A 57671-nucleotide genomic window follows, 5' to 3' on the forward strand; every position below is an offset into this window, starting at 1 on the left:
GGGTCCTGGGTCCTGGGTCCTGGGTCCTGGGTCCTGGGTCCTGGGTCCTGGGTCCTGGGTCCTGGGTCCTGGGGGTTATATCCAGAACCTGCTCTTTCCAGGACCTGCGGTTCCGCTAAACCGCCTCTATCTTCTCTTTATTCTGTTTGATCTCTTCGATCTGCTCGGCGCGGTAGATGCTGTTGATCACGTGCAGCAGCGCCTGACCTGAGGCTTCAACGATATCGGTAGAGACGCCGGTGCCGTGGTATTTACGGCCTTTGTAGTTGGCGATGATATCGGCCTGGCCCAGGCCGTCTTCCCCTTCGCCTTTGGCGGTCAGGTCGAACTTATCCAGCACGATATCGTAGCCGGTGACGCGGTAGATACACTGGTAAAGGGCGTCAACCGGGCCGTTGCCCACCGCTGCTTCACTGGTCTCTTTATCACCGCACTGCAGTTTGATGCTGGTGGTCGCCATTACGCTGCCGGACTGCACGCTCAGGTAGTTCAGCTTGAAGTAGTCGTCTTCTTCTTTCAGGTTGGAGAAGAACATCAGCGCTTCCAGGTCGTAGTCAAATACCTGGCCTTTGCGGTCCGCCAGTTTCAGGAAGTCGGCGTACAGGGCGTCCAGGTTGTACTCGTCTTCGTTGTAACCCATGGAGTCCATGTGGCTTTTCACCGCGGCGCGGCCTGAACGTGAAGTCAGGTTCAGCGCCTGGTTTTTCAGGCCGATGGACTCAGGGGTCATAATTTCGTAGGTGTTTTTGTTCTTCAGCATGCCGTCCTGGTGGATACCGGAAGAGTGGCTGAAGGCATTAGCGCCAACGATAGCCTTGTTGCTCTGAACCGGCATATTGCACAGCTGGCTGACCATCTTGCTGGTGCGGTGGATCTCATCGTGCTTGATCCCTGTGTTTACACCCAGGAATTCCGCGCGGGTCTTGATAATCATGGCGATCTCTTCCAGCGAACAGTTACCGGCGCGCTCGCCGATACCGTTGATGGTGCCTTCGATCTGGCGGGCACCGGCCTGAACCGCGGCGATAGAGTTGGCCACCGACATACCCAGGTCATCGTGACAGTGAACCGAGATCACCGCCTTATCGATATTCGGAACACGGTTAAACAGGGTCTGGATAATACCGCCAAACTCACTCGGTACCGTGTAGCCGACCGTATCCGGAATGTTTACCGTGGTTGCACCAGCGTCGATAGCCGCTTCTACCATACGGCACAGGTTGTCGATTGGGGTGCGGCCGGCGTCTTCACAGGAGAACTCCACATCATCTGTATAGCGACGGGCGCGTTTCACTGCTTCCACACCCATCTGTACTACGTCGTCGTAGCTGCGGCGCAGTTTGTCCTGAACGTGAACGGTAGAAGTGGAGATAAAGGTGTGAATACGGAAGGCTTCGGCGACTTTCAGTGACTCGGCGGCAACATCGATATCTTTGGCGACCGCGCGGGACAGGGCACAGACCCGGCTGTTTTTGATGTTTTTGGCAATGGTCTGTACTGATTCGAAGTCGCCTGGTGAAGAGACCGGAAAGCCTGCTTCAATCACGTCCACACCCAGACGCTCAAGGGCGTAAGCGATCTGCAGTTTTTCTTTTACGGTTAAACTGGCTGACAACGCCTGCTCGCCATCGCGCAGGGTGGTGTCGAAGATAATGACCTGATCGCTCATGATTGTGTCCTTTCCTGGTTTGTTTATCGGTTGCTTCCCGCTGATACCGATTTTTTATGTTTTGTCAGTTACAAAAAAACCCGCATCAGGTGCGGGCTCTTTTGTTTGTGTGGTGTTTTTCGTCCACAGCCTACCCGCGCGATGTAATCACGATAAGGAGGAGGCTAAGAAGAGAAGAAAAACGCGGCATCATGTTACCTGTCCACAAAATTAAGTTAACAAATTAGTACCCTACTCAATGGGGTACGTCAAGGCCTGGATGATGATTTTTTCCCCACGGTACTGAATACGTTAAATTAATCAAACGATGAAATACTGATGAATTATTCCGCTATTGCTGCGTAATTCACCTGTCTATAATTAATCGATTGAATAATTCAGCAGGGGAAAATCAGATGGCCAGAAGACCAGGAAGACCAGGCCAGGGTATTGATGCCAGAGAGAATTTAATCATTCAGGCCAGGGAGCTGTTCAGCACTATGCCGTATGAAAAAGTCTCTACCCGGATGCTGGCCGAAGGGGCCGGGGTTAATATGGCGATGATCCGCTATTACTTCGGAAACAAAGCCGGATTGTTTGAAACCATGATTCGCGAAACCCTGCAGCCGATGCGGGAAATTGTGCTCAAACTCGAGCAGAAAGGCGATAAAGAGGGTTTTCTTAACATAATGAAAACCTATTACAGCATGATGGGTAAAAACCCTGCATTTCCCCGACTGCTTGCCAGGGTCATGATGATGGAAGAGAGCTCGCTGCAGCGTCAGACTGTGGCAAAAGTGTTTGGTGATATTACTAAGCCGGCTCAAAAAGTGCTCTTTGAGCAGATGCAGAGTGAAGGTGTTCTGCGTGATGACCTGGACCCGCTGTTGTGCCGGATGAGCTATATCAGCCTGATGGTATTTCCTTTTATCGCCCCCCCGGCGGTAATGAAAATGCAGGGTATAAATATCGATGAACTTTTTCTTCAGCGTCTGCTGGAGCACAACCTGGCCCTTATTGAACGCGGTCTGTTAAACCCGGTGACCACAGGAGAGTCCCATGAGCATCAAGCGTAAATTACTGTTCTTCCCGGCCCTGATTGCCGGGGTGGTCATCCTGGTGCTGGCCGTCAATTTAAGGCCAAAGCCGCCGACCAAACCGGCAGAAAGCCGTGCCAGGCTGGTGCAGGTGATGGAGATGGAGCTGGCTGAAATTGCGCCTGTTGCAGAGGGTTTTGGCAAAGTGGCGCCCAAGCTGGAATGGAAAGCCATTGCTGAGGTCAGCGGCAAAGTGATTTACCGTAATCCCCTGCTGGAAAAAGGTCGTTTGTTGCCCGCCGGTACAGAGATCCTGCGTATCGACCCGCTTGATTATGAACTCAAGCTGGCTCAGGCTGAGGCGGATCTCAGCTCCAGTAAAACTCAGCTGGCCAAGCTGGAGCAGGAGCAAAAAAACCTTAAAGGTACTCTTTCAATCGAGCGCAACCGGCTGGCTATTGCCAAAAAAGAGCTGGAGCGCAAGCAGAACCTGCGTAAAAAAGGCCTGACTTCTCAGTCTGATGTGGATCAGCAGACCCAGTCTTACCTCTCTCAGCAGAAGATGGTTGCAGACATGCAGAACCAGTTGTCACTGTTTCCGGATGAACGAAAAGTGGCCCAGGCTCAGATCAAAGTGAATCACTCACGGGTGAAAGAAGCCCGCCGCTCCCTTGAAAAAACCAGCGTGGTACTGACGGAAGATATGCGGATCGCCGAAGTCGACATTGAGCAGGATCAGGTGGTGAACGTGCAGCAGACCATGGTGATTGGCCACGGTGTGGAGACCATGGAAGTCGAAGCTCAGATCGCCATTCACGATATGCGCGTGCTGGCTTCCGGGCTGGCTGAACATTTCAGCGCAGGATTCTCGGCCACCGACCCGGACCTGTCCGGTTTTAACGCCAGCATTGAGCTCAGCAGCGGGCGCAGCAGTGTCAGCTGGCCGGCACGGGTGGCGCGGATCAGTGAAACTGTGGATCCGAATCAGGCCACAGTCGGCGTGATCCTCGAAGTGGATCAGGATTATCAGAACCTCAATCCGGGTAAGACACCGCCGCTGGTGAATGGCATGTTCGTCCGCGCCAGGATCGAAGGGCAGGGAACACAGCACTGGGTGATCCCGGAGCGGGCACTGCACGGTGATATCGTCTATCTGGTGGATGCGGATCAGCGGCTGAAAAAGCTGCCGGTTAAGGTTCTGTTTCGCCGTAATAACCAGGTGGCGATAGAGGGCGGCCTTACTGCGGGCGACAAGCTGATCCTTAACGACCTGCTGCCAGCTATCGAAGGGATGCTGGTGCGTGAAGAGGATAAGGAGAGCGCGCTATGATCCGTTTTTTCTCCCGTCACCCGACGGCGGCGAACCTGCTGATGCTGACGCTGCTGATCCTCGGGATCACCGCGTTGCCACAGCTCAAACGCGAGACGTTTCCCGAGTTTTCGCCTCCCTATATTATGGCGGCGGTGGTCTACCCCGGCGCCTCGCCTCAGGAAGTGGAAGAGAGTATCTGTGTCCGTATGGAGGACTCGGTAGACGGCCTGGCCAACATTGAAGAGACCCGCTGTGAGGCGGTTGAAGGCTCTGCCAGGCTGGTGCTCAAGCTCAGTGAGAAGGCCGATATAGGCCGTATGCTGGTGGATGTTCAGACCCAGATTAACGCCATCAACGACTTTCCTGATGAGATTGAGAGCCCGGTGGTTCAGGAGCTGGACTGGAATGAACCGGTTGTCGATGTGGCGATCACTGCCGACACCAGCTGGCCGGAACTCAAAGCTTATGCCGAGCAGCTGAAACGGACCATGAAGCTCGATTACGGCGTGTCGCTGGTTGATGTCAGTGGTTTTTCAGACCATCAGTACCGGGTGGAACTCGACGATCAGGCGGTTCGCCAGCTCGGCCTGAGTGTGGCGGATATTGCAAACCAGATCGGCAGACAGAACATCAAGCTGCCGGGCGGTAATATTGAGACGCCGGAAAAAAACTTTCTTATCCGTTTTGACGAGCGGCGTATCACCCCCCGTGAGCTGGAAAGCATAGTGGTGGGATCTGCGCCAAACGGCAGCGTGATCCGTCTGGGCGATATTGCCACCATTACTGACCGCTTTGAGCTGGATGAGCAGAAAGTTCTGTTTGATGAGCAGCCTTCGGCGATGCTTAAAGTAAGTAAAAACAAAGCCGATGACGCACTGCGGATCAAAGAGCAGGTCGCCAGGTTTGTAGAAGATCAGCAGGCAATCGCACCCGACGGGGTCACCTTTGAGATGACCAACGATCTCTCCTCAGTGCTGTGGGACCGTCTGACCATGATGGTGAAAAATGGCTGGCAGGGTATCGTACTGGTGTTTGCCACTATGTGGCTGTTTTTCAGCTTCCGCTACTCGTTCTGGGTGGCAGCTGGCCTGCCGGTGGCTTTTCTCGGCGGTATGTTCCTGATGGCGCAGATCGGGCTTTCGATCAATATCATGTCGCTGGTTGGTCTGCTTATGGCGATCGGTATCATGATGGATGACGCGATAGTGATCGCCGAGTCCATTGCCGCGCACCTCGATCGTGGTGAGAGCGTGGATGACGCCGTGTATAAAGGGGTGAGCAAAGTACTGCCCGGGGTGATTTCATCATTTCTGACCACAGTCTGCATCTTTGGCAGCCTGCTGTTTCTTGAAGGTGAGATGGGTGCGGTACTAAAAGCGGTGCCACAGGTACTGATTCTGGTGCTTTCGATAAGCCTGGTGGAAGCTTTCCTTATCCTGCCTAATCACCTGTCTCATTCGCTGCATAAACAGGGCAAAGAGCGTCAGCCGCTTAAGTTCAAGCGGGTGTTGCTGGAGCGCTTTGAGCAGTTCCGTAACGGGCGCCTGATGGGCTGGGTGGAGAAGGTAGTGAGCTGGCGTTATGCCTTTCTGGGCGGCGTACTGGCACTGCTGCTGGCTTCCGTTGGCCTGGTCGCGGGCGGGGTGGTCAAGTTTGTGCCATTTCCGGATCTCGACGGGGATATAGCCGAGGCCCGGGTGATACTGCCACCGGGCTCGACCCTGAGCCAGACTGAGCAGGTGGTGGAAACCCTGGTCGCGTCAGCGGAAAAACTCAACGCGGAGTTCAGTGCCAGCGCTGAAGACGGAAGGCCTCTGGTGGAGCACATCACCAGCCAGTTCAACTTTAACGCAGACGCGGACGAGAGCGGGCCGCACCTGGCGACCGTGCGGCTGGATCTGCTGGGAGCTGAGCTGCGTAATACGGTAATGGATGATTTCATCGATGCCTGGCGTGAAGATGTGGGCGAGCTGGCAATGCCGGTCTCACTGGTGTTTAAGCAGCCGGTGATGGGCCCGGGGGGCCGGGCGATAGAGATCCGTGCCCAGCACGATGACCTCAGTGAGCTGAAAGCCGCATCGGTGGATATTCAGCACTATCTTAATGAGTTCGACGGCGTGACCGGGGTGCTCGATGATATGCGGATGGGTAAAGAAGAGGTGCTGGTAAAACTGCGCCCTGGCGCTGAAACCTTTGGCATCAATGGCCAGATGATCGCCAGTCAGCTTCGTGCCGCTTTCTTTGGTCAGACCGCCGATGAGATTCAGGTTGGGGTTGAGAACATAAAGATAGAGGTACGACTCAATAAGCTTCAGGCTGGTGATCTGCAAAAACTGGCGAATTTCCCGGTGATCACGGCAGAGGGCAAACAGATCCCGCTTGGTGCGGTGGCAACGCTTGATTTTCAGCGCAACTATGTCCGCATTCAGCGTATTAACGGTCTGCGTACCATCAGTGTCTATGCCGACGTGGACAACAGCAAAGCCAGCTCCACCGAAATCATCACCCAGTTTCAGCGTGAAGAAGTAGCGGTGCTGAAAGCCAAATACCCGGGGCTCAGATTTGATTTTGAAGGCCAGGCAGAGGACAGTGCCAAAACAGCAGGCTCTATTGCCAGCGGATTTGCACTGGGGCTGTTTGGGGTGTTTGTCATTCTCAGTTACCAGTTCCGCAGTTATCTGGAACCATTTGTGGTGATGCTGGCAATCCCGCTGGCGCTGATAGGTGTGATCTGGGGACACTTCCTGCTTGGGCATTCGCTCAGTATGCCGAGTATTATGGGTTTTGTGTCACTGGCGGGGATCGTGGTCAATGACTCGATATTGCTGGTGCAGTATATCCGTCACCATGTGGATGAAGGAGACAGCGTGCATGACTCCGTGGTCAAAGCCAGCCGGGAGCGTTTCCGGGCGGTGTTCCTTACCTCGCTGACCACTGCAGCGGGTTTGCTGCCGCTGCTGACCGAAACCAGCCTTCAGGCTCAGGTGATTCAGCCGCTGGTGATCTCTATCGTTTTCGGAATCTTCGCTTCGACCCTGCTGGTGCTGTTCATGATCCCGTCTGCCTATGCCATCCTGGCCGATTTTGGCCTGGTGCATAAGCACGAAGAGCTGCACTAACGGTTGTAAGGTTTATATGTTCAGAGAGCGTCTGCATTGCAGGCGCTTTTTTTGTCCCTTTTTTACCGTCTGTCTCTTTGAAGGGGGGCTACGGTTGGTTGTTAAGCTACGTTGGTGACCCGGCGGACAGCTGGGTGATGTGACAACGAAGAATTCCGGGAATGCTGTGGTGCGGATTAGTGGTGTCCCGTATACGGTTGAGTAAATCAGCTGCAGAACTGGTCTGTTATTCAAATGTTGCAATGGCATTGGTGAAGTGGATCATGACAGGAGAATGGGATACGCAGGAACAACTCTGTCAGTTGCCAAAAGCAAACGTTTACGCTCTGTCTGACATTACCCTGACAAACCAGAGCAAATACTCAACCAGTTATAACGTCACTGAATTAGTAAAAAACAAACCATTTCATTTGTTGTTTGTATGTTTTTTGTCTCTGGTAATCTCAAAGGATATTAATTGTGGGTTTTAGTTTTTTTTATATAACCATTAAGTCTTTGTATTTTAAGGGGTGTTAATGTTGCTGAGTAAAAAATCGTAATTTAATATTAAACCTCTTGTTGTTACATAACTATTGCCGGATATTAGAGTGCAAGACGAAAGCATAGCCCGGCTAAATGCGTAAAATGGCTTCCTGCTTTCCTGTTAACTGAAACTTCCCGCCGCACTTCGGCAAACGTGACAACATTAGAGGCAAAGAAAAAATGTCGAACAGAAATGTAACAAATCAGGCTGTAGCTGGTTATCGAATGGAATCGACATTACGTGGAGTGGACCTGAATCTTCTGACTGTTTTTGATGCAGTAATGCAGGAACAGAATATTACCCGTGCGGCGCACAATCTGGGCATGTCTCAGCCTGCAGTCAGTAATGCTGTAGCGCGTCTGAAGAATATGTTTAATGACGAGCTGTTTATGCGTCATGGCCGCGGTATTCAGCCAACCCAGCGTGCCCGTCAACTGTTTGGTCCTGTGCGTCAGGCTCTGCAGCTGATCCGCAACGAACTGCCTTGCTCTATCTTCAGCCCTGAGACGTCTTCACGTCTGTTCCGTCTGGTTGTATGCAGCCCGTGTGACATGCGCTTTGCAGCGAACATCATGAACTCTGTTGCCCGTCAGGCACCAGGTATCAAGCTGACTGTAGACTCTGATGTTGACGCCCTGCTGAGCGAAAAAATGCGCTACCAGGAAGTGGACTTTGTAATCAACTACGCCCGTTTTGAAGAGCAGGGTTACTCAAGCACTGAAATCTTCAGTGATGAGCTGGTGGTTGTGGCTTCTACTTCTCACCCTCGCCTGGGTGACAGCATTTCTCTGGAAGAGCTGCGCACTGAGCGCCACGCAACTCTGTCACGCGTTAACGGCATGCGCAGCTTCTCTGAGCAGGCGTACCGTGACCTTGAGTGTCAGTCTGCTTACCAGGGTTCAAGCCTGAGCAACATCCTGTACGTGGTAAGCCAGTCTGAGCTGATCACTATCGCTCCACGCTGGCTGGTTGAGAGCATGTCTGAGACTCAGAACGTGAAGATCCTGGAACTGCCGGTAGAAAACCGCTTTATCTCGGGCTACCTGAGCTGGCATGAATCATCAGAGAAAGACAAAGCGCACATCTGGATGCGTGATCAGCTGATGATGATTTGTGGTGAGACTATCGCGGCAGCGCGTTAATTCGGATACAGATTTAAATCTTTTAAAAACACCAGCTTGCGGGCTGGTGTTTTTTATTGGGGTGCCGGTAAAAATCAACAGAATCCGTTACAGTACTGCCTGGCTGGCGCAGCCCTTACTGCTGTTACGGTTTTTTACAGTTGATAGATCTATTTTTTGCCATTTGACGGTTGCCTTTTAGCCGCCTGAATGTACACTTGTGCGCTCAAATCAGCTTACAAATGTAAGCCAAAGGTAAAGCAGATGGCCATGTCAGAATTTCACATCGTAAAATGTATTCGTGATCAGATTGCCAAAGGCGGTGCCCGTACCGCACTGCGCCACAAAGTGGCGGGTGCGTGGCAGAGCATCAGCTGGAAGCAGTTTGGTGAGCAGACCGACGCTCTTTCCCTTGCCCTGTTGGCTCAGGGACTGGGGGTGCAGGACAAAGTCGGTATCTTTTCCAACAATATGCCGCGCTGGACCATTGCCGATCTGGCAAGCCTTCAGCTGAGAGCGGTTACGGTTCCAATCTATCCGACCAATACCGCAGCGCAGGCAGCTTACATTATCGATAACGCCGATGTAAAAGTACTGTTTGTTGGTGAGCAGCCGCAGTTTGATGCAGCGATCAGCGTATTTGACCAGTGTCCGCAGCTGGAGCTGATTGTTGCCATGAGCGGGGATATCGACCTGCAGGGCCATACAGCTTCACTGCACTGGGACGAGTTTATCGCCATGGGCGGTGAGGCATTTGAATCTGAGCTGAATGAGCGCCAGGGCGATACCTGCCTTGATGATCTGCTGACCCTGATTTACACCTCCGGCACCACAGGCCAGCCGAAAGGGGTGATGCTGGATTACGCCAACATCGCTGCGCAGCTGGAAGGCCATGACCGCCGCCTGAAGCTGAACAAAGACGATGTCTCCCTCTGTTTCCTGCCGCTGTCTCACGTTTTTGAGCGCGCCTGGACTTTCTACGTGCTGTACAAAGGCGCAACTAACTGTTACCTGCAGGACACCATGCAGGTGCGTGATGCGCTGAGCGAAGTACGTCCGACCGTGATGTGTGCTGTACCGCGCTTCTATGAGAAGATCTTTTCTGCAATCCATGAAAAAGTATCCAAAGCACCGGCGGTGCGTAAGATGCTGTTTACCTGGGCGGTGAACATGGGCGCCAAAATGGTGGCCTGTGAACAGGAGCAGCGCCGCCCGTCGTGGCTGCTGCGCCGCAGTCATAAACTGGCTGACAAGCTGGTGCTGGGCAAACTGCGTGCCCTGCTTGGCGGGCAGATCAACTTTATGCCATGTGGTGGTGCCAAACTGGATGAAACCATTGGCCGCTTCTTCCACGCCATCGGTATTAACGTCAAGCTGGGTTACGGCATGACCGAAACCACCGCGACTATCTCCTGCTGGGATGACGGCCGTTTTGACCCGGACTCTATTGGTACTTCGATGCCGGGCGCTCAGGTAAAAATCGGTGACAATAACGAAATTCTGGTGAAAGGCCCTATGGTAATGCGCGGCTACTATAAGCTGCCGGAAGAGACCGCGAAGACCTTTGACGAGCATGGTTTCCTGAAAACCGGTGATGCCGGTCATATCGATGAGCAGGGCAGTTTGTTTATCACCGACCGTATTAAAGAGCTGATGAAAACCTCCGGCGGTAAGTACATCGCCCCGCAGGTGATTGAAGGTGCTATCGGTAAGGACCACTTTATCGAACAGATCGCGGTGATCGCCGATACCCGCAAGTTTGTGTCGGCCCTGATCGTACCGTGCTATGACAGCCTTGAAGAGTACGCCAAAGAGCTGAACATCAAGTATCACGACCGTATGGAGCTTATCCGTCACAGTGAAGTGGTTGAGATGTTTGAAAAGCGCCTTACAGAGCTGCAAAATGAGCTGGCCAAGTTCGAGCAGGTGAAGAAATTTACCCTGTTGCCAAAAGCTTTCTCTATGGATATGGGCGAACTGACCCCGACCCAGAAGCTGCGCCGTAAAGTGATCAATGATCGTTATCAGGACGAAATCGAAGAGATGTATGCCGAACCCGGCAAAAAGTAACCTTTCCGGATAACTCAAAAGGCCCGTCATTGCTGTGACGGGCCTTTTTTATTGCAAAATTTTTAACCAAATTAACAAACCCTTACAGAGAGTCATTCTGATTAGAGCTGGCCGTTTACTATCTGCTGCTCACATATTCCACCAGGGCCGGATTATGCCATTTATGCGCGCTGGCTCGCATTAGACACAGGGCCGGGCAGGGGATACAGTGCTCAGGTGACCTTGCGCAGGATTATGATCCGGCGCGAGCACATAGCAGGAAAACCGGAGTTATTTCGCTTTAGGCTACAAATAAGCCCTAACTATGTGAAACCAGCCCGCCAGCTGACCATGCTGAGCGGAGAGGCTGGCAAGGAGAAAATATGGAAATGTTGTCTGGCGCAGAGATGGTCGTCCAGTCTCTGATCAATGAAGGTGTTGAACAGATCTTTGGTTATCCGGGAGGCTCGGTCCTGGATATCTACGATGCCCTCCACGAGAAAACCGATAAAATCAAGCATGTCCTGGTCCGTCATGAACAGGCGGCAACCCACATGGCAGACGGTTATGCCCGTGCCACCGGTCATCCCGGTGTGGTACTGGTCTGTTCCGGCCCGGGTGCGACCAACACGGTCACCGGCATTGCCACCGCGTATATGGACTCGATTCCAATGGTTGTTATATCCGGTAACGTGGCGACGAACCTTATCGGTAATGATGCATTCCAGGAGTGTGACATCGTTGGCGTATCCCGCCCGATCGTAAAACACAGCTTTTTGGTAAAGAAAGCGGAAGATATTCCTGAAACCATCAAAAAAGCCTTCTATATCGCTTCAAGCGGCCGCCCTGGTCCTGTGGTGATTGACCTGCCCAAGGATGTAATGAATCCTCAGGTGAAACTGCCTTACCGTTATCCGGAAAGCATCAAGATGCGCTCGTATAACCCGACCACCAGTGGTCACAAGGGGCAGATTAAAAAAGCACTCAAAGCATTACTGGAAGCCAAACGCCCTGTGCTGTATATCGGTGGCGGAGCGGTGATTTCAGAAGCTCACGACTACGTGCTTAAACTTGCAGAATCTCTGAACCTGCCGGTAGTCAGTACCCTGATGGGACTGGGAGCATTTCCCGGTACCCACAAGAATTTCCTCGGTATGCTGGGCATGCATGGTGTTTATGAAGCCAATATGGCGATGCACAATGCCGATCTGATTTTTGGTGTCGGGGTCCGTTTTGATGACCGGACCACCAACAACCTGGAGAAGTACTGTCCGGGTGCCAAAATCATGCATATCGACATTGACCCGTCTTCGATTTCCAAGAATGTGAAAGTGGATTTGCCTATCGTGGGCTCGGCAGAAAAAGTGCTGGAAACCATGTATAAGCTGCTTAACGGTGAAGAGGGCTGTAATGACCAGCAGGCGATGGCGCTGTGGTGGCAGCAGATCCAGGGCTGGCGCGAGCGTAAGTGTCTGGCGTATGAGACCTCACCAGAACGAATCAAACCTCAGCAGGTAATTGAAACCCTGCACAACCTGACCGGCGGTAACGCGTACGTGGCTTCTGATGTGGGTCAGCACCAGATGTTTGCCGCCCTGTATTACCCGTTTAATCAGCCGCGTCGCTGGATCAACTCTGGTGGCCTCGGCACCATGGGCTTTGGCCTGCCCGCCGGTATGGGTGTGAAATTTGCCATGCCGGATGAAGAGGTCGTGGTGGTGACTGGTGACGGCAGTATTCAGATGAACATTCAGGAGCTCTCCACGGCACTGCAGTACGATATTCCGGTGAAGATCATCAACCTCAACAACCGCTTCCTCGGTATGGTGAAGCAGTGGCAGGACATCATCTATCAGGGGCGCCACTCTAACTCTTATATGAGTTCGGTGCCTGACTTTGCCGCCATCGCGGAGGCTTACGGCCACGTTGGGATGCGCATCAGTCATCCTGATGAGCTGGAAGAGGGGCTGAAAAAGGCGCTGGCGATGAAAGACCGGCTGGTATTTGTCGATATCAGTGTGGATGAGACCGAACATGTTTACCCGATGCAGATCAAAGGGGAAGGCATGGATAAGATGTGGCTGAGCAAAACGGAGAGGACCTGATCATGAGACATATCATTTCCCTGTTACTGGAAAACCAGCCGGGTTCTTTGTCACGCGTGGTGGGCCTGTTCTCTCAGCGTGGTTACAACATCGAATCCCTGACTGTATCACCGACCGATGATGAAACCCTGTCGCGGCTTAATATCACCACTGCCAGCGATGCGATGGAGCTGGAGCAGATCCAGAAGCAGCTGCACAAGCTGATTGACGTACTCAAAGTACAGGAAGTCACTGAACTGGAGCACATTGAGCGTGAACTGATGTTGGTGAAAGTAAAAGCCGATGGTTTTGCCCGAGCTGAGGTAAAGCGGACGGCGGATATTTTCCGTGGCCAGATTGTTGATGTGACCGCATCTCAGTATACGGTGCAGCTGACCGGTACCAGTGAGAAGCTCGATGCTTTCATCAGCGCGCTGTCCGAGGTGACCGACGTGATAGAGGTTGCCCGCAGCGGCGTAGTCGGCATCGCCCGCGGAAAGCACGCTTTGAAAGCCTGATACGATCCACCTCACTAAGCCGCCTGAATTAAAGGCGGCTTTTTTTATTGTTTGCTTAAATAATTATATACTCCTCTTTTTCTTATCCCCGGAGCCGGTTGTGCAGCTGAAAAAGTGGTTGATTTACTTAGCGGTGACCATTGCCGGTTCAGTCTTGCTGGTGGGGGCACTGACCTGGCAGCAGTACCACGCCATTCTCGATGAGCACCGTCAGCAGGTGATCAAAGACAGCTTTATTCAGCTCGAATACAGCGCCCGGGAATATAAAGAGCTTGAGGCTCAGTTCACCACTACGATGGAGCTGCTTGCAGGCAGCCATCAGGTTCAGGACTACCTGCGCGCCCCGGATCAGGCGCTGAAAGCCTATATTGAAGATGCCTGGCTCTCGATCGCGGTTGCCTAGGACTGGTTTCGCCATATCGCGCTGATCACCCCGGATGGCCGGGAGCAGGTAGTGATCAGGGTTTCAGATGATTCTGCCTCTTTAATGCCGGTGAAAACCGGACAGACCGACCCGGATCTGCTCCAGTTTGCCCGGCGGGTGAAGCCTGGTAATGTTGGGGTATGGGGCGTGGAGATCGCTGATAATGATACCGCCCGCTCCCTGAATCCGGTGATCACTCTGCTGGTACCGGTTCACAGTGAAAGGCAGCGTATCGGGTATGTCATTGCCAGGGTGGATCTGTGGACAGTCAGTGATGTGCTGGAGTATTCGCCAAACCGGGAATACGTGCCGGAAGTGCTCGACGTCTCCGGGTTCTATTTGGTCAGTGAAGACAAGAGTAAGCTGTTTGGTTTCCTGCTTCCTTCGCGTTCCGTTCACAGTTTTTCAAGGCTCTATCCGCAGATTTGGGGCAAAGTTCTCAGGGAGCCGGCTGGGTTTGATTACGCTTACGACAACCTGTTTATTTATACTCAGGTCAATTTTTTCCACGGTGATAAATTGTTCCTGATACTTCAGTTCAGTGAAGAGCAGTTGCTGGAACAGGTCAGTGGTAAGCTGCACGTGTTGTTCAGCCGGGCTATGTTTGGTCTTGCCAGCCTGTTCCTGTTTGCCTTTCCGGCCGCTTACATGGTTCAGGTGTACCATAAGCGCAGCCTGGAGAGTAAGCTCGCCAGAGCAGCGATTGATGGTATGTCTGCGGTACTGATCGCTGACAGCCGGATGCGGGTTATCATGGTGAACCGCGAATTCGAAAAGCTGGTCGGGCACGATTTCAACAGCATTAAAGGGGCGAATGCGCTCTGTCTTTTGTCGCCAAAACATGGTCAGGAGCAGCTTCACACCATAGCAACCTGGCTGAGAAAAGAGGGCATCTGGGAGGGGGAGCTGAAAATGGTACGCTCTGATGGTGGCTTTTCTGTCTCTATCACCCGGATCCAGCGTATCAGCAGCAGTAAACTCGCCAGCCGTTATTTTATCTGCTCCTTTGTCGATATCAGTGAGCGCAAAGCACTCGAAGATCAGTTGCGACATCTCAGCGAGCGCGACAGCCTGACCGGCTGCTGGAACCGGCGTAAGTTTGAACAGGAGCAGGCAAAGCAGTCGAGACTGTGTGAGCGTTACAGCGGAAAATATCAGGCATGTCTGGCGCTGGTGGATATTGATCACTTCAAGCGTATCAACGATCAGTACGGTCATGATCAGGGGGATATTGTCATTCAATCGGTAGCCCGGATCATCGGTGAGCAGCTGAGAGAGTGCGATTTTCTGGCCCGGATTGGCGGTGAGGAGTTCGCCCTGCTGTTGCCAAACACAGATCTCGAGGGGGCCGTGGTGTTACTCAACCGTTTACTGGCTGTGGTAGCAGAGGAGAGCGAATACCAGGTGACTGTCAGCATCGGGGTGACAGATATCCGGGGTGACAGTGCCCGGGCCTATAAACTGGCGGATATCGCCCTGTATGACTCCAAATCCGGCGGGCGTAACCGGGTTTCTGCATGTGACGGGGACAGCGACCTGGCCTGAACCTCGATTCCACAAGGTGCCGTCCTGCATTTTATACACTAAGACTAAAGTCTGGTACTGGTCATTAATTGAGCTAAACTGATAGTTGTGTAAACTATCAGTCTGGCTGTGTCAGCCGGCTTTGTAAGATGTCTGTTTTAGTGGTGAGATAAGTGATGGTTAACCATTTTCTGGTGCGGCTGACCATAGGAATGCTGGTGATACTTGGCTTTAAGCTGAGTGCGCTCTATTTTCTGCCGATGGTACTGCTGCTCAACACCCATCATAAAGAGTTCTTTGGGTGGTAAAAAACCGGGATAGCATATCCCGGTTTTTTTATACGACTAAGGTCTGATATGGCTGCGCCTATGCGTAGCTGACCGGCTCTGAAAGCGTTGGCTCAGATTCCAGTACGTGTGCGATCTTGGTGCGGGTGACATCCAGATAGTTGGCCAGCAGCGAGTCTGCCTGATCTGAATCTTTGGCCAGTGCGGCTTTCATCAGCTTTTCATGCAGCTCCACATCCAGGAAGTTGCCAACAGTGAACATGCTGGAGTTCAGAGCCAGGTGACGGTAACGGGCCAGCTGGTGGTTCAGGTCATCAAAGAATGACTGCATGCTGTGTGCGGCTGAGCCTGAAAACAGGGCGCTGTGGAATTGCTGGTAACGCTCTTCCCACTCAGAGTGCGGGTAGTCACCGGCAGAATGCTCAATACGGGACAGTTTATGGAATGCGGACAGAACATCTAGTTCCCAGGTTTCATCACCAGACTCAATCGCCTGGCTAAGCAGGTGGCATGAGACAACTTTCAGGCTGTTAAACAGGTCCCAGAGTTCATGATTTGACATTGAAGCTACCCAGCAGCCTTTTTGTGGTTCAAGGCGTACATACTTGGTCCAGGCCAGCTGAACCAGGGCTTCACGGATAGGAGATGCCCCGACCTGATATTTATCTTTCAGCTCAGCAACAACCAGTTTCTGGCCTGGAGCGAGCTCGCCATCTAAAATATCCTGACGGATCATTTTGCTAACTTTGTCGGCTAGAGTAGGGCTAGACACAATTTCCTCGTTATTTTTCTTCTACACAGATTCCATTCTCACTGCTTATGTTTGTAGCTAAACTATTGTAATGATAAATGTTTAACCATACGCAGTTCAGTAACAAGGATATTACGTCATCAAATCAGGACCAGCAAGCGGTTTAATAAAAAAAGAGGGCATAAGCCCTCTTTTAAGATATGACACTAAATTTTAGTGATTACAGAACGTGTACTGACGCTGTGTTAGTTGTGCCTGAAGCAACCAGTGCACCAGAAACCATTACCACGATGTCGCCTTTCTTACCCAGACCTGAAGACAGAGCCAGGTCTTTACCGTTGTGGTAGAACTCATCGGTGCTTGCGATAGAGTCAACCAGTACAGGGCGAACGCCTTTGGTCAGAACCAGCTGAGCTGCAGTCTTAGCGTTGGTAGTCAGCGCCAGGATGTTTGCAGTCGGGAAGTACTTACGAACAGAACGTGCAGATTTACCACCTTCAGTAGCAACAACGATCAGTGGAGCAGCCAGTTTCTCAGCTGTGTCTACTGCGCCTTTACATACTGCTTCAGTGATACGCAGACGTGGGCTGTCCAGACGTGAACCCAGTTCAGCTTTCAGTGCAGAGTCAGTGCGGTTAGCGATCTGAGCCATGATGGTTACTGCTTCAACAGGGTATTTACCTTTTGCAGTTTCACCAGACAGCATTACTGCATCGGTACCATCCATGATGGCGTTAGCAACGTCACCAGCTTCAGCGCGGGTAGGACGTGGGTTTTGGATCATAGAGTCCAGCATCTGAGTTGCTGTGATAACCATCTTACGTGCACGGTTACATTTCTCGATCATCATCTTCTGAGCGAAGATTACTTCTTCAGCCGGGATTTCAACACCCAGGTCACCACGTGCAACCATGATGCCGTCAGACAGCTCAAGGATCTCGTCGAAGTTGTCAACGCCTTCCTGGTTCTCGATCTTAGAGATGATGTGGATGTTCTCGCCGCCGTTCGCAGTCAGGATTTCACGGATCTCTTTAACGTCAGAAGCTTTACGGATGAAAGAAGCAGCAACAAAGTCAACGCCCTGCTCACAACCGAATTTCAGGTCGTTCTTGTCTTTTTCAGACAGAGCCGGCAGCTGTACAGAAACGCCTGGCAGGTTAACACCTTTGTTTTCGCCCAGTGCGCCGTTGTTCAGTACTTTACACTTAACTTCAGTTTCAGTAGTAGACAGAACTTCCATCTCGATCAGACCGTCGTCAACCAGGATAGTGTTGCCTTCAGCCAGGTCTTTTGCGAAACCAGCGTAAGTTACTGCTACAGTGTCTTTGTTACCAACAACTGAAGTGTCAGTTGTGAAAGTGAATTCCTGACCCGCAACCAGATCAACGTCGTTGCCGCCTTCCAGTTTGATAGTACGGATTTCAGGACCTTTAGTATCCAGAAGAATCGCCAGTTGTTTGCCCGTAGCTTCCATCACCTGACGGAAGTTAGCGATACGAGTGCCGTGCTCTGCGTAGTCGCCGTGAGAGAAGTTCAGGCGCATTACGTTCATGCCTGCGTTTACCAGCTCGGTCAGCTTCTCTACAGATTCGGTTTTAGGGCCAATCGTACAAACGATTTTGGTCTTTTTCATGGAAGATACTCTCCGGTAAGTATAGTTACAATTCAATTTGTTCTTCGCGTAACCCGGGTACATAAGAAAGAAAATGACAACAAAATGAAAACTCTGTTATTTGTTAACTATTTCATCACTTATGGCCGGCAAAGCCCGCGAAATCTTAAGTTTAGTGTAGTCAGACTTCTGTCAAACGCTATCGAAGTCAGCAAAAATTTTCCGTCTGGTAACATTCAATCTGAAAGTCATTGCAAAAAAATAACGAAAAATTATGTAATTTTTTTTCTTTAGGGTGCGAATTCTACCACCGAATCTTTCTAATATCACGGTTCTGAATTGTCTTAGGACAAGGTTTTGTCTCAATTTATTAATTTTTTGCTGTGAAAAAAATAGACAAAAAAGTTTCACTTCGACTAGAATGCTTTCGAAACGAAATTTAACGGCCGCCAAATTCATGTCGAAACGAAACACTCAGCTAAGAAGACACACTATCGCCAAACAGGTGGAAGAACTCGGTGAAGTCAGTGTTGAAGCTCTGTCCGCTCAGTTTGAAACCTCAGAAGTGACCATAAGGAAAGATCTTGCCGCTTTAGAGCAGGGAGGCCTTTTACTGCGGCGCTACGGGGGCGCTGTCGCATTGCCGAAAGAGGTGGTGCACGAGGATACCCAGACAAAAGTTTCGATTCGCAAGAAGCTGGTGGCGGAAGCGGCAGCGCGTCTGATACGTGATCATAACCGAATTGTTATCGACAGTGGCAGTACCACAGGTGCTCTGATTGAGCAGCTTAATAATAAGCGCGGACTGGTAGTGATGACGAATTCATTAAACGTGGCCAGCGCGCTTAACGCGCTTGAAAACGAACCTACCCTGCTGATGACCGGGGGAACCTGGGATATGCATTCTGAGTCCTTTCAGGGCCAGGTCGCGGAGTCGGTACTGCGTGCGTATGACTTTGACCAGCTCTTTATTGGCGCCGATGGCATCGACCTTGCAAGAGGCACTACAAGCTTCAATGAACTGCTGGGCCTGTCCAAGGTTATGGCCGAAGTTTCCCGTGAAGTGATTGTGATGGTCGAGTCAGACAAGGTGGGGCGTAAGATCCCCAATCTGGAACTGGGCTGGGACCAGATAGATGTCGTCGTCACTGACAGCGGGCTGCAGCCTGAACAGAAACAGCAAATGGAATCTCACGGCATAAAAGTGATTTGTGCCTGATCAAAAATTGTCTCCCTTTAAGGCCTTTGCTTGCTGCCGGAACAGGGACAACTGAAAAACTGGAGTAGAAATATGTGTGGAATCGTCGGTGCAGTAGCACAACGTGATGTGGCAGAAATCCTGGTAGAAGGCCTGCGCCGTCTGGAATACCGTGGCTATGACTCTGCCGGGGTGGCGGTAGTGGACAGCAGCTCTGAGCTGACCCGTATTCGCCGTCTGGGTAAAGTGCAGGAGCTGGCGGACGCCGTCAGCGAAGCGAAAGTAGCCGGTGGTACCGGTATCGCGCATACCCGCTGGGCAACCCACGGCGAGCCTTCAGAAGTGAACGCTCACCCGCACATGTCAGGTGACATCACCGTGGTGCACAATGGCATCATCGAAAACCACGAAGAGCTGCGCGTTATCCTGCGTGAGCGCGGTTATCATTTTGAGTCTCAGACTGACACAGAAGTGATCGCCCACCTGGTGGAGTGGGAACTGCGCAGCGCAGAAACCCTGCTCGAAGCGGTGCAAAAAACCGTGAAACAGCTGGAAGGCGCTTACGGCACTGTAGTGATGGACAAGCGTGACCCAGGCCGCGTAGTAGTTGCCCGTTCAGGCAGCCCGCTGGTGATTGGTTATGGTATGGGTGAGCACTTTATCGCATCTGATCAGCTGGCGCTGCTGCCGGTAACCCGCCGCTTCTCTTTCCTGGAAGAGGGCGACGTTGCAGAAGTGACCCGTTTTGAAGTCAATATCTTCGACAGCGAAGGCAACGCGGCAGAGCGTGAAATCAAGGAATCGGAAGTTTCTCACGATGCCGGTGACAAAGGTGAATACCGCCACTACATGCTGAAAGAAATTTACGAACAACCGATTGCCATCCAGCGTACCCTGGAAGGACGTCTGTCTGGTGGCCAGGTTCTGGCTTCTGCATTCGGTGAAAATGCCGAAGAGCTGCTGAGCAAAGTGAAACACGTACAGATCATCGCCTGTGGTACCAGTTACCATGCTGGTCTGGTGGCGCGCTACTGGATTGAGCAGTGGGCGGGGATCTCCTGTAACGTCGAGATCGCTTCTGAGTTCCGTTACCGTAAATCACACGTATTTGAAAACTCGCTGCTGGTGACCATTTCTCAGTCGGGTGAAACCGCCGATACCCTGGCCGCACTGCGTCTGGCTAAAGAGATGGGCTATATGGCCAGCCTGACCATCTGTAACGTACCGGGCTCATCGCTGGTTCGCGAATCAGATATGGCGTACATGATGAAAGCCGGTGCCGAGATCGGTGTGGCGTCAACCAAAGCCTTTACCGTTCAGCTGGCGGGTCTGCTGATGCTGGCTGGTGCGATTGGCCGCCACAACGGCATGAGCGACAGCGAGCAGTCGAAGCTGGTGTCTGCGCTGCAGTCTCTGCCGGCGAAAATCGAGCAGACTCTGTCTATGGCTGAGCCTATTGAAGCCCTGGCGGAAGACTTTGCTGACAAGCACCACTCCCTGTTCCTTGGCCGTGGCGAGCAGTCTGCGATCGCGATGGAAGGGGCGCTAAAACTGAAAGAGATCTCTTACATCCACGCAGAAGCGTACGCAGCCGGTGAGCTGAAACACGGTCCGCTGGCACTGATCGATGCGGATATGCCGGTCATCGTGGTAGCGCCAAACAACGAACTGCTTGAGAAGCTGAAGTCTAACGTGGAAGAAGTGCGCGCCCGTGGTGGCCTGATGTACGTGTTCGCCGATGCCAACGCCTCATTCGAAAGCGATGACACCATGAAAGTGCTGAGCGTGCCGCACTGTGACGAGTTTATTGCACCTATCGTCTACACCCTGCCACTGCAGCTGCTTTCTTACTATGTTGCCCTTATTAAAGGTACCGACGTAGACCAGCCTCGTAACCTGGCGAAATCGGTAACGGTAGAGTAAGCGCCACTGAACGGCTGTGGGAGTAAGATAAGCTCTCACAGTCGTTGCTGTAGTTTTATCCTGCGTCCGTGGTTGTTGCCCGCTCAATTGCTGCGGAACAGACCGTCAGATTGTCTGTCCCTGTCGTACTTTCCAAAGTTTTTCATCTGCAGCCCTGGCTGGTGTAAAGGTCAGGAAATACTATCTTGTCACTCGCATTTTTTCCCGCAATGAACCGGTGCTGATACCGGCTGTTCACTTTCTGCTCGCATTTTGTTTTTTTGCCGGTTGCTACACTGGCAGTGCCAATTTATATCTCTCCATACGTAATTAGTTTCATTTGCCGCCTTGTTCAGGAAGGCATTCAGTTACTTTACATATGTTCAGTGATGCCGGTGTTAACCGTTTATGGACCGTTATCCGCGCGATGACCTGAATGAAGTCAGATGATTAATAAAAAAAGGCTCACTATGACATTCGACAAGATTGTTCAGATCGTTGCTCAGATAAAAAATGATCCGTCCATTGAAGATACAGCGAGTGGCTCAAGCCACCTTATTAATGACCTGGGGCTGGACTCGCTCGACATAATCGACTTTCTTCTGGAGCTTGAGGTTGCTTTTGATTTGCAGCTCGACTTTGAAAAGATTGACTTTTCCATCATGGAGAGTGTGAGTGCGCTGGTCACTTTTATTGATTCTGAAAAAAACAGACAAGCGGTCGCATGCTAAACGCCATCACCTGGGCATGCTTTAATGCTGAAGCGCTCTGGAATGACCGGCGATATTGCTCGCTGCCGTCATTTTACAATGACAATCAGCCGCTTCACGATCACCTGCTCGATGAAGTGTTGTTACCCAGGCACGCTTCTGAATCAGTGCTCACCCTGGTAAAGCCTGACAGGTATCTGACGGCTTACCACCGGCAGCTTGGTATTGCTCCGCAAAGGCACTTTGTTTGCGAAGACCTTCCACGGTGGCAGGGGCTGGGAGCGCCTAACTGGCGTGAAGGGGGCGACGTACTTGCCGAAGTCGCGGGCCTTTTCAGCGCAAGCCGTCAGCGTCCATTTGCCAACATCCCCGGCGCGTATCAAAACCATTTCACCAGTTTACACCTGCCCGGTTATGAGAGTGTCGTTAAGGTCAATGACAAGCGATATGCCGTTGAGCGTTGTCACGCGCTCAATATCGACCACGCCGGGACGGTATTGCACTCTCACTCCTGTATCGGACAACTCAGTCAGCATCCGTTGCCGCTGATCCTCAAAGAGCCGTTCGGCGTTTCCGGGAAAGGAAGCCTGGTGGTTAAAAACGCTGCTGTTCTGTCGAGGGTGATCCGGCATCTGACCAGACAGGTCACCGCAGGACGACAAATGGCTTTGGTTGTGGAGCCATTTCTTGAGAAAGAAACGGATTTTTCAAGTCAGTGGGAAATAACCGAAGACGGAAGTATTGAGTTTCTCCACTGTTGCGAAGTCGTCAATGACAGGCTGAAGTTTTCGGGAATAAGAAAGACGTCTGACGGGCTGGAAAAGCGTATTCGCGAATATGACTACATTCAAAAACTGATGCCTCTGCTGCGTGCTGTTTATAACGACGGATACTGGGGGCCGGTTTGCATTGACTCTATGTTATTGAAAGATGGTGCCATTGTTCCGGTGGTCGAAGTTAATGCGCGAGAATCGATGGGAAATATCGCACAAACCTGGTTTAAGGCGCTTCCGGCGCTGGATGAACCGGCGTTCCGGCAAGCATCCATCCGGTATACCTCGCCGGTAGACTTTAAACAGTTACTCAGCGATCTGGAGCAGAGCGGGGCGCTCTGCCTGCCCGGTGCGAAACAGGGGATCGTTCCTTTAAACAGCCGGTGCCTGCAGCTTTCAGGCGGTGAGCAACCCGCCATCGGCAGGTTATATTCCATTCAGTCAGGCTCAGGTGTACCGGCTTATCTTCAAAGCGCGTTAGAAAAACAGGGTGCCACCATTTTATGAAGCCTTGTCCGATTGTTATTTTAACCGCCAGCAGCGGGCTAGGCAGCTTTGTACCAGCGGTCACGCTCTCAAAATGGCTACAGCAACAGGGCTGTCAGATCCACTTTCATGCTATTGAACAGTTATACACTGATGATGCGCTTAAACGATTTCTCAGAACCCGTTCGCTGTGTCAAAAAGACCTGCGCACCGCAGGTTTGACCCAGCAGTGGCTGACTCACAGCCCCCGGTCTGTGTTACAGGCGATCGAACCTCAGAAACTGGCCAGTGTGGTTCAGGGCTGGCGTGAGTCTGGCGCGCATCAGTTTATCCTGTTCAGTGGTTTCTGGACTTCAGTACTTGAGCGTTGTCTGGATGATTTTAATGGCATATCGCCAGTTCAGATTGATGCCGTCCATATGGATACCGGGCTTTCTCTCTCGTGGCAAACCGATACCCGCCTGCCTGTGACTCATCACTGGCCACTGTCGCCGGGCTGCCTCCGGCACCTGATTCCACCGGCTCCGGTTGTTGGCTGGGAGCAGCGCCTGAAGCGTGTCGCGGTTCATGGTGGCGGCTGGAACATTGGTCATCCTGAACAATATTTACCTGCGCTAAGGAACAGGTTTACCCTGTTGACCCCATCAGTATCCGGTGCGATGCCATCCGATCATTTACTGGAAACCGACAGACGCTGGAAACCCTGGGTTGAAGGCTGTTTAAACGGTGGGCAGTTTCCTGTTCAGCGATTAAAACAAGCTGCAAAAACGGATATACCCCACCGCCCGGACACGGCTTTTTTTCAGCAGCAACTGTCGCACTCGCTGGCCCTGGTGACCAAACCTGGCGGTGCCAGTTTGCTCGACAGTCTGGCAACAGCTACCCCGCTGGTATTGCTCCCTCATTTTGGTGACTACGAAAAACAAAATGGTCAAAGCTGGATTGACCAGGGTTTCGCTATCAGTTTTAAACAGTGGCAGGAGCAGGGCTATTCCACCGCTGCCATAGAGTGGTGTCACCACCGGCTTGTTGAGGCGGGAGCAGGTAACAGTATTTTTGGAGAAAGGTATGAAAACGAAAACCTCACTGAAGCTTGATGAGGAGGGGTTCTCGCGCCTTAAGCACAGAGCGGGGCAGATTGCGTCCACCAGACGCGGGCTGAGTGGCAGTCCTGACTGGGCCGCCGACACTCCTCAGCAAGTGGGAATAAAAATGAACAACCACTGCAACTTACGCTGCAGGCATTGTTTTGAATGGAATGATGATGGCTATCATCATCAGCTGGGTAAATCTGAACGCGGTAATGAAGTCCCGCTGGAGATCGTCGAAAAGCTGCTGGCCTCTACCTCAGAATCTCAGGCTCCGTTCTATCTGTGGGGTGGGGAGCCGTTGATGTATAAAAACATGACAGGGCTGATGGGGTTGTTTGAGCAGCACCCCCGCTGGGTGACCATTTGTACCAACGGCCTGCTGATTGAAAAACAGCTGGCTCAGCTGAAGAGAATTGATGACCGGCTGGCTTTACTGGTGAGCCTGGATGGCCTTGAAGAGGATAATGATGCCATTCGCGGCAAAGGGGTATTTAAGCGGGTGGAGCGGGCGATCAGGCGGGTTCTGGAGCTGCGGAAGCAGAGCCGGTTTGCGGGAAAAATCTCGCTTTGCCTGACCATCAGTGACCATACGATTGGTAAGCTGCATCAGTTTGTCACTTACTTTTCTGAGCTTGGTGTCGACAGCGTTTATCTGGTTTTCCCCTGGTATATCCCGACATCTGTTGCCCTTGAAATGGACCAGTGGGTCAGCACCAACCTGCCCTGGAAACAGAGCCGGCTGGACGCCTCCAATGAGTGCAGCTGGCATGGTTACACTTACCATCTGTCACCTGAGCGTATTCCCGCCCTGCTTGAAGACATTGAGCGTATCACTGCTGAAACCTGGAGTTGCCGGGTACGCTTTCACCCGAACCTGGAACCTGGTGAGGTTGAGGGTTTTGTCAGGGGCAGTACCACCCCGGCAGAAAATAAAACTTTTTGTACTGCGATCCGGAACCGGCTGGATGTTCTTCCCAATGGCGATGTGTCGAGCTGTAAGTTTTTCCCTGAACTTGATGTCGGCAATCTGCAACTGCTTCCGCTTGAAGATGTCTGGCGCGGGCGTGCCTATCAGGCATTTCGTAAACAACTTCACTGTGGGCTGATGCCGGTTTGTTCCAAATGCACTCTGCTCTACAGCACCGGATAGGGAGATATTATGTCAGAAATCACCAATACCAACATTGCCGGTAAGCCACCGCTCAACACCAATATTCTGCAAAACAAACTGCCGGTGTGGGTAACTCTGCAGCTGACGGATGCCTGCAACCTGCGATGCAAAATGTGTTACGAGTGGGGAGAAAACGGGACCTATCACGGCCGCAGGTTAACCCGTCTGGACAAAGAGGTCGTATTCAAAGTCATTGATGAGTGCCTGCCCGTTAAGCCTTATTTTGCCCTGTTTGGGGGCGAGCCCATGATGTATCCGTGGTTTGAAGAGGTGGTAGACCGGATTCGCAGGGGAGGCGCAAGGGTTGATGTGCCCACCAACGGCACATTCTTGAAGCGTAAAGCCGAGTCTCTGGTTGAGACTCCGCCCAACCGCCTGTGGGTATCGCTCGACGGCCCTGAAGAGATCAATGATGCCCAGCGCGGCGAAAACGTGTATCAGAAAGTGCAGGAAGGCGTGGCTGCCCTGTTTGACCTGAGGGAAACAAAGGGACTAAAGGAGCCGAAAATTGGTTACACGTTTATTGTGACGCCGCATACACACCTGTATATCCAGGGCTTTTTTGAGCACTGCCTCAACCTGGATATGGTCGACCATATCAGTATCGAGTTTCAGACTTTCGCGACGGCGAGTGAGCACGAGAGGCATCTCAGTCTGTTTAAGCGCCTGTTTGGTGTGCAGGAAACTCCCTGCGCAGCCGGGATGCTGGATGATGTCCGTAAGTTTGAAACCATGGATTTTTCAGCCATTGAAAGCCAGATCCGCTGGGTAGAGCAGCAGTGTAAAAAGCGCGATATCTACTTTGTCTGTTACCCCAGGACCATCGCCAGTGACAACTACCGGGCTTATTTTTCCAAGCAGTATCAGGCTCTCGCGGATCAGCGGGATAAATGCTTCTTTCCATGGATCTATATGGAAGTGGCCTCCAATGGTGACGTTACTCCCTGCCACACCTTTTATGACGTGCCTTTGGGCAATGTTAACCAGCAGAGCGTGTCCGCGATATGGAATGGCAGCCTTATGAAAAACTTCCGCCAAAAACTCAGAAACGAAGGCGGTTTGTTCCCCATTTGCGGGTCGTGTGCCCGCTATTACGCCGATCCGAATAAGAGGTAATGATATGAGTTATATATCGGTTCAAAACCTGAGCAAAGGCTTCCCTTTTTACCGGAAGCAATCCGGACTTAAAGCCTCGGTAAAAAACCTGTGGGCGCGAGAACAGCAGTTTAAAGAGGTGGTGAAGTCGGTATCGTTTGAAGTTGAGCGGGGCGAAATTGTTGCTTTTATCGGTCCTAATGGTGCGGGCAAAACCACCACGATGAAAATGCTGTCTGGCATTCTTCACCCCACCTCAGGACATGCCACTGTGATGGGATTTACTCCCTGGGAGCGAAAGAAAGCGTTTAAGAAGCGTTTCTCTGTCGTGATGGGACAGAAGCAGCAACTATGGCCCGACCTGCCGGCACTGGACAGCTTTGAGCTTAACAAACGCATCTATGAGATTGATGATGCTCCTTACCGAAACACGCTTGGTGAGTTGAGTGAGATCCTCAACGTCCGGCACTTACTGGATATTCAGGTCAGGCGCCTTTCACTCGGTGAGCGGATGAAGATGGAGCTGATAGCGGCAATGCTGCATCAGCCCGATGTGATATTTCTTGATGAGCCAACGCTGGGACTGGATTTTTTGTCCCAGCGGGCCATCCTGGCGTTTTTAAAGACACTGTCAGAAGAAAAAAACACTACGATGCTGCTGACAAGTCATAACATGACGGACATTGCGACCCTGTGTGACCGGGCTTTGGTGATTCAAAATGGCGGGCTGGCTTTCAATGGTGAGCTGAGCCATCTCAGCAGTTTTGTTGGTGCAAAACGGCACCTGCACATTCATACCCACTCCACCTTATCACCCGGGGACTTTTCCATTTATGGTCAGGTGGTTGAGTCAGGTCCTAACGAGATCATTCTCGAAGTCACCAGGCAGGAATCTAATGTGGTGCTGACTAAGATTTTATCGAAAATGGATGTCGCGGATATCAATATCAAAGAACCTCCGCTCGAAGAGAGCCTGGAGCGACTCTATGCCGGTACCAGGGTGTCTGCATGAACAAGTACCTCTTTATTGCAAAAATGGGGCTGCAGATGTCCCTGACTTACCGGCTTAATTATCTGATAAGTCTGCTTTCTTCCGCCTTTCCTATTCTGCTGCAGGTGATGCTGTGGCATGCCATTTTCACCTACACAGGCGCAGAGGTGGTCTATGGCTACAGCTACCCGGAAATGATGGCATATACCCTTTTTGCCTCGCTCGTCGGTCAGGCGCTGAGGACCGGTTTTGAGTACGAAGTGGCGATCGATATTAAAGAGGGGGGCCTGAACCGGTTTCTTATCCAGCCCCTTTCTTATCTTGGATACCGGTTTACGAGCTATGCAGGACAAAATATCAGCTATTTTACGGTGACGCTGGTGCTGATTGGCATATGCGGAGTTGCCCTTTCACACGTGCTGGATGTTCACTTTGCCATCAGGAACTATTTGCTGTTAACCGTCGTTTTGTGTGCGGCATTTATGATCCAGTTCTTTCTGTTTTTCATGGTGGGGCTGGTCGCATTTTGGGCTCAGGAGGTTTGGGGAGTATTTGAATCCGTCCGGATTATCGGCCTGTTGCTGTCCGGAGGAATATTCCCGCTGACCGTATTTGGCGAAACGGGAATGGAGATACTGAGCTGTTTACCTTTTCAGTACATCATATTCTTTCCGATTGAAGTGGTTCTCGGACGGGTCTCTGACGCTGAGCTGATGAGCGGGCTGATGGTTCAGTTTTTCTGGATCGGGGCCCTGTGGGCTTTGTCGCGGCTGGTATGGAACCGTGGCTGTAAGAGCTTCATTGCGCTGGGAGGATAACGTATGTGGAATGAACTCATTAAACATATCAGAATATACGGTTTTTTATTAAAAATTAATGCCATGCGTCAGCTTGAGTACAGGGTGAATATCGCGCTGAACGTCATGGTTGAAATGGGCTATCTGTTCGTTAAGCTGATGTACGCCTACATTGTCCATGATACCGGCGTACACATCGCAGGGCTCTCCCCTGACAGTATCTATCTTTTTATCGGTACCTACATGCTGATGACGGTGTTTTTTGTCAGCATGCTGCAGTTCAATATTGTTGTCTTTGACCAGCAGATCAGGGATGGGGATTTTGACCTGATACTCACCAAACCGGTCTCTTCTCAGTTTATGGCCACACTCAGGTACGTCGAGACCTGGATCTCTGTCCCCAATATCATCGTCGGCGCAGGTCTGATTGCTTATGGCTGGCAGGCCTCCGGCGTGGCGTTAACAGCAGCGAATGTTTTCGGTTTTGCCGGCTTCGTTGCCATGGGGATCGTTACTATGTATGGCCTGTTTGTTCTGCCTCTGTTGCTGGCGTTTAAGTTCAAAAACATATCCGCGTTACAAAGCTTCTACTGGGCGATGTGGGACTTCAATAACTTACCCCACAAGATCCATTTACGGCCAGTACAGTTGATTGGCGCTGTCGTTTTCCCGCTGTTTTTAATTACCAACTGGTCGCCACTATTTGTGCTTGGCCAGCTTACTGCAGCAGAGGTGCTGTGGGGGATCACAGCACCGGTTATCCTGTTAGGGCTCACCCGTCTGTTATGGGGCAGGGCCCTGCGTCATTATGAAAGTGCAACCAGTTAGCGAGGTCCTGTGTTTGATTTAACCAATAAAACAATACTGATTACCGGCAGTTGCAGGGGAATTGGTCTGGCGATGGCGCAGGCGCTGCACGCACAGGGGGCCAGTGTTGCGATTACCTCCCGTCATCCGGAGCGCTATCCGTTAATTCACCAGCAGTTTGATTCCGGCCCAGACCGGATTCTGATCATCGAATGTGATGTGACCTGCGAGTCATCGGTTCGCCGCGCGATAGACAAGGTGGTGAGCTGGAAAGGTGAGCTCAACGGATTTATTGCCAATGCGGGGGAGAGGGGGAGCGGAGAGCCGGTTGTGGATATCCCGGCCGGTGACTGGGCGACAAACCTCAGTACCAATTTGTTTGGCACATTCCATTCGTTAAAGCTGGCAGCAATGCAAATGCAGCAGCAAAACAAAGGGGGCAGAATCGCGGTGACCGCCAGTGTTGCAGCGCAGAAAGGAACCGCCGGCTTTTCTGATTACGCGGCGGGCAAGGCTGCGATAGTTTCTCTGTGTAAAACCCTCGCGATTGAGCTCGCACCGGCTCAGATAACGGCAAACTGCATTTTGCCCGGGTGGGTCGAAACGGAGATGAACCAGGATGTAATCGCAGACAGGCGTCAGTATGAGTCAATCAGGAGACTGAGGATCCCTGTGGGCAAGTGGGCCAAAGCGAAAGATATTGCCCCTGTCGCTGTTTATCTTATGTCGGACGAGAGTGCTTATCACACCGGAGATGCGCTGACGATTGATGGCGGCTATTCCATTTTTTGAGGACAGATATGATGCAAGAGCAGAGTTTAATCGATGCGTTACCGGCGTCTGCATTTGAGTTTGATAAAGCGGCCCTGGAGTCGCCTCCTAACTGCTTTGTATTTGGGCTCTATACGCTGGCGACACTGCAACAACCGATCCCGCCTGTTGCCAGCCTGTTTGCAGAGCACAGTTTTTCCTACTGGGATGATCACCATCAGCACCAGACACTGATTGACCCGGTAACCGGGTTTGCAAAGTTTGCGTTTTTTAAACACCATGTCGACCCGTATCTGGTAGTGAAAACGACCGGCGTTCATGGTGTGATGGCGGATATGCTTGCTGAGCGTTGCGGGATCAGTATTGATGTGGTGCCGTTTACCCGCTTTGAGGCTTTCCTCGGTTATCTGACCGGACAGCTCGGGCAACACCAGCCGACCCTGGTTGATTTTGATATGGGTTACATCCCGTCCAGGCCAGGGTACAGGATTGTAAGGGGTTATGAGCATACTGTATTGCTGAGTCAGTTTGATCGTCAGATGAACTCTTTCATGGTGAACGATCAGGACTACCTCAACGATCCGGTACCGGTACAGGATTTCAGAGAGTGCTTTGAATCTATGATCAGGTTCAAAGGGTCGTTTAACTGCTATCAGGTGCGTGTTGACAGCAAACAGGCAATGCCACTTAACTTCAGCCAGATTAAGGCTGATGCCGGAAAAAATGCGCGTAACCTTACCACTGCGGAGCCGGGTACCGGTGTTCAGGCTGTTCATGCCTATATCCGGTCTATGGAGCAGCTCAAACGGCTCAACGAGCCGTTCAGTGTGTTTGGAAACTGGATTTTCGTAAATCAAAGGACGCTGCAAGTTCAGTGGTGCGATATTGCTGAAAAGGCACTGAACTGTCCGGGGCAAATCAGCACGCTGCATGCCCTGAGAGAGCATCTGCATCGTGTTCTCAGTAAATGGAATGAGTATGCGATGCTGGGGAAAATGGCAGAAAGAACCCGTCGTGTGTCGCCTGCTCAGGTAGCTCAGAAAGGTATTGATGCGGCGAAGCTGGAGCTGCTGTCCCCACAATACTGGGTTGATTTCAATAACACACTGGCTGGCTGAAGCTTTGAGTTACTCTTTATAAAAAAGCCAACTCAGCAGAGCTGGCTTTTGTTGTTTCCGGATTAACAGGTTCTATAACTGTCTGTAGTTGATATTCTGTTGTTGCAGATACATAAGGTGTGCTGCCACTCTGGGCAGGAACTGCTCCCAGTTTTTATTGTCAGGAGCTGTCCAGGCAACTTCGGCTGTCGCAAACAACCTTGGATACAGCAGAAATTCCAGTGTTGCCCTGTCTTTGATGAATTCTGTCCAAACCAGTGCCTGTGTGCCGGTAACTTGCTCACTGTTTTCAATAGCTGAGGGTTCAAGTTCGTAGGCCGTTTTCAGGTCAATGTCTCCCGCCCAGAGCACGCCTGTTTCGTTGACGTCCCGGTTCCAGGCCATGTCCAGGTATGTTGCCTGTGCAGGGCACATAATGATGGGGTAACCAGCCTGTGCCGCTTTTTGTCCTTCTGCACTGCTGGACCACGCACAAACCAGTGCCCGATTGCTTATCTTATTGCTGTGGCTGGCCTCTTCCCATACAGCGATATTGCGTCCTTTTTGGTTAAGGTAGCGTTCCAGATGGGAGATAAGATGCCCTTCGAGTGCTCTGACATCCTTAAACCCAAGCTGTTTCGCTTTGTTCCGGCATGCCGGCGATTTTTCCCATACGTGAAGTGGTACCTCATCGCCACCAAGATGGACTACTTTCGACGGGAACAGCTCACACACTTCGTCAAGAATAGTTTCAAGCACCTGATATGTCTCGGGTAATGCCGGATTTAACACATTATCCTGGTATTGTTGAATAGAGACATACTCAGACTGGTCCTCTTTTTCCTGGAGTAAGTGTGGCAGTGCCATGATTAATGCCCGGGCATGTCCAGGTATATCGATTTCGGGAATTACGGTGATTTCTCTTGCGGCTGCCCAGGCGATCACTTCTTTCACCTGCTCTTTAGTAAAACAGCCGCCATAGCGCTCCGGACCTGAGCCGAACTGGGACGGTTGTGCTTCACCCTCACCTCTCCAGGCTCCGGTTTGCGTCAGTTCGGGGTAGGCGTCGATCTCAAGGCGCCACGCCTCATCATCGGTTAAGTGCCAGTGAAAATGATTGAGCTTCAGCCACGCCATCTGGTCAATCACGGCTTTGACCGTCTCTGTGTCGTGAAAGGAACGGGCGCAGTCTAAAAACTGGCCACGATATTTGTACTGAGGAGCATCTGTAATTGTGCCGCACTCAACCGTGTTATCTCCGGTGACAAGCAGTTGTACCAAAGTGACCGCGCCATAGAAAAATCCGGATGATGTTGCTGCCCGTATCACGACAGATTGTTCGCTGATTACCAGCTGATACGCTTCCGGTGCGAAGTTGTCCGCACTGGCATCAATAAAAGAGATCACGGGCAGATTGTCTGCCGGCAGAAAAGCTGTATCACTTAACTTGTCAGTGAGCCAGTTGATTGCGTTGCGGTTTTTGGCATTTTCAGGGCTGAGAGTGACTTCCTGAGTCAGGAGAAACTTCCCCTGTGTTTTCTCAACCGATAAAGGCTGCGGGATCACGCCGGCCCGGGCGGCAGGCAGTGTCAGCGGCTTTAAGTCGAGCGATTCGGGCTGGCTCATATTGTGGCTGCCAACGGCTACATCAATAATCTTGTTTCCCAGGCGCAGGTAGGCGCCACTGGGACGTTCTGAAAGCGTATAGAGGCCGGAGGTGTAGCTTTCTATGGTTACAGTCCAGCAGTCCCCTTTGGCTATGAACGTATTATCCGGTGGTGACAGCTCGATATGCGACCCTGTCTGATCGTGCACACGACCATTAATCACTTTGTCTTTTTCAATAAAGCGCGGCATATCAAAGCACAGGACAAAATCACGGAGTTCTGTGTCGCTGTTGTTTTCAAGAATAATTTCCAGCTTCAGTGATTTGCTTTGATTATCTAAGATTTCAAAATGTAACCCTGGTTTACTCACGACATTTCCCTTATTACCAATGTGCAGACGTTGTTCCCGTTTCGGGGGCTGGTTCTATGTATCTCTGAGGATGCTCTGATCCAGTAGCATAACAATTGGCATTTGATGCGTGGGCATAGCTCATATGATTAATCTGTTTTTGCGACTCATTCCTGATTATCCGGCCCCCTCCGGTTAATGCTATACGCTGTCAGTATGGCGTGAAGCTTTAATGCTCTCCGGGAAAATGCTGCAGAAGTATTGTTTGTACAGTTACCCTGCTCTCGGGTCGGCAGCAAATGATTCCAGAAGATACTCAATCAACGCTTTCTTTCTTTTTGGCATCAGCTCGCGGTCGGCATAGACCAGGCTGACCGAGACTTCGGGTGTGGTATAGCCAGGCAGAAGCTGAACCAGTTTGCCGCTTTTAAAGTGTTCACGACAGATAAACTCAGGCAGAACTGCTACTCCCAGCCCGTCCAGACATGCTTTCAGGCAGGAAGTGATGGTGTTCACTTTCAGCTGGCTGGGCAGGTCTATCCAGATTGGTTCCCCTTCCGGAGTTTTAAGGTGCCAGTTGGGCAGTTTCACCGCCCGGTTGTTCACCTCGATCATCTGGTGAGGAGGCTTGAGATCCTGATGGGAGAGGACAGACCCGTAGTTCTCAATATATTCCCGGCTGGCGACCAGCACCCGTTTTGATTTGGTCAGATGGCGGGAGACCAGGCTGGAGTCGGCCAGTTCGCCCACCTGGGCGTACAGGTCTATCCCTTCTGCGATGATGTCCACCTCCCGGTTGGTGGTTTCCAGATGGATAGTGACGTTAGGGTGAGCTTTGAGAAAGCGGTTGATGTAGGGAGCGAGCACCTGATGGCTCAGCTCTACCGGCAGCACTACGGATAAGCGGCCGCGGATCAGGTCCTGATTGGCAGAGACTTCCAGCTCTGCCTGACTGATGATCTCCTGCGCCTGAAGGCAGGACTGATAGAAGCGTTCGCCTTCCGGCGTCAGCACCAGGCTGCGGGTAGAACGTGTGATCAGGCGCACGCCCAGATGCTGTTCCAGCTCACCCAGTTTCCGGCTTACTGTGGATTTGGTCATGTGCAGGGCGTGGGCGGCCTGAGTAAAGCTTCCACAATCAACAACCTGCGTAAATACGCTGATCGCGTTCAGATCCATAATCTGTGTTCCTGAGGTGATTGGTAAGATTTGTGCAACAGTACTTCTCTTTTTTTCTATCTTATCAATTAATGCTGACCGCTTACAATTTGTTACACCTTAACCGTAACAGACCGGGAGACCGCCCCCCATGGCAGAGATAAGCAGCGCCAGCACAGAATCCACACCAATCAAAAAACGCAGCCGTAAGGCGCCACTGATCGCCACGGCGATTATGTTGTCACTGGGTGTGCTTGGTGGTGGCTACTGGTTTGGCTACGGTCAGTATTTTGAGTCGACCGACAACGCCTACCTGCAGGGTGACATCACCAACCTCAGTCCGAAAGTGGCCGGTTATATCCAAAGCTCGTACGTGAGCGATAACCAGACCGTTAAAGCCGGACAACTGCTGGTGGAGCTGGATGACCGCGATTACGTGACGGCGGTGGATCAGGCCAGAGCTCACCTTGCGGTGGCCAGGGCCAGTGTCGATAACCTGTTGGCCCAGCAGACTCTGCAGCAGAGTCAGATCCTGCAGGCAGAGAGCAAGGTGGATTCGGCCAGAGCTGAGTATCAGCGTGCCCGGCAGCAGGTAGACCGTTCGCGTCGTCTGCTGGAGCAGAATTACGCGTCTCAGGATGAAGTCGACAGCAGACTGGCGCAGCTGAAAGTGGCGGCAGCCGGGCTGGAGCAGGCCAAAGCCAGCCTGACCGCGGCTAACGATCAGCTGCTGGTGATCGCCAGTGAGATCGGCCAGGCGCAGGCGTCGGTGGAAGAAGCGGGTTCTGCGCTGAAGCAGGCTGAGCTTAATCTGAGCTGCACCCGTATCTATGCGCCGGTTGACGGGATTGTCGGTAAACGCAGCGTCCGTGAGGGGCTGCTGGTACAGGCGGGCACGCCTCTGATGAGCCTGGTGCCGGTTTCGGATGTCTGGATTGAAGCGAACTTTAAAGAGACGCAGCTGAGCGGTATCCATAAAGGGCAGAAAGTCGAAGTGGAGCTGGATGCCTTTCCGGGTCAGCCGCTGGAAGGAGTTGTAGACAGCTTCTCTCCGGCCACGGGCGCCAAGTTTGCCCTGCTGCCACCGGAAAATGCCACCGGTAACTTTACCAAGGTCGTGCAGCGGGTACCGGTTAAAATCGTTATCCCGGATCAGCAGCAGCTTAAAGGGCGTCTGTTGCCGGGTCTGTCGGTTATCGCAACCATTGATACCCGGGGCTGAGCATGAGCAGCCAGGCGCTGGCTCCTGCCCAGCTACACAGCAGTGAAGTCCCAACCCGCCACTGGATCGCCCTGTTTGGCGGCCTGATCGGGGCCTTTATGGCGATCCTGGATATCCAGATCACCAACTCATCGCTGAAAGATATTCAGGGAGCGCTGTCTGCGACGCTGGACGAGAGTTCCTGGATCTCCACTTCCTATCTGGTCGCAGAGATGATCGCCATTCCACTCAGCGGCTGGCTTTCAAAAACACTGGGTAAGCGGCGTTATCTGACCTGGACGACGGCGGTCTTTACCCTGTCGTCACTGCTGTGCTCATTTTCCTGGAATATGAGCTCGATGATTGTATTTCGTGCGCTGCAGGGTTTCAGCGGCGGGGCACTGATCCCGCTGGCGTTCTCGCTGGTGGTTCAGTTGCTGCCGCTGCACAAACGGGCGCTGGGGATGGCACTGTTTGGTGTTACGGCGACATTTGCTCCTTCAATCGGGCCGACGTTTGGCGGCTGGCTGACCGAAAACCTCTCATGGCACTACATCTTCTATATCAATATTCCGCCGGCGCTGCTGGTGATCGCCATGATCCGCTATGGTCTGGATGACGAAAAGCTGGATCTGGGGATCCTCAAAAAGGCGGACTGGTTCGGTATTGTTACCATGGCGCTGGGGCTGGGTTGCCTGGAAGTGGTGCTGGAGGAGGGCAACCGCGAAGAGTGGTTCAGCTCCGGTTTTATCATCACCCTGAGCATTATCGCCGCTGTCAGCCTGGTCTATTTTGTGATCAATGAGCTGCAGCACAGGCGGCCGCTGGTTAACCTGCGGCTGCTGCGTGATGGTCAGTTTGCCATGTCCTGTCTGGCCTATCTGATCCTGGGGATGGCGCTGCTGGGTTCTATCTATGTACTGCCGCTTTACCTGGCCCAAATTCAGGGTTATAACGCGATGGAGATCGGCAAGGTACTGATGTGGATGGGTTTTCCTCAGCTGCTTATTTTTCCGTTGGTGCCCAGACTCACCCGGGTCATCAAACCGAAATACCTGGTGACGTTTGGGTTTTGCATGTTTGGCCTGAGCTGCTTTGTAAATACGCATATGACGGCAGATTTTGGCGGTCAGCAACTGGTGCTCTCTATGCTGCTCAGGGCGGTTGGCAGCCCGTTTATTATGGTGCCCCTGTCACTGGTGGCGATGAAAAATATCAGCAAAGCCGATACGCCTGATGCGTCAACGCTCACTAACGTTATGCGTAATCTGGGCGGGGCATTCAGTATTGCGGTGATCGCCACCATGCTGGACAACAAGACCCGCGAGCATCTGGTACATATTAAAGAGTCTCTGACCTCCGTCAGTCAGGCTGGCCTGGAGCAGCTTCATGCTCAGCAGGCGTTTTTTATTCAGTCCGGCAGCGACGCGGCGACGGCAAAAATGCAGGCTCTGGCCAGTCTGGCGGCGACCATGCAACGCGATGCGGCGATCATGGCTTACAATGATGTGTTTTTGATGATGACTGTGTTTCTGGCGGTGGCCGCTCTGCTGATATTAAGCATGAAGGATTAGGGCGTGTTCAGTTTAGCTGAACATGGGTTTAAAAAAGATTAGATATAATTAACCAATGCCGGCCGCTATAGTATGGCGCAATTTTGTTCTGATTCGTTTTTCTGGTAATGAAAAAAACGCACCACATACTGTTTTATGTCGCCCTTGCGGCCTGTCTTTCACCCTGGGTCTCTTCTCCGATAGCGCTGGTTATTGGCTTTCTTATCTCCACGTTTGGCCTTGTTCCCCGCCACCTTGCCCTGCACAAACTGACCAAAAAGCTGCTCGCCTGGTCTATCGTCGGGCTGGGTTTTGGTATTCATTTTGGGCAGGCGCTGGCGGTGACCGGGGAGGGTATCGGCCTGATTGTGACTACGATAGGGGCAACCCTGGTGCTGGGTACCCTGGTGGCGAAATGGATCGGGCTGGACAGGCATACCGGTTATCTCATCTCTGCCGGTACCTCAATCTGTGGTGGCAGCGCGATTGCTGCGGTTTCTCCGGCGATCAAAGCCAGTGACGAGCAGACTGGCCTGGCCCTGGCGACGGTGTTTTTACTCAACTCTATTGCGCTGTTTGTGTTTCCGGTGATAGGCCACTCACTCGGGCTGGATCAGCATACTTTCGGTACCTGGGCGGCGATTGCTATCCACGACACCTCTTCTGTGGTTGGTGCGGCTTCCGCTTACGGGGAAGAGGCGCTGAAAACCGCGACCACACTGAAGCTGGCCCGGGCGCTGTGGATCATCCCGGTCGCGCTTCTGAGTGCGTTTCTGTTTAAAAACGACAGTAAAAAAATCAGTCTGCCGTATTTCATCTTCTTTTACTGCGCGGCGATCCTGGTCAGTGATTATCTGCCGCAGTTTGAGATGGCGTATCAGGCGGTGTTCAGCCTGTCAAAACAGCTGTTGGTGGTGTGTCTGTTTCTGATCGGCTGCAGCATTTCGGTTGAAAAGCTCAAAATGGCGGGCAGCAAGCCACTGCTGTTTGGCGTTTTTCTGTGGGTATGTATCTCGGTTTCATCGCTGAGCTGGCTGCTGTTTACGGCTTAACATCAGTCCGAGACAGCTGAAAAAGGCCAGCAGTTGCAGGCCTGCTGAGAGCAGCCCCTGGGTAACCAGGGCTAATCCCAGGCTGACAAGGGTAATAAACAGTAGTGTGCGGCTCATATTGGCTCCCCCTCCGTGGCAGTGTATCGCTACTATAGGAGCTCCGGGTTCTGCCGTGAAAGTCGGATTTCTTCTATCTGATAACCATTACGCGCAGCATTCAGGAAAGGGAGTGGCAGAGAGCGTTTACAGCCACTGTCCGAAAGTGGACGTTTACAGGTGCTGAATGAACGGTGATGTTGAAATGATGAAATCTTGCACTGCGTTTATAAATTAATGGCATGCAGATCACAAAGCGTCCGATTGTATCAGGTTCGGTATGATTTTTGTGATAGGTTTAACAGTGCGGTTAAAAAACCGTTATCATAAAAACAACAGCACCAATCGCTTGCGCTTCTGGAAGGCGGGCACGAAGTCTAGTGTTCGCCACTCAAATTGCTAAGGCCAGCTCAATTGAGCTGGCCTTAATTATCTCTTATCTACTCTGCTCCTGATGACTCTTAAGCCAGGCTCTGACCTGCTGATAGTCCCCTTTAAACAGAATGCGCTCTGCTTTCTTCTCCAGCTGATACGTGTACATCGGGTCGTAGTAACGTTCCAACAGCGGGGTAAGCCAGTCAAGATGGCCGTTTACTGAGCCGGTGCTTTGCATCGACTTAACGGCGGCCTGTTGTACTTCAATCAGTTCCTGACAGCGAACCGGGCCAAGGCGCTTGCGGATTTTAAGCAATCCGTTTTGCAGGTACTCACCAAAGGCCTCCCAGCCACGCTCTTCGCCATAATGAGCAACGTAATCACGCTGCATGGTGATAACATACTCATTGAGCAGCCGCTCAAGGCGCACTTCAAACGGGTCGTCCACCACCGCAAGGCCAGCCTGTGGCATCGCTTTTCTCAGCGACAGTGGCAGTTTGGAAGAGCCGATAAACTGGCCTTCGTCTTCAAACACAAACTGTCTGTGTCCGGCTGCGAGCTTTTTCACCATAGAAACCGCCAGCCGGTTTTCAAAGTCAATCTGAGTACGCTGGCCGCTGACGTAGGCACCGAATGAGGAGCCCCTGTGATTGGCGGCTCCCTCCAGGTCAATACCATTTTCCAGTTCGTTGATAAGCAGGGTTTTGCCGCAGCCGGTGTTGCCCGCGACTATGGTCATCGGCATTTCTGCTACCTGGTCGATGGTGTCGATCAGAAAGCGGCGCAACGCTTTGTAACCGCCGGTCACAAACGGATAGTCAATACCGGCTTCTTTCAGCCAGGCCTGGGTGATCTGCGAGCGCATACCCCCGCGGAAGCAGTAGAGATAACCGTTCGGATTCGCTTCACAAAACGCTTTCCATTTTGCTACCCGGGCAGCTTTGATATCACCATGGACCAGCTGGTGGCCGAGTTCGACAGCAGCCTGCTGGCCCTGCTGTTTGTAGCAGGTGCCGACTGCCGTCCGCTCTTCGTCGGTCATCAGTGGCAGGTTCTGCGAGCAGGGAAACGCGCCCTGAGCAAATTCTACCGGAGCGCGGGTATCAAGCAATGGGGTATCGCTGGCAAACAGGCTGGCGTAGTCCTGGGTGTTGGTGCGTGCCATCAGCACACCTCAACCAGGATATCGCCGTCTGCGGCCATCAGTTCACCAATCGCTTCCAGCTCTATATTGTGCGCTCTGGCTGCGGATTTAATTGCCTCTTCACCATCCGGGGATACGGCTAACAGCAGGCCACCGGAGGTCTGCGGGTCACACAGAATGGCTTTTTGCATATCGGTCAGCGGGCTGAGTTTATGGCCGTAGCTGGCGTGGTTGCGGTGAGTACCGCCGGGTACGCAGCCCAGTTCAATGTAGTTGCAGACACCTGGCAGGGTTGGGACCTGGTCTGCCCATATCCGGGCTTTCAGGCCGCTGCCTTCACAGATCTCGCTCAGGTGACCCATCAGACCAAAACCGGTCACATCGGTCATGGCTTTCACGCACTCAAGCTCAGCAAAGTCTGCGCCGGGCTTGTTGAGCTGACACATCCAGTCCCGGGCCAGTCCATGGTGATTCTCTGCCAGTTTGGATTGCTTTTCGGCAGTAGTAAGCACGCCGATACCCAGAGGCTTGGTCAGGTAGAGTTTGCATCCTGCCTCTGCGCGGTTGTTCTGCTTGACCTGGTCGGTATTGACCAGCCCGGTTACGGCCAGTCCAAAAATTGGCTCTGGCGCATCAATAGAGTGCCCGCCTGCAAGGGAAATACCTGCTTCACGGCACACCGCGCGCCCGCCTTCAATGACCTGTTGAGCAACTTCAGCAGGAAGGGTGTTCACCGGCCAGCCAAGGATAGCGATCGCCATGATTGGCTTACCACCCATAGCGTAAATATCGCTGATGGCGTTGGTGGCAGCGATGCGGCCAAAGTCATACGGGTCATCGACGATAGGCATAAAGAAGTCGGTAGTGCTGACCACCGCGCTGCCGTTACCAAGATCGTACACAGCGGCATCGTCTTTGCTCTCGTTGCCGACCAGAAGGTTTGGATCTTTGAACGGGCTCAACTGAGACTGAAGAATAGTATCGAGTACCTGAGGTGAGATTTTACACCCGCAACCAGCGCCGTGGCTGTATTGGGTCAGGCGGATATTCTGTTGATTGGCGGGTTCCATAACACGCTCCTTTGCAATACGAACCCACGATTCTACTCCTGGCGGCAGCCAGCGTCATTCTCTTAGTTTGCTCAGGATCAATTGAAAGCGGGAAATAGCGTGCCGTATACACCAGTCAGGGTATCCGGCACATGCTTTTGGGATGGTTACTCGACGCGGCTCAGTTTCAGCTGGTGCTCACGCTGCGCTTCGAGCATGTCGGGGCGGTTGATAAGCTTCCACAGGAAGTAAGGTGGAATTATAAAGACCAGCAGGTAGAAAGATTCGTGAAACAGCGTATCGGCTACGGCTTCTTCATGGCCAAGTACAGCAAGGGCGCTCAGGAGTTCCAGAATAAGACTGAACAGTGCCAGTACGGTCGATGTGATAAATGCAAGCCCGAGCAGATCCCTGAGGACGTTTTTGGTTCCTGTCATAATTATTGTCTCCTCAATATGAGTGACAATAAATTACTCCTGCCATTGAAGCTTGTGATTGATCTTTATCATATTACTCACTCTTATGAATCAAATTGTTATGCTTCTTGTTGTTTTTATTGGAAGCACATCAGCGGACTGGTCTTAACGATGAGATTGTCTCTCCGTAGTTCCGGGACCAGGGGCGGTTTCGAATGATAGGTGTGTTCAAGCAAGTGGCTGGAAAGCCAGTTCTTTTATCTGAATCAGATTGGTGACTCAGACCAGGAATAGCTGCCCCGGTAGTGGGAAATATCAGGGATTATTTTATCGGGAGTGCAAAACGCGGTTGACGGTGCTAATTACAATTCAGTAGTTTTATGGGGTTGTGGTCTGGTATTTTTATTTGGTATCTATCGTTTTACCTGTTGTTGCAGGCCACTGATAACAGAATAACTATAAAGGAGTGGCAGTGATATGCGAGCGGCAAATTCGGATTTTTTACTGGCAGCATTAAGGAGCATTATAAAAAGTAATGGCCTGACTTATAAGGAAGTTTCCCAAAGGCTCGGGGTTCCCCTGTCTACGTTTAAACGCCATCTCTACAGTACGAGTATCACGCTCGATAATCTGTTGGAATACTGTCGGGAAGCGGGCACGACTCTGGATGAACTGCAGAAAGTGGCGATAAAGCTTCAGCATGATAATGACAGTTTCTTCAGCCACACCCAGGATGAGGTATTTTACCTTTTTCCTCAGTTATACGATTTTTATCGTGAACTGCGCCATGTTCGCCGACAGGACAGCTACGCTCATATGCGCAGGAAATATGGCCTGAACAAGTCTTCGACTTATGCTTATCTTCGTGCTCTGGAGATGCTTGGTCTGGTGAAACTGACGGAAGAAAATAAAATTCAGATGATCGGCCCTTTTTACTACCGTTTCTCGGATAACTCCAGACTGAGTCTGAAGTATAAAGAGCTCCTTAAAGAACAGGCCCTGAATAATCCGGATTGTGTCAGGGTGGGCTTTTCCCGAATGTACCTCAGGGAAGAGCAGATTGAAGACCTGGGTAAGCTGCTGACTAAAGAGGTACTTAAGTATCATAGTGAGAATATGCGGGAAGCCAGTGGTGATGAAGAACAAATGCGGAACCTGCTGCTGTTTGTAACCCAGCACCAGCCACTGATTTTCTCTGACGGTATCGGGCCCCTGCCCAATTCGTTCCTTCAGGATATTAAGAAAGCGATTGAAGAGTGTGAGAGCAAAGGGGCGTAGCCTGCCCCTTACTTTCATGGTTATTTCGTTTATTCAGCCACGCACGCCGTGCGGTGGCAGGCGACCTGGTGCTGGCCGCTGCTTTTGAGCAGGGGCGGATAACTCTTATGACAGGAAGCTTCTGCATACTGGCAACGGGATGCGAAATGGCATCCTTCGGGAGGATTAATCGGAGAGGGAACATCACCCAGCAATACTTTCCGTTTACCACGCTGGTGGGGATCCGGAACAGGGATTGCTGCGATAAGGGCCTGGGTGTACGGGTGCTGAGGGTTGGTGAACAGCTCCCGGGTTGTTGCCATCTCTACAATTCGTCCCAGATACATAACTGCTATCCTGTCTGAGATATGGCGCACAACAGACAGATCGTGAGCGATAAATATCAGCGCCAGGTTCATCTCCCGTTGTAGCTCCAGAAGCAGATTAATGATCTGAGATTGTACAGACACATCCAGGGCTGAGACTGCTTCGTCGCAGACGATCAGTTTTGGATTGAGCGCTATTGCCCGGGCAATGCCAATCCTCTGGCGCTGTCCGCCAGAAAACTCGTGCGGATAACGGTTTGCAGCCGAAGCTGGAAGACCGACTTTTTCCAGCAGGTCTTTCACCCTGGTATTCCGTTCTTGCTGAGTGCCGATACCGTGGATTTCAAAAGGTTCTGCGAGAATATTACCAACCGTGTGACGGCTGTTGAGACTCTCCATCGGATCCTGAAAAATTATTTGCATCTCTTTTCGCAGTGAGCTCATCTGTGAGGGCTTCAGTCTGGTGATATCTTGGCCGTCAAAAATGATCTTTCCGGCAGAGGGCTCATGAAGTTTTAGCAGGGTTCTCCCTACCGAGCTTTTTCCACACCCTGATTCACCTACCAGGCCGAGAGTTTCACCCGCTTTAACTTCAAATGAAACGCCGTCCACTGCATAGACGTATTGAGTGCCGCGAAGCAGAGACTTGCTCAGAACGTAGTATTGTTTTACATCTTGCAGTTTCAATATAGTGTCAGACATGGTTTACCTCATCTGTCTTCAGGCAACAGACTGAGTGCCGGGCAGAGACGGTCTGTGGTTCCGGGATTCTTTGGCCGCACTGCTCGTCCTGATAATGGCAACGATTTCTGAACCGGCAGCCAGAGGGCATCTCTTTCAGTGATGGCACTGAGCCCGGGATGGTATCCAGAGTGGTTTTTGGGGTGTTCTCCAGGCGCGGAATGGAAGCGAGCAGCCCCTGGGTATAAGGGTGCATCGGTGAGTCAAACAGGTTGTATACATCGGCGAGTTCGACAATCCTTCCAGCGTACATTACTGCCACCTCATCACACATTTCAGCGACCACCCCAAGGTCATGGGTGATGAAAATGATCGCCATGCCGGTCTCTTTCTGCATGGTTTGCATCAGATCCAGGATTTGAGCCTGAACGGTGACATCAAGCGCTGTAGTCGGTTCGTCTGCGATTAGGATATCTGGCTGACAGGCCAGCGCCATTGCGATCATCACCCGCTGACGCATTCCTCCGGAGAGCTCATGAGGGTATACAGAAAAGCGCTGCTCTGCATCCGGAATGCCGACCTTTTCCAGCATCCTGACTGCGGCCCGTTTGCGTTCAGCTTTTGTCTGTCCCGGCTGGTGCAGTTCATAGACTTCACACAGTTGTCTGCCTACCGTGTGTACCGGGTTAAGCGCTGTCATCGGATCCTGGAAAATCATGGATATCCGGGTTCCGCGCGTCTGATAGAGTTCCTGGGGAGGCATGCTGACCAGGTCGGTTTCTTTATAGTGAATGGTGCCCCTGGTGACTTTGCCGTAAGGGCGGGGAAGCAGGCCCATAACAGAAGCGGCGGTAATACTTTTTCCACAACCTGACTCGCCGACGATACCCAGGGTTTTACCTTTGGCCACGCCAAAGGAGACCCCGTCTAGTACTTTTATCTGGCCTTCATCTGTGGTGAAAGTGGTTTCCAGACCTTTCACCGTCAGGATATTTGGATTGCTCATAGCTCTTACCCCTGGATAAAACGTTTGTCGATGGTGGTGACAGGTTCAAATAACTGACCATCACTGAGGGCTTTCCTCGTGGCCCGTTTCTCATCAAGGTCAATCCAGAACAGCCCGTACTCAATTTTGTTGGCATCGAGAATATCGGTGGAAAGTTCGGTACCCAGACCTTCCGGCAGTTTGACGTAGCGCCAGTGAGCGCCGCGGGAGAATGGTACCGCATACGTTGGGATCACACAGTTGCAGTCAGCAATTTTTCTCTGAATGCGTCTGGAGATCCTGCTCTTTGTGGTCACATTGAACTCGGTGTCATAGGATTCGATCAGCGAATCCATTTCAGTGTCAGCGTAGTTGGTGAAGTTATTGGTCTGCGGGTGAGCGTTATCAGAGTGAAAATACTGCCAATATGCGGGCAGTGCATTAGTCCCCATACCGAGAAAAGCTGCCTGATGTTTCTTTTCCAGCAGAGACTTAAATCCGGTTGCACCGTCCACCAGTTTCAGCACTATATCCAGACCGGCTTTTTTGGCTTCCTCTTTCAGCACCACCACCCGGGCGGTGTGCATTTTAGTCAGATAGGTCAGGGTTATGACAAGCCGAATCCCTTCAGGGTTTACCCGGACCCCGTCGCTGCCTAATTGGTCAAAGCCCGCTTTACTGAAGAACTGTGCAGCCAGCTCAGGATTAAAGGCTTTGGCTTTGACTGACGGATCATCATACTCGCCGTAGCCCGAACCAAAGCTCTGTTGGTGGACGTAGTCTCCTCGCAGTGCGACCTGAATCATCTTTTCCACGTTAAGAGAATGGGCGATGCCACGGCGGATATCGGCATTTTCCATCAGCGGATCTTTCAGGTTGAGCCAGACGCCGGCCGCTCCCTGCGGCGATTTGTTGTAAAGCCAGGACTTCTGGATATAACCCTGGTCATACAGAGTTCCCCTTGCTTTGCTGTGCCAAAGAGAGGGGAATATCATTGCGTAAGCATCGAGCTTTCCGCGTTCAAAGTATTTAAGGGCGATATCGGTGTCGCGGATCACTTTGATAATAATCTTGTCGACGTTATAGCGGTGCTGAAAATAACGGTTTTGGTATCCCCACCAGTTGGTGACTTTTTCCAGGTGAATGGCCCGTCCTTTGCGGATTTTCCCAACCCGGTAAGCTCCGGTGACCGGCTCTGCTTTCCAGTTATAACGGCGGATAAAGTCTTCAGGCAACTGGCCACCGGGGTAGAAATGGGCGGGCTTTGGCATGATATTAAGCCGCATCAGAAGCTCATCGTCCGCAAGAGGATCTGCAGAGTGAAGGGCAAAGGTTCGGGAATCGTAGACGGTGATCCTGGCGACTTTATTGGTGTAATAATCTTTGTACCAGGGGGCTTTCGCGTGTTCGCTTCTCATATAGTCAAATACAAACGCAAAGTCCCGGCTGGTGATCGCTTCCCCATCACTCCAGCGGGCATTTTTGTTCAGCCTGAAGTAGATAGTTTTATGGTCATCACCCAGTGCCCACTCACTGGCGATAGCCGGCAGAAACTTACGGCTGCCCGGATGCTGCTGAAGCAGGGAAGGGTTACCGTCGAGCAGAAAGGCGCGGAAGCTGCCGTTGGAATCCGGGCCTATGGTGCGCAGTGTCAGCGGAAAGCTGGATACGTGCAGCCGGTAGCTGCCACCAGATTTGGCTCTCTGATCGGCAAATAGTGGTTGATCGTTATTAGAAATCCAGTCGAGCCCTTGTGGCAGTTCGGCTGCATGTCCTCTGGCCTGAAACAGAACCATCAAGGCTGCTATCAGCGAGGTCATTAACATTTCTCTCATTGTTACTCCGTACATTCTTCTCTTATCACACGTAGCGGGTGTATTTTTTCGGGTCAAAGGCTTCGCGGATCCCTTCACCGATAAAGGTTACCATGGTCAGGACGGATACGATCGAGACCACTACAGAGCCGATGATCCAGTAAGCGTCAAGGTTGGATTTGCCCTGTTGCAGCAGATCGCCCCAGCTTGGGGTCGGCGGCATCAGCCCAAGCCCCAGGTAATCGAGCGCGGTCAGGGTGGTTATATTTGCCACGATGCCAAAGGGCGCCAGGGTGATCACCATTACCATGGTATTAGGCAGAATATGTCTGACTATCACCCGCCACATTCCAGCCCCCTGTGCTCTGGCTGCCATAACGTACTCACGGGCTTTCTCTTTGTAGGTCATGGTTCTCATATACCAGGTAATACTGATCCAGCCGAACATCACATTGATCAGCACAAATAAGAAGAAGCTGGGCTGGATGATGGAGACCATGATCATGATGACGTAGAGAAACGGCACCATTGACCAGACCTCAATAACACGTTGCATGACAAGGTCGAACTTTCCGCCCAGATATCCCATCAGCGAGCCGGTCAGCACACCTATGGTGTAACAGAGGGTGAGAGTCAGCAGCGCGAACCAGATGGCAATTCTGAATCCATAGATCAGACGTGCGAGTACGTCCCGGCCTGACTCATCGGTGCCCAGGTAGTGCTGTTTCTCAACGGAAGGGGGATTGGGTGGATAGCTGGCACCGTCAAAGTCCTGCTCATATGGGTTCCATGGCACGACAGGCATGAGCACCCAGTTTCCTTCCTCCTGCCTGGCGAAGTGTTGTTTTAGCTCGCGGTAGTTGGCTTCGTAGCCGTAGTCGAGGCCAAAGGTCTCGCCAGTTTTTACTTCTGAATAGGTGGGAAAGTAGAGCTCGTTGTTATATGAGACGATTAGTGCTTTGCTGTTCACCAGCAGTTCTGCAACGCACGAGAGCAGTACCAGGCTGGTCAGGAGCACAAAGGAGAAGTAGCTGCGCTTGATTGAGCGAAAACGGTCAATTTTTTTCTTGGTCAGTGGGTTGATTGGCATGGCTCAGCTTCCGAATTTTACTCTTGGGTCGACAAGGGCAACACATATATCTGACAGGATGTTGCCGAACATAAGCAGCAGCGATGACATCGCCAGTATTCCCATTACTACCGGATAGTCGCGTTCGATAATTGACTCGTAGCCAAGCAGGCCTATTCCGTCGATATTGAACACCACTTCGATAAGAAAAGAGCCTGCGACAAATACAGAGACGACGTTACCCAGGTGGCTGGCGATTGGGATCAGGCTGTTACGCAGTGCGTGTTTGCGTACAGCCTGTCTGAATGGCAGCCCTTTGGCGATGGCGGTTTTGACGTAGTCAGCGGCCAGATTTTCCAGCAGATTGTTTTTCATCGTCATAGTCAGGATCGCAAAGTCACCGATGACATAACAGATTAAGGGAAGGGCAGCATGCGAGAACAAGTCGGCGATCTTCTCAGGGAAAAGCAGATCATCAAAGTCGTCACTGACGAAGTCACCCATAGGAAACCAGTCGAGATGAAAAGCGAAGAAAGAGAGCAGAAAAACCCCGACCACATAGTTGGGCAGGGCGTAACCGACAAACACCATCACTGAGCTGGCATTATCAAATTTTGAGCCGTGCTTTATCGCTTTGAGGATCCCGAGCGGGATGGACACCAGGTAGCTGATCAAGAATGTCATCAGACCGTAGAACAGCGATACCGGCAGGCGCTCTTTAATCATCCCCCATACCGGCTCGTAGTAGCGGGTCGACTCGCCCAGGTTAAACTGAACCAGTTTTCCCAGCCACTCTCCGTAGGCTTCAAAGATCGGCTTGTCGAGGCCGTAGAAGGCGTTGAGCTCGGCAATCTGTTCGTCAGACAGGGTCTGCGAGCTGTGTTGGTTAGCACCGCCACTTTCCATTGACTGGGATTGCATCTGAGCGATCATCCGCTCAACCGGTCCGCCCGGTACAAAGCGGGTCAGGGCGAAAACCAGCAGGGTCACGCCGATAAAAGTAGGCACGATAAGCAGTAATCGGCGGCTGAAATAGGCAAACAAGGTATGCTCCTTAACATCCGGTATGTGCTGTCGGTTTGTGTAAACCACTCTTTAAGCTATCTACGCTTATAAATGGGCTCTGCCTGCGCAGCAGCAGGCAAAGCCAGATATAGCGTGATAAGCCGGATACGGCGTATCCGGTTTTGGTTAGTTACAAGACAGGCAACTGTTCAAGAGCGTATCGGTACTGTATGTACTCACGGGTACTCCACAGCCAGATCACTTCAGGGTCTATATCGTAGATCTCCGCCTGATCCGGTCTGGTCTTAAGCTCTTCTGCTATGTTCATCGCATAAATGTCAGCGCTGCTCAGAACTGCTTCCAGGTACTCAGGGTCGTCATCCTTGTAGTTTCGGATAGCATTCCAGGCTGCGCGCAGGCTCTCCTTTTTATGACAGCGATCGCTGCCGCTGGTCAGTGAGTAACACTCTTTCTCTTTATTCTCGGTAAACTTGGCCGGAGAGAAAATTGTGCCCCTGAACAGAGAGTCAAAGTATGGCGTTTCCTTCAGCAGGTTGACTGCTTCGGTATCACGCAGCATAAAGATGGTGAAATCATCCGAGCTTCTGATGCCGTAAGTTTTCAGGTTCTGCTTGGTGCTGGAGTGAGCGCCTTCCAGCTTCGCCAGCAGGTCCTGTTTGCCATTAATCAGTAGTGCTTTTTCAGCCATATTGATCCCCAGTCGGTTCCTGCGGGTTACCGCATACATCTTCGCCTTAAGGCTGAACTCGTACCCGCCGGTCATATCGAGGTCGGAGCCGGGGCGATTCAGAGTCAGGGCATCGATCAGGTGTTGAGAACTGTCTGACAGGCCATATTCGCGTGACCAGCCAAACGTCACGATATTCTTCAGCAAAGCAGAAAACACTGGCGTGACAGTTTGCTGTGACAGCTCGAAATAGGATTTCAATCCGTACAGATAAGGAGGTACGTCTATCGCCTGGCGTATATCCGGACGGTATGGCTTGACGGTTTTCTTACGTTCCCCATTTTTATCGACAAAGATAGGTGCCGGGTAAGCGTTATACCCAAAGCCCAGGTGTCCCAGGTAGGACTGTACTTTTTGCGGTGTGCCCTGTGTACCGCTGCGAGGGTCGGAAACATCAAGCAGTGCGATATTAGATTTGTCGCGGCTGGTCCGAGTATCACCACGTTTTACCAGCATGTGCGCAGCCAGAAGTTTATCCGGCCAGATACCAAGCAGGTCAACCGCATTGGCAGAAGACTGATGAGGGTTGTTAGCCCGCATATTGGCATAAGAGCGACCGTCGCGGGTTTCAGACAAAACTTCGATCTTATCGTAGCCGCGTTCCATTGCTGCTACCAGATCGGAGTCAAAACAGGAACGCGGTAGATCGGTTTTATCCTGAATTCCAGGGCCGTAAGAGCTCCACAGGTCAGACAGAGGAACAAACCGGTAGATCGGAGTGCTGTTTGATGGGGTGACTTTCAGCTCACAGACTTTATCCGGTGTACTCATTACTTCTACAAAGAAGTTTGCAGCTTCAAGCGCAGCGTCAAAAGTGTCACAGACCGTTTTGGCGCCGGCAGGGAGGTTGCTCCGGGTATAAGTGCGTGTACAGTTGTCGGTGTAGAAGTTGGCAACGTTCTGGCCATAACTGTCTTCCGCACCACGAAGCTGTGCCAGCTGGTAGTCGATCTCGCCCAAATCCTCTACTACCTGCCGGATTTCATTGAACTGATTCCAGCGGGCACTGGCGTAACTGTTCAAATGGAAGTCATAGAAACTAGCGCGGCCGTCACGACGGTTTACCAGGTCATAGTTATCACGGTACTTCTGGATCCGGAAACGGGTCAGCTCAAGAATATTGGTACCTTCATCAAAGCGGTTACAGATAGTGGTACTTCTGACGTTTTCATCGGTACAGAAGTTATACGCTTTAAGGCTGCCTGAACCACTGGCTTTCAACTCATCCTTTAATTGTTCCAGTGTGCCTGTAGGGTAGGCCAGAGGCGAGGTTTGCAGAACCTGGTCTTGTTTGTTCAGGCTGACCAGCTCGGTTTTTTCTGGTTCGCCATTTGATGCCGGAACATTTACTTCAACCTGACGCTGGTAACCAAATCTCAGTGCGGCAATATCGTACTTACCATAGGTCGGCAACTCATCAAAGATAGAGGCGCCGTAATCCATAATTGAGCTGTAGGCCGGTACTTTGCTATAGCCAAATTTAGCCACTTCATCATGATGGTAGAAATTGGCCTTATCCACTGAACCCATAAAGTTATGGCGCAGGCCCAGGTTGTGGCCAAACTCGTGCACCAGAGTTGACTTAAACATATGCTCGGTAATTGCGTCACTGACCTGCTTCTGCTGGTCTGCGCTGAGTTGATCCCACGGCTTAAGTTTACGGTTGGCTTTGTCTGCATAGTCAGCAGCGCTGCTGTCCAGGTCGCTGTTGTCAAAGTAGCCTCCGGCCAGGTAATCAATACCTTTTACCAGCCCTTTTGACTTGGTGCTGACCCACATAAACTCAGCAGCATACATATTCTGCTCTGCCATTTTTTTAAACATCTGCTGGCGCTGGGCGACCATTTTACTGAAGCTGTTGGCATCCTGTTGTTCAGGAGAAAGCCACTGAGTTTTACCATTAGTGGTTTGAGGCTCGTACTGTACTTCAGCGTATTCAGTTGGCGTGCTGTGGCTTGTCAGTGCTGCAGTAACAGCGGGTGCTTCGAGAGCTGTTGTAACGGCTGTTGGTGCAGCGGCATTATCATCTGAGCTGCTTGCCGGAATAAAGTTATCCGGACGCTCGATCTCGCCACGGTTATAGTATTTGGTCAGCTCATTCCACATTCTGCGCGAAGTTGAGCGGATAACTCCGGCATACTGGTTTACGTGTGCGTGAACGATTTCACCGGTCAGTGGGTTGGTCGCTGAAGGGCCGTAGCCCAGCAGACCGTTGTCAACCGGGTCGGTGATAAGGTTCAGAACGTTATAACGCAGGTCGCCGGTATGGATGCCTTTGGCTTCCGTTTTGTTTTTTATCACGATTTCCGGAACGCCGGTCCCTTCCAGAGTTTGGTTTATCTGATCAATGGTCTCAAGGGTAATATCCAGGTAGAATTTGTTCTCTGGCTTGAAGTAGCTGTCGCTCAGATAGTACTCGATCTTTTTCAGAGGATTGAAGCGATGCAGCAGGTTGAACTTCTGTCCCTGCAGGCCTGCTTCCCCTGTGGCTGAGCGCTGGGTTTTCTCTGATTTAAAGAAGCCAAAGCGTGAAGAATCCCGGCCCGGGTAGTAGACGGTTTGGTAGTCAGGGCTTGCCAGTTTGTCCAGTTTAACCAGAGAGTAGAAAAAACGGGTTTTAAAAGACAGGTCTTCAAGTTCGCTGCCAAACTGGTACTGGTCTTCTGCACTGGCGGTAAAGGTACGCTCAACTTCCACGTTGATGGTGCCGCTTGCCGGGTTATATTCCCAGTGTGTAACACGCGGATCAGCTGTTTCGGTGACGTTATCTGCAGTCCACCAGGCGTCAACCGTATCGACGGCCAGAGATGCGATGCCGGAGTAATCCGGGGTAAAGTGGGTGGTGTTTTCCCAGTTCAGGTCTGCGTCGGTATTGAGCTCTTCCTTGTTGGTACACTCATCGTAGTCGTTTTCTGCGCAGCGGTACTGCTGGAATTCACCCGGAATTTTCAGAACCGGTGCCTGGTTGATTACATTAGCGTAGCGGCTCTCTTCCCCAGGTCTGATTGTGTCGCGGTCGACTTCTTCGGCCACGATGCCATTTTTCTTGTCAAAACGCAGTTTAACCAGTTTAGGTGTACCCTGGAAGAAGCCACGCTGGGTCGCCGCGTAGCGCGGAGTCGCACCCGTTGACGGCATGTATAGCCAGAGCGATTCTGTGTCGAGAGAGCTTTTGGTGATTTGTTCTGCTGCGCGGGGCAAAGCATCGTAGCTTCTTTCCTCCGCACCACAGCCAGCAAGTGCGATGCCTATCATGGCTGCAAGCGCTAATTTCTTATACATGTTGTGCTTACCTTTTATTCTTTAATTACAGGTCGTAGGTCAGGGTGACGTAGTAGGTCGGCTTCTTCAGGTCAAAAAAGCTGCTGAGCGGATTTGGCCCACGGTCAGGGTCGTAGTAGCTCGCGCTGTTTGTCATACCCAGTGCCACAGTGAACTGTTCGGCGAACAGGTATCCGACTTCGGCCGAATGAGTCAGTTTTGGGGAGTAACTGTTGTTGCGGTAACTCCAGGACTTAGAGCTGACGAAGTTGGTGCTGATAAACCACTTCTCGGCTGAGTAGCCAACAGCAAACAGATTACTGAGGCGGTACGCTTCAAGTGGATGAGCGCCGGCGGTAGTGTATTGATGGAAGTTTTTTCTCAGTCTGATGGAGTCGCTGATGGAAAGACCTTCCAACAGGCTATTCAGAGCCAGAGAAAACTTAATATCGCCACGCACAGCGGTCTGAAGGTCGGTTTTTTTTGAAAACTCTGATAGTGGAATAAGCGCACGGCCGCTGACTGACATCGAGATGTTGTCAGTTGGTTCCCAGAGATTGCTTCTGGTTGCGGTCAGCCAGGCGTCATCCCAGTAGTCTCCGCGCTCACCGTCGTAACTGTGACGGCCGGATATCAGCGCAGATAACAAGGTGTGCTCACTTAATGAATAAGAAATGGTTGCGGAGGCCGCTAGGTTGCGGTCTGCCAGATAACTGCCACTATCATAGGCGTTTCTGCTGTAGTCAATTCCAATTGACAGCCCCCACTGTTTTTCAGAGGAAGGAGGTGGTTGAACTTGTTCCTGCGCAAAAATCCCTGTCGACAGCAAAGCAGGTATCATGGCATAGAGTGTCAAATGCTTCATGACTTGCCTTGTTCCCTGTAATTAAACTCATTACGGCACTCCGTATGGCCGAATGAAAGTTGTGTCTGTAGTTATGATTTGAGGAGCAAATATTAATCGACCAGCCAGATGCAAGAAATCGCAATGATTAAAGTATCACCAGGTTATCCGCCGGGTACTGAATAATGAAACTGTGGTCTGACCAGGGTTCTTTACTTCATACTGTTGGTGATACAGGAGTCAGAGATATGTACCGGTATATGGTTAAGCTGTGGTTTCTATAGCTGCCCATCAGGCTATTTAGCAAATTTATTGTTAATTTGTGGTTTGAATATTAGTGAGATTAAATATAAGAGCAGGGAAGCCCTGGTTTGACAGTGTTTCTTGGAAGGCGTTATGGCGGCTTTTAGGTATGCAGGTAGCAGTCTATAGTTAGACTCCACTTTGCGTTCTGAAACTGCAGTATTGCTTTTGAAGCCGGGAAACTGAAGTACCCAAAACGAAAAAGCCTGATGGATTTCTCCATCAGGCTTTCAGAAAAGTGGTGGCCCCTCCCAGACTTGAACTGGGGACCAATCGATTATGAGTCGACTGCTCTAACCACTGAGCTAAGGGGCCAATAGGTGGAAGATTATAGGGGAAGGGGCATAGGCTGTCCAGACGCCAGGTGGCTGATTTGCGCTCACTTTTCAGCCAAACAGTTCTCCGGATACAAAAAAGGTGAGCCGGGGCTCACCTTTTATAACCAAACTGGTTATTACTCATCCAAGAAGCTGCGCAGGGTTTCTGAGCGGCTAGGGTGGCGAAGCTTACGCAGCGCCTTGGCTTCGATCTGACGGATACGCTCACGGGTAACGTCAAACTGCTTGCCCACCTCTTCCAGGGTGTGGTCGGTGTTCATGTCGATACCGAAACGCATACGCAGAACTTTCGCTTCACGTGGCGTCAGGCCAGCCAGAACTTCTTTGGTTGCACCACGCAGGCTGGTTGCCGTTGCAGAGTCCAGAGGCAGTTCCAGAGTGGTATCTTCGATAAAGTCGCCCAGATGCGAATCTTCATCATCACCGATCGGAGTTTCCATTGAGATTGGCTCTTTGGCGATCTTCAGTACCTTGCGGATTTTGTCCTCAGGCATCTGCATGCGCTCAGCCAGCTCTTCCGGCAGTGGTTCACGGCCCATCTCCTGAAGCATCTGACGTGAGATGCGGTTCAGTTTGTTGATGGTCTCGATCATATGCACCGGAATACGGATAGTACGGGCCTGGTCCGCGATAGAGCGGGTGATAGCCTGACGGATCCACCAGGTTGCGTAGGTCGAGAACTTGTAACCACGACGGTATTCGAACTTGTCTACCGCTTTCATCAGACCGATGTTACCTTCCTGGATCAGATCCAGGAACTGCAGACCACGGTTGGTGTATTTCTTCGCGATAGAGATAACCAGACGCAGGTTCGCCTCAACCATCTCTTTCTTCGCACGGCGGGCTTTCGCTTCACCGATAGACATACGACGGCTGATGTCCTTGATGCTTTGTACCGGAAGAGAAGTTTCTTCTTCGATAGCGCTCAGCTTCTGGATGCTGCGGCGGATGTCTTCTTCTTTAGCTTTGATCTTTTCTGCGTATGGTTTGTCAGAGGCAAGTACCTCGTCCAGCCATGCTTCAGAAGATTCGTTGCCGGTAAACAGAGCGATGAACGATTTCTTCGGCATCTTGCCCTGCTCAACACAGGCACGCATGATCAGGCGCTCCTGAGTACGAACGCGTTCCATAGAAGTACGCAGCTCGTTGACCAGGTAGTCAAACTGTTTAGGGATCAGACGGAACTGCTGGAATACTTCCATCAGTGTACCCGCTGCATCGCTGTCCTGAGCGGCGTCGTGGCCTTTCTCATTCACGATCAGCTGAAGGTCCTGGTATGCGTTACGAAGCTCAGAAAATTTCTCAGCAGCGAACTCAGGGTCGATACCGGTATCTTCTTCGGTCTCTTCCTCTTCGCTTTCTTCTTTCTCTTCGTCACCGTCCAGGTCGCCGTCTTCGTCGGCCAGTTCGGTTTCAGACAGTTCAGAACCGATGTGCGTTGCCGTCGGTGCTGCAGTCTCTTCATCATCCGGGTCAACGAAACCTGAGATCAGGTCGGTCAGGCGCAGTTCTTCGGCCTGAACTTTGTCAAACTGTTCCAGGATGTATGAGATAGTACCCGGGTATTCGGCAACGGCGCACTGAACCTGGTTGATACCATCTTCGATGCGTTTTGCGATGTCGATTTCGCCTTCACGCGTCAGCAGCTCAACGGTACCCATTTCACGCATGTACATGCGAACCGGGTCAGTGGTGCGGCCAATTTCACTTTCTACGCTTGAAAGTGCTGCCGCTGCAGCTTCTGCTGCGTCTTCGTCTGCCAGGGTTTCGCTCATCATCAGATCATCAGCGTCTGGCGCTGTCTCAACGACCTGGATACCCATGTCATTGATCATCTGAATGATGTCTTCTACCTGTTCTGAATCGACGATTTCTTGTGGCAGGTGGTCATTTACTTCGGCGTAGGTCAGATAGCCCTGCTCTTTGCCTTTTGCGACAAGTAGCTTTAGCTGTGACTGCGGATTTTGATCCATAGACGATATCCAACTTGAGGTCTGGTGATGAATTTAGTTTTGCGAAATGCAAACCGCCAATTTTAACAAATATATTTTATGCTGACTATGTGTTCTTTGCGTAGAAATTCGACAATTTGTGATGGCTCTTACGCTTTCAAATCCAGCATCAGGGCTTGTAATTCCCTTTTCTCGTCGGCGCTCAGGCCGATGCTTCTGTCTTTCGCTAGCAGCGATTCAATTTGTTTTTCAACGCACTGGCCCAAAATGTTGTCCAGTGAGTCGAGGAATACTTCTTCAAGGCTGTCTTCTTCAGGGGCCGGGACTTCCCAGGCGGCCAGGCGTGACAACATGCCTGCATTTTGAGTGTCCCGCCACTGCTCCAGCAGCAGGCCTGTGCTTATATTGGGATTGCTGCGGCACTTATCAAGTACTTCAGTAAATAAACTTAATCCTGGCAGCGGAATGTGACGAACGCCTGAAAGGTCAGGGACCAGTTCAGCAAAGGCCGGATGCTGCAGCAGCAGGGCGATCACTTCCCGCATCGGGGTGCGTTTTATCTCTTTGTGCGGCCTGGGTGCTGATTCTGCTTTGGCGTCTTTTGAGACCAGGCTCTGCAGCTGCGCTTCGTCAAATATACCGATACGCTGGCCGAGCAGCTTACGTAATTGTAGCCGCAATGAGCTGGTTGGTACTTTATTTATCAGCGGTGCCGCCATAGAGGCCAGTTTGGCTTTGCCTTCCTCATTGCCGGTATCGACCTGAGCCAGCAGGCCGTTAAACAGAAATTCGGACAGCGGCGTCGCTTCGGCTACCTGCTGTTCAAACGCTTCTTTGCCATATTTGCGGATATAGGTATCCGGGTCTTCGCCATCAGGCAAAAACATAAACTTCAGGGTGTTACCGTCTTTGAGGTAACCGAGCGCATTTTCCATCGCCCGCCATGCGGCTTCCCGTCCGGCGTTATCGCCGTCGTAGCAGCACACCACGGTGCTGGTCTGACGAAACAGCATCTGCAGGTGGTCACCTGTGGTCGAGGTACCCAGTGAGGCGACTGAGTAATCCACGCCGTACTGCGCCAGCGCGACTACGTCCATATAACCTTCCACGACCAGAACCTGAGGCGGTTCGCGGTAGGCCTGCATCACTTCATAAAGGCCGTACAGCTCTTTACCTTTATGGAATACCGGGGTTTCCGGTGAGTTAAGGTATTTGGGAGTACCGTCACCCAGCACCCGTCCGCCAAAGCCGATAACCCGGCCACGGCGGTCGCGGATAGGGAACATCACCCGGCCACGGAAACGGTCGTAGCGGTTGCCGTTGTCGTTGGCAATCAGCATGCCGCCGCTGAGCAGCATCTCCTGCGCCTGTGGAGACTGGCCGAAGTTTTTACGCACCTGGTCCCATTCGTCCGGCACGTAACCGATACCAAATTTTTGCACGATTTCGCCGGACAGACCGCGCTGCTTGAGGTAGTCAATCGCCGTTTTACCCGCTGACTGTTTCAGCTGGCCACGGTAGAAGTTGGCGATGCTGCCGAGCATGTCATACAGGCTGCGTTTTTGTTGGGTGTTAGCCTGCGGGCGTGAGCCGGATTGACCGGAGCCCGGGCGGGTCTGCTCTCTCGGGACTTCCAGCCCCAGAAAAGACGCGAGTTCTTCAATCGCTTCGACAAACTCCAGCCGTTCGTACTCCATTAGAAAATCGATGGCGTTACCGTGCACACCACAGCCGAAGCAGTGGTAGAACTGTTTTTCCTGGCTGACGCTGAAAGAGGGGGTTTTCTCATTATGGAACGGACAGCAGGCACTGTAGTTTTTGCCTTTCTTTTTCAGTTTCACTCTGGCGTCGATGATGTCGACGATATCGAGCCTGGCGAGCAGGTCATCAATAAAGGAGCGGGGTATGATTCCGGCCATAATTCCTGTTGCGTGTGTAGTCGGGAGCGAGATGATTTCCGGCTTGCGGATACAAACAAGCCGCGCATTCCAGAGGATAGCACGGCTTGCTGCAAAAGGGTCTGGGAATTAAGCCAGTTTAGCGCGAACTAAACCACTTACTTTACCCATATCTGCACGCCCCTGAATCTGTGGTTTCAGAACGCCCATTACCTTACCCATGTCCTGCATGCCCGCGGCACCGGATTCAGTAATTGCAGCATCAATCAGAGCAGCAACTTCTTCTTCGGTC

Annotated in this window: 44 protein-coding genes, 1 tRNA gene and 1 pseudogene (1 of these 46 running past the window's edge); 26 read left to right on the plus strand and 20 right to left on the minus strand. The window is 51.8% G+C overall.

The features are described 5' to 3' along the window. Positions 1-115 precede the first annotated feature (115 nt). The gene (gene leuA, locus ACVB80_RS14280; RefSeq protein ID WP_481081960.1) at positions 116-1669 is read right to left on the minus strand and encodes a 2-isopropylmalate synthase; all 1554 of its coding nucleotides are present in this window, start codon (positions 1667-1669) and stop codon (positions 116-118) included. A gap of 395 nt (positions 1670-2064) precedes the next feature. Between leuA and ACVB80_RS14285 the strand changes: the two genes are divergently transcribed. The 10 genes and pseudogenes from ACVB80_RS14285 to ACVB80_RS14330 all read left to right on the plus strand — a co-directional run bounded on the left by ACVB80_RS14285 (position 2065) and on the right by ACVB80_RS14330 (position 15667). After that, positions 2065-2724, plus strand: coding sequence for a TetR/AcrR family transcriptional regulator (locus tag ACVB80_RS14285; protein WP_481081961.1), 660 nt, complete (start codon positions 2065-2067; stop codon positions 2722-2724). Beyond that, positions 2708-4015 (plus strand): efflux RND transporter periplasmic adaptor subunit, encoded by a 1308-nt coding sequence (locus ACVB80_RS14290; protein WP_481081962.1) that lies wholly within the window; start codon positions 2708-2710, stop codon positions 4013-4015. Before ACVB80_RS14285 ends, ACVB80_RS14290 begins: the two co-directional genes overlap by 17 nt. Then, entirely contained in the window at positions 4012-7116 is a 3105-nt protein-coding gene (locus ACVB80_RS14295) for an efflux RND transporter permease subunit (protein ID WP_481081963.1), read from the plus strand. The genes ACVB80_RS14290 and ACVB80_RS14295 overlap by 4 nt, the downstream gene beginning before the upstream one ends. A gap of 702 nt (positions 7117-7818) precedes the next feature. Then, entirely contained in the window at positions 7819-8781 is a 963-nt protein-coding gene (gene leuO / locus ACVB80_RS14300; protein ID WP_481081964.1) for a transcriptional regulator LeuO, read from the plus strand. A gap of 243 nt (positions 8782-9024) precedes the next feature. Next, positions 9025-10830, plus strand: coding sequence for an AMP-dependent synthetase/ligase (locus ACVB80_RS14305; RefSeq protein WP_481081965.1), 1806 nt, complete (start codon positions 9025-9027; stop codon positions 10828-10830). A 362-nt stretch (positions 10831-11192) separates the two neighbouring features. Then, complete coding sequence (locus ACVB80_RS14310) at positions 11193-12914, plus strand: acetolactate synthase 3 large subunit (RefSeq protein ID WP_481081966.1); 1722 nt, start codon at positions 11193-11195, stop codon at positions 12912-12914. A gap of 2 nt (positions 12915-12916) precedes the next feature. Further along, entirely contained in the window at positions 12917-13411 is a 495-nt protein-coding gene (gene ilvN / locus ACVB80_RS14315) for an acetolactate synthase small subunit (protein WP_481081967.1), read from the plus strand. Positions 13412-13628: 217 nt separating this feature from the next. Beyond that, a pseudogene (locus ACVB80_RS14320) lies at positions 13629-14354 on the plus strand (cache domain-containing protein); the annotation flags it as partial. A gap of 129 nt (positions 14355-14483) precedes the next feature. Then, positions 14484-15380 (plus strand): GGDEF domain-containing protein, encoded by an 897-nt coding sequence (locus ACVB80_RS14325; protein WP_481082070.1) that lies wholly within the window; start codon positions 14484-14486, stop codon positions 15378-15380. A gap of 155 nt (positions 15381-15535) precedes the next feature. Then, positions 15536-15667, plus strand: coding sequence for a hypothetical protein (locus tag ACVB80_RS14330; protein ID WP_481081968.1), 132 nt, complete (start codon positions 15536-15538; stop codon positions 15665-15667). A gap of 58 nt (positions 15668-15725) precedes the next feature. Here the strand turns inward: ACVB80_RS14330 and ACVB80_RS14335 are convergent, their stop codons facing one another. Beyond that, a complete protein-coding gene (locus ACVB80_RS14335) occupies positions 15726-16418 on the minus strand; it encodes a GntR family transcriptional regulator (protein WP_481081969.1) in 693 nt (230 codons plus the stop codon). A 199-nt stretch (positions 16419-16617) separates the two neighbouring features. Next, entirely contained in the window at positions 16618-18030 is a 1413-nt protein-coding gene (pykF, locus tag ACVB80_RS14340; protein ID WP_481081970.1) for a pyruvate kinase PykF, read from the minus strand. A 436-nt stretch (positions 18031-18466) separates the two neighbouring features. On the opposite strand from pykF, the gene ACVB80_RS14345 reads away from it, so the two are divergent. The 12 genes from ACVB80_RS14345 to ACVB80_RS14400 all read left to right on the plus strand — a co-directional run bounded on the left by ACVB80_RS14345 (position 18467) and on the right by ACVB80_RS14400 (position 30919). Continuing rightward, on the plus strand, positions 18467-19228 hold the full coding sequence (locus ACVB80_RS14345) for a DeoR/GlpR family DNA-binding transcription regulator (protein ID WP_481081971.1): 762 nt from the start codon (positions 18467-18469) through the stop codon (positions 19226-19228). 72 nt (positions 19229-19300) lie between these two features. Next, positions 19301-21130, plus strand: coding sequence for a glutamine--fructose-6-phosphate transaminase (isomerizing) (gene glmS / locus ACVB80_RS14350; RefSeq protein ID WP_481081972.1), 1830 nt, complete (start codon positions 19301-19303; stop codon positions 21128-21130). 425 nt (positions 21131-21555) lie between these two features. Continuing rightward, positions 21556-21840, plus strand: coding sequence for a phosphopantetheine-binding protein (locus tag ACVB80_RS14355; RefSeq protein WP_481081973.1), 285 nt, complete (start codon positions 21556-21558; stop codon positions 21838-21840). Continuing rightward, complete coding sequence (locus tag ACVB80_RS14360) at positions 21834-23099, plus strand: ATP-grasp domain-containing protein (RefSeq protein WP_481081974.1); 1266 nt, start codon at positions 21834-21836, stop codon at positions 23097-23099. Before ACVB80_RS14355 ends, ACVB80_RS14360 begins: the two co-directional genes overlap by 7 nt. Then, positions 23096-24175 carry a hypothetical protein gene (locus ACVB80_RS14365; protein ID WP_481081975.1) on the plus strand — a complete coding sequence of 360 codons (1080 nt, stop codon included), beginning with the start codon at positions 23096-23098 and terminating at the stop codon, positions 24173-24175. The genes ACVB80_RS14360 and ACVB80_RS14365 overlap by 4 nt, the downstream gene beginning before the upstream one ends. Further along, complete coding sequence (locus ACVB80_RS14370) at positions 24147-25319, plus strand: radical SAM protein (protein ID WP_481081976.1); 1173 nt, start codon at positions 24147-24149, stop codon at positions 25317-25319. Before ACVB80_RS14365 ends, ACVB80_RS14370 begins: the two co-directional genes overlap by 29 nt. A gap of 9 nt (positions 25320-25328) precedes the next feature. After that, positions 25329-26456, plus strand: coding sequence for a radical SAM protein (locus ACVB80_RS14375; protein WP_481081977.1), 1128 nt, complete (start codon positions 25329-25331; stop codon positions 26454-26456). 4 nt (positions 26457-26460) lie between these two features. Then, positions 26461-27447, plus strand: coding sequence for an ABC transporter ATP-binding protein (locus tag ACVB80_RS14380; RefSeq protein ID WP_481081978.1), 987 nt, complete (start codon positions 26461-26463; stop codon positions 27445-27447). Continuing rightward, complete coding sequence (locus ACVB80_RS14385) at positions 27444-28244, plus strand: ABC transporter permease (protein ID WP_481081979.1); 801 nt, start codon at positions 27444-27446, stop codon at positions 28242-28244. The genes ACVB80_RS14380 and ACVB80_RS14385 overlap by 4 nt, the downstream gene beginning before the upstream one ends. Positions 28245-28247: 3 nt before the next feature. Further along, positions 28248-29051, plus strand: a complete 804-nt coding sequence (locus ACVB80_RS14390; RefSeq protein WP_481081980.1) for an ABC transporter permease — start codon at positions 28248-28250, stop codon at positions 29049-29051. Positions 29052-29060: 9 nt separating this feature from the next. Further along, positions 29061-29822: an SDR family NAD(P)-dependent oxidoreductase gene (locus tag ACVB80_RS14395; RefSeq protein ID WP_481081981.1), complete on the plus strand. Its 762-nt coding sequence runs from the start codon at positions 29061-29063 to the stop codon at positions 29820-29822. A gap of 11 nt (positions 29823-29833) precedes the next feature. Beyond that, positions 29834-30919: a hypothetical protein gene (locus ACVB80_RS14400; RefSeq protein WP_481081982.1), complete on the plus strand. Its 1086-nt coding sequence runs from the start codon at positions 29834-29836 to the stop codon at positions 30917-30919. Positions 30920-30991: 72 nt separating this feature from the next. Here the strand turns inward: ACVB80_RS14400 and ACVB80_RS14405 are convergent, their stop codons facing one another. Both ACVB80_RS14405 and ACVB80_RS14410 read right to left on the minus strand, forming a co-directional pair. Next, entirely contained in the window at positions 30992-32875 is a 1884-nt protein-coding gene (locus ACVB80_RS14405; protein ID WP_481081983.1) for a beta-N-acetylhexosaminidase, read from the minus strand. Between the two features lie 252 nt (positions 32876-33127). Then, entirely contained in the window at positions 33128-34033 is a 906-nt protein-coding gene (locus ACVB80_RS14410; RefSeq protein WP_481081984.1) for a LysR family transcriptional regulator, read from the minus strand. A 130-nt stretch (positions 34034-34163) separates the two neighbouring features. On the opposite strand from ACVB80_RS14410, the gene ACVB80_RS14415 reads away from it, so the two are divergent. The 3 genes from ACVB80_RS14415 to ACVB80_RS14425 all read left to right on the plus strand — a co-directional run bounded on the left by ACVB80_RS14415 (position 34164) and on the right by ACVB80_RS14425 (position 37818). After that, complete coding sequence (locus tag ACVB80_RS14415; RefSeq protein ID WP_481081985.1) at positions 34164-35234, plus strand: HlyD family secretion protein; 1071 nt, start codon at positions 34164-34166, stop codon at positions 35232-35234. 2 nt (positions 35235-35236) lie between these two features. Then, on the plus strand, positions 35237-36787 hold the full coding sequence (locus ACVB80_RS14420) for a DHA2 family efflux MFS transporter permease subunit (protein WP_481081986.1): 1551 nt from the start codon (positions 35237-35239) through the stop codon (positions 36785-36787). 107 nt (positions 36788-36894) lie between these two features. Beyond that, positions 36895-37818 (plus strand): YeiH family protein, encoded by a 924-nt coding sequence (locus ACVB80_RS14425; protein WP_481081987.1) that lies wholly within the window; start codon positions 36895-36897, stop codon positions 37816-37818. Here the strand turns inward: ACVB80_RS14425 and ACVB80_RS14430 are convergent. The 4 genes from ACVB80_RS14430 to ACVB80_RS14445 form a co-directional block, all read right to left on the minus strand. Then, positions 37786-37935, minus strand: a complete 150-nt coding sequence (locus ACVB80_RS14430; protein ID WP_481081988.1) for a hypothetical protein — start codon at positions 37933-37935, stop codon at positions 37786-37788. The genes ACVB80_RS14425 and ACVB80_RS14430 overlap by 33 nt on opposite strands. A 415-nt stretch (positions 37936-38350) precedes the next feature. Beyond that, entirely contained in the window at positions 38351-39454 is a 1104-nt protein-coding gene (mnmH, locus tag ACVB80_RS14435) for a tRNA 2-selenouridine(34) synthase MnmH (protein WP_481081989.1), read from the minus strand. Further along, entirely contained in the window at positions 39454-40503 is a 1050-nt protein-coding gene (selD, locus tag ACVB80_RS14440) for a selenide, water dikinase SelD (RefSeq protein WP_481081990.1), read from the minus strand. Before selD ends, mnmH begins: the two co-directional genes overlap by 1 nt. Positions 40504-40649: 146 nt before the next feature. Beyond that, on the minus strand, positions 40650-40919 hold the full coding sequence (locus ACVB80_RS14445) for a D-fructose-6-phosphate amidotransferase (protein ID WP_481081991.1): 270 nt from the start codon (positions 40917-40919) through the stop codon (positions 40650-40652). Positions 40920-41375: 456 nt separating this feature from the next. On the opposite strand from ACVB80_RS14445, the gene ACVB80_RS14450 reads away from it, so the two are divergent. Next, positions 41376-42176 (plus strand): helix-turn-helix domain-containing protein, encoded by an 801-nt coding sequence (locus tag ACVB80_RS14450; RefSeq protein ID WP_481081992.1) that lies wholly within the window; start codon positions 41376-41378, stop codon positions 42174-42176. 29 nt (positions 42177-42205) lie between these two features. Here ACVB80_RS14450 and ACVB80_RS14455 read toward each other — a convergent pair whose 3' ends face one another. The 11 genes from ACVB80_RS14455 to ACVB80_RS14505 all read right to left on the minus strand — a co-directional run. Then, on the minus strand, positions 42206-43183 hold the full coding sequence (locus ACVB80_RS14455) for an ABC transporter ATP-binding protein (protein ID WP_481081993.1): 978 nt from the start codon (positions 43181-43183) through the stop codon (positions 42206-42208). Further along, a complete protein-coding gene (locus ACVB80_RS14460; RefSeq protein ID WP_481081994.1) occupies positions 43176-44168 on the minus strand; it encodes an ABC transporter ATP-binding protein in 993 nt (330 codons plus the stop codon). Before ACVB80_RS14460 ends, ACVB80_RS14455 begins: the two co-directional genes overlap by 8 nt. A gap of 5 nt (positions 44169-44173) precedes the next feature. Next, the gene (locus ACVB80_RS14465; RefSeq protein ID WP_481081995.1) at positions 44174-45982 is read right to left on the minus strand and encodes an extracellular solute-binding protein; all 1809 of its coding nucleotides are present in this window, start codon (positions 45980-45982) and stop codon (positions 44174-44176) included. Positions 45983-46007: 25 nt separating this feature from the next. After that, positions 46008-47051: an ABC transporter permease gene (locus ACVB80_RS14470; RefSeq protein ID WP_481081996.1), complete on the minus strand. Its 1044-nt coding sequence runs from the start codon at positions 47049-47051 to the stop codon at positions 46008-46010. A gap of 3 nt (positions 47052-47054) precedes the next feature. Next, positions 47055-48074 (minus strand): ABC transporter permease subunit, encoded by a 1020-nt coding sequence (locus ACVB80_RS14475; RefSeq protein ID WP_481081997.1) that lies wholly within the window; start codon positions 48072-48074, stop codon positions 47055-47057. Positions 48075-48225: 151 nt separating this feature from the next. Next, complete coding sequence (locus ACVB80_RS14480) at positions 48226-52065, minus strand: zinc-dependent metalloprotease (protein ID WP_481081998.1); 3840 nt, start codon at positions 52063-52065, stop codon at positions 48226-48228. Between the two features lie 25 nt (positions 52066-52090). Next, positions 52091-52909, minus strand: coding sequence for a hypothetical protein (locus ACVB80_RS14485; protein ID WP_481081999.1), 819 nt, complete (start codon positions 52907-52909; stop codon positions 52091-52093). Positions 52910-53430: 521 nt separating this feature from the next. Further along, a tRNA-Ile gene (locus tag ACVB80_RS14490) sits at positions 53431-53506 on the minus strand. Positions 53507-53645: 139 nt separating this feature from the next. Next, the gene (gene rpoD, locus ACVB80_RS14495) at positions 53646-55502 is read right to left on the minus strand and encodes an RNA polymerase sigma factor RpoD (RefSeq protein ID WP_481082000.1); all 1857 of its coding nucleotides are present in this window, start codon (positions 55500-55502) and stop codon (positions 53646-53648) included. A gap of 128 nt (positions 55503-55630) precedes the next feature. Further along, positions 55631-57400, minus strand: a complete 1770-nt coding sequence (dnaG, locus tag ACVB80_RS14500; protein WP_481082001.1) for a DNA primase — start codon at positions 57398-57400, stop codon at positions 55631-55633. 108 nt (positions 57401-57508) lie between these two features. Further along, on the minus strand, positions 57509-57671 hold the 3' end of the coding sequence (locus tag ACVB80_RS14505) for a GatB/YqeY domain-containing protein (RefSeq protein WP_481082002.1). Its footprint extends 281 nt past the window's final position; only the last 163 of its 444 coding nucleotides appear in the window; the start codon falls outside the window, past its right edge — the gene reads right to left on this strand; the stop codon is at positions 57509-57511.

This window comes from Vibrio sp. 9-16B-A1 (assembly GCF_056726165.1).

Coding starts and splice junctions, on each gene's coding strand:
- ACVB80_RS14430 (WP_481081988.1), bottom strand. CDS start 37,935: ATGAGCCGCACACTACTGTTTATTACCCTTGTCAGCCTGGGATTAGCC.
- ACVB80_RS14305 (WP_481081965.1), top strand. CDS start 9,025: ATGGCCATGTCAGAATTTCACATCGTAAAATGTATTCGTGATCAGATT.
- ACVB80_RS14425 (WP_481081987.1), top strand. CDS start 36,895: ATGAAAAAAACGCACCACATACTGTTTTATGTCGCCCTTGCGGCCTGT.
- ACVB80_RS14415 (WP_481081985.1), top strand. CDS start 34,164: ATGGCAGAGATAAGCAGCGCCAGCACAGAATCCACACCAATCAAAAAA.
- ACVB80_RS14450 (WP_481081992.1), top strand. CDS start 41,376: ATGCGAGCGGCAAATTCGGATTTTTTACTGGCAGCATTAAGGAGCATT.
- ACVB80_RS14295 (WP_481081963.1), top strand. CDS start 4,012: ATGATCCGTTTTTTCTCCCGTCACCCGACGGCGGCGAACCTGCTGATG.
- ACVB80_RS14330 (WP_481081968.1), top strand. CDS start 15,536: ATGGTTAACCATTTTCTGGTGCGGCTGACCATAGGAATGCTGGTGATA.
- ACVB80_RS14420 (WP_481081986.1), top strand. CDS start 35,237: ATGAGCAGCCAGGCGCTGGCTCCTGCCCAGCTACACAGCAGTGAAGTC.
- ACVB80_RS14345 (WP_481081971.1), top strand. CDS start 18,467: ATGTCGAAACGAAACACTCAGCTAAGAAGACACACTATCGCCAAACAG.
- ACVB80_RS14370 (WP_481081976.1), top strand. CDS start 24,147: ATGAAAACGAAAACCTCACTGAAGCTTGATGAGGAGGGGTTCTCGCGC.
- ACVB80_RS14385 (WP_481081979.1), top strand. CDS start 27,444: ATGAACAAGTACCTCTTTATTGCAAAAATGGGGCTGCAGATGTCCCTG.
- glmS (WP_481081972.1), top strand. CDS start 19,301: ATGTGTGGAATCGTCGGTGCAGTAGCACAACGTGATGTGGCAGAAATC.
- ACVB80_RS14445 (WP_481081991.1), bottom strand. CDS start 40,919: ATGACAGGAACCAAAAACGTCCTCAGGGATCTGCTCGGGCTTGCATTT.
- ACVB80_RS14380 (WP_481081978.1), top strand. CDS start 26,461: ATGAGTTATATATCGGTTCAAAACCTGAGCAAAGGCTTCCCTTTTTAC.
- ACVB80_RS14390 (WP_481081980.1), top strand. CDS start 28,248: ATGTGGAATGAACTCATTAAACATATCAGAATATACGGTTTTTTATTA.
- ACVB80_RS14470 (WP_481081996.1), bottom strand. CDS start 47,051: ATGCCAATCAACCCACTGACCAAGAAAAAAATTGACCGTTTTCGCTCA.
- ACVB80_RS14355 (WP_481081973.1), top strand. CDS start 21,556: ATGATTAATAAAAAAAGGCTCACTATGACATTCGACAAGATTGTTCAG.
- ACVB80_RS14375 (WP_481081977.1), top strand. CDS start 25,329: ATGTCAGAAATCACCAATACCAACATTGCCGGTAAGCCACCGCTCAAC.
- rpoD (WP_481082000.1), bottom strand. CDS start 55,502: ATGGATCAAAATCCGCAGTCACAGCTAAAGCTACTTGTCGCAAAAGGC.
- ACVB80_RS14410 (WP_481081984.1), bottom strand. CDS start 34,033: ATGGATCTGAACGCGATCAGCGTATTTACGCAGGTTGTTGATTGTGGA.
- ACVB80_RS14325 (WP_481082070.1), top strand. CDS start 14,484: ATGGTTCAGGTGTACCATAAGCGCAGCCTGGAGAGTAAGCTCGCCAGA.
- ACVB80_RS14285 (WP_481081961.1), top strand. CDS start 2,065: ATGGCCAGAAGACCAGGAAGACCAGGCCAGGGTATTGATGCCAGAGAG.
- ACVB80_RS14465 (WP_481081995.1), bottom strand. CDS start 45,982: ATGAGAGAAATGTTAATGACCTCGCTGATAGCAGCCTTGATGGTTCTG.
- ACVB80_RS14455 (WP_481081993.1), bottom strand. CDS start 43,183: ATGTCTGACACTATATTGAAACTGCAAGATGTAAAACAATACTACGTT.
- pykF (WP_481081970.1), bottom strand. CDS start 18,030: ATGAAAAAGACCAAAATCGTTTGTACGATTGGCCCTAAAACCGAATCT.
- dnaG (WP_481082001.1), bottom strand. CDS start 57,400: ATGGCCGGAATCATACCCCGCTCCTTTATTGATGACCTGCTCGCCAGG.
- ACVB80_RS14400 (WP_481081982.1), top strand. CDS start 29,834: ATGCAAGAGCAGAGTTTAATCGATGCGTTACCGGCGTCTGCATTTGAG.
- ACVB80_RS14310 (WP_481081966.1), top strand. CDS start 11,193: ATGGAAATGTTGTCTGGCGCAGAGATGGTCGTCCAGTCTCTGATCAAT.
- leuO (WP_481081964.1), top strand. CDS start 7,819: ATGTCGAACAGAAATGTAACAAATCAGGCTGTAGCTGGTTATCGAATG.
- ACVB80_RS14365 (WP_481081975.1), top strand. CDS start 23,096: ATGAAGCCTTGTCCGATTGTTATTTTAACCGCCAGCAGCGGGCTAGGC.
- selD (WP_481081990.1), bottom strand. CDS start 40,503: ATGGAACCCGCCAATCAACAGAATATCCGCCTGACCCAATACAGCCAC.
- leuA (WP_481081960.1), bottom strand. CDS start 1,669: ATGAGCGATCAGGTCATTATCTTCGACACCACCCTGCGCGATGGCGAG.
- ACVB80_RS14360 (WP_481081974.1), top strand. CDS start 21,834: ATGCTAAACGCCATCACCTGGGCATGCTTTAATGCTGAAGCGCTCTGG.
- mnmH (WP_481081989.1), bottom strand. CDS start 39,454: ATGGCACGCACCAACACCCAGGACTACGCCAGCCTGTTTGCCAGCGAT.
- ACVB80_RS14485 (WP_481081999.1), bottom strand. CDS start 52,909: ATGAAGCATTTGACACTCTATGCCATGATACCTGCTTTGCTGTCGACA.
- ilvN (WP_481081967.1), top strand. CDS start 12,917: ATGAGACATATCATTTCCCTGTTACTGGAAAACCAGCCGGGTTCTTTG.
- ACVB80_RS14290 (WP_481081962.1), top strand. CDS start 2,708: ATGAGCATCAAGCGTAAATTACTGTTCTTCCCGGCCCTGATTGCCGGG.
- ACVB80_RS14480 (WP_481081998.1), bottom strand. CDS start 52,065: ATGTATAAGAAATTAGCGCTTGCAGCCATGATAGGCATCGCACTTGCT.
- ACVB80_RS14460 (WP_481081994.1), bottom strand. CDS start 44,168: ATGAGCAATCCAAATATCCTGACGGTGAAAGGTCTGGAAACCACTTTC.